The following is a 57,492-nucleotide window of genomic DNA, read 5'->3' as shown; positions in this document are numbered from 1 at the left end:
GACGAGATGGCTTTTATCCGACGGCGGTCAGGCCCCTTCGAAGGGTCAGCCGTCGAAAGCCACCGGCTTTGCCGGTGGATCGTTACTGGTTCAAACAGCCGTAGGTCAGCAATCCTTTGGCGACCAATGTGGCTCGGAAGGATCGCGATTAAAGCGTCGCGCATGGGGTCTGAGCACCATTCCGCGCGAGCGCTATAATACCGCCCCATGGCCCAGCCCCTTACCGATCCACATGACCGTTTTTTCCGCGAAACCTTCTCCCGTCGCGACGTGGCGGAGGGCTTTTTGCGGAACTATCTGCCCACAGCCGTTGCGGACCGCATCGATTGGGCGAGTCTCGCCATCGCTAAGGACAGCTTCGTGGAAAAAGCCCTGCGTCATCATTTTTCCGACCTGCTGTACAGCGCCCGCCATCGCAATCGGGAAATCAAGATTTATCTGCTGGTAGAGCACAAAAGTCATTCGGACACCTGGGTGGCCCTCCAATTGCTGCGTTATCAAGTGCGTATTTGGGAGCTGCACCGTAAGCAAAAGCCCGGCGAGTATCTGCCGCCTATCGTGCCGCTGGTGCTTTATCATGGCCAGCAGCGCTGGCAGATACCGGACCGTTTCCATGCCCTGTTCGGCGTGCTGGACGAAGACTTAGCGTTCTATGTGCCGGATTTCCACTACGAGCTGTGCGACCTTACCCTGCCGGAACCGGCGAAAGTCCGCGACGCGGTGCTGAGCCGCCTGGTGCTCCTCGCTCTCAAGCACATCTTTGACCCGAATCCGAAGCAGGCGCTGGCAGGCATTCTTCCCCTAGTTCGGGAAATCCTGAATCGAGATACCACTCTTGAAATGTTGGAAGTAGTATTGCGCTACTATGTGCAAGCGAATCCAATATTGGAAGAAAACGACATTCGCGAATTGCTCACCGACATTGCCAACCTGGAGGACTATATGCCCACTTTTATAGACCGTTACATCGAACAAGGTCGGCAGCAAGGATTGTTTATTGGAAGACAGGAAGGAAGACAAGAAGGCAGACAGGAAGGCAGACAGGAAGGAAGACAAGAAGGCAGGCAGGAAGGACAGGCTGAATTGTTGCTTCGTCTGATGACCCGCAAATTCGGTCCACTCAGCAAGAAACATCGTCGACTCATCGAGCAGGCCGACGGCGATACCCTGCTGCGCTGGTCGGAACAGGTGTTGTTCGCAACAACGCCGGACGAAGCTTTGCGTTGAGCGGTCATGTTTTGCTCCGTATTTTTGAGGAAGTTCTGCTCAGGTCCTTCGACGGGTTCAGGACGAACGGTAAAGCGTTGATTCCGTTTGTAGTGGGCCTGTCGAACCATGAACGGCAACGGCAACGGCATCAGCTTGTCCAGAGTTTCCCTAAGCGTAATTTTCTGCAGAGCCGATATGAGGGATATCCTGATCCGGTTGCCTACGGGCCTCATCGGCAACTCGACGAATGATTACCCTGGTGGTGGCAACCCCAAACCTCAGAACCGTCGCTTCACACCGAATCCCGTAACCCTCCATGACCATAGACATTGATCAGTTCACCGAGGCCGAACTCATCGACCTCAACCGCCGGATCGTCGAGCGCCTGCGCTTTCTCCAGCAGATGCGGGCGCACGCCACCATGCTGAAGTTCTCGATCGGCGCCCGCGTCTGCTTCGATACCGACGACTTTCGCCGTATTACGGGAACGCTGGTACGCTACAATAAGAAAAGCGTAACCGTGGTGACCGACGATGGCCATCGTTGGACTGTCTCGCCCGGCTTTCTCCGTCCGGTGGAACCCCGCGATATTACGCCCACCGTCGACGGATTAACCTGCAGCATTCACCCTCGAAAGTAAGACTTCATCCTCGGAGATACCCCTGCCCAGTCGTTGCGACTTGGCAGAACGCGTGCATCAGAAAGCGACCCGCAAATATCTGACAGAGGACATTTGAAATGGATAAAGAAAGCAAACTCGAAGAAGAGATTCTGGCTTCCTTCGAAAGGGACGAGTGGCGATCCGTGCCCAATCTGAAGGATGAAATCGCGCGCTATGCATCGATAGTCTCCGCTTCGCTTGCCAAGGACAAGCGTGTCAATATACGTATCTCATCTCGTGATCTCGAAGATATTCAAGCAAAGGCAGCGGAAGAGGGAATCCCTATCAGACACTGATGGCTAGCATACTTCACAAATACGTCACCGGACGCCTTGTCGAGCCCGCCGTCTCGTTCAACCCGGACCGCTCGCAAAGCGGCAGTCGGTTAGCTGTGGGCGGTTTTATTCCAACGCTATTTTGTTAACGAGGTTATCGGTTTTTCTTTCGACCCCAAACAAACCTGCCCGTGAGACTGTGTTCTCCCGGATCGAGGCGAATTCCAGGAGAGTTTTCGACGGTTGAGACAACGGCCGCTTTTCCATCCACCTCTACCTGCTGCGGCCAATGCTCGACACCGCCCGGAGGCGGCAACCAGCTCTCCGCGTAAACGCGAGCCTTCAACGCGAACCGGCCGGCACGATCGTCCAACACCAATTCGAGACTCGTCGGCCAAGCGCAGCGCCGCTCTTCCGAGTTGCCCTGTACTTGCGGACAAGACCGATCCTCGTGGCCGTGCAAGACCCAGTCGGTCCAGGGTTTGAGGGGACCGGGAACTGAATCCGGCGCTAGCGGATCAGCCCGGGCAATGGCCATGAACAGCAGAACAGGAAAGACCAGCAGCGCCAACCGATGAAACATCAGGGATCTCCGTCTGAGTTGGTAAAAGGAAGGCGGGGCAGAGGTTCGCGTTTAAGATTTGTAAAGGTAGTGTAACGTCTAAAGGAGAAAACGACTGCAGTGCATTGAGGGACCTCTGAAAGAGCCGTATCCATCAGAATAGTGCTGCGAAAGCTCCCTCGCCCTCTGCGCACGGGTAACATGCCCTTCGGAGGTCACTCCGTCAGCGAAGAGGACGGTTGAAACAACCCATTTGTGAATGGAAGGGACCGATTGGAGATCCGTTTGCGGTTGGAGCGCTTTGCTCGGTTATACCGGTCTTCTGTCTGCCCCAAGCTTCGTAGAGTTTATGGAAGCTCTGTTGACGCCGATAGGTCAGTAGCTATAATCCGCCCTTTCCCTAATTCCCGCATGGAATGCCCTGGTGCCGTGCTTACCACTAGAGAACGTGTTGGCTACCTTCCCGTTTGGACCCGCTAGGCGGTCACTGACCCCGTCCGAACACGAGAAGGGATGGCACTGAGGCTTATCTTTCATCCTACGGCTTTTCGGCACAAAAAGTTACAAATGACCCGTGAGATTAAATCCTCGCCCGTAGCTATTGCAAAAAGTTTCTGGAGCAATCGTCAGTTGATTTGGCAGATGACCAAACGCGATGTCGTTGGACGCTACCGGGGCTCTATTATGGGGATTGCCTGGTCCTTCTTTAATCCCATTCTGATGCTGACTGTCTACACGTTCGTTTTCAGCGTGGTGTTCAAGGCACGTTGGGATGTAGGCGGCGAAGAAAGCAAGACTGAGTTCGCTATTATCCTTTTCGCCGGCATGATCGTGCACGCCTTATTCGCAGAGTGTGTCAACCGTGCCCCTAGTCTTATCCTTAGTAACGTCAATTACGTCAAGAAAGTAGTATTTCCTCTGGAAATTCTTCCGTGGGTGACGATGGGATCGGCTCTGTTTCATACAGCAATCAGTATCATTGTTCTTCTGACGTTTTTCGCATCACTGAATTTCTATCTCAACTGGACCATAGTGTTCCTGCCACTCGTTTTGCTCCCTCTTGTACTGGTTACGATGGGCGCAGCTTGGTTTCTCGCCTCCACTGGTGTTTATTTAAGAGACGTGGGCCAAACTACGGGACTCGTTACCACAATCATGTTGTTTCTCGCCCCCGTCTTTTATCCAATCTCGGTGCTGCCGCAGGAATATCAGCAGTGGCTGCATCTAAATCCTTTGACTTTCATCATTGAGCAAATGAGAAACGTGCTTATCTGGGGCAAAATTCCTGACTTCTACGGATTCGGGTGGTATTCGGCAGCAAGCCTATTGGTGGCATGGATGGGTTACTTCTGGTTTCAGAAGACGCGGAAAGGGTTCGCCGATGTCCTCTGACGAGTTTGCCATTCGGGCTACTAACCTTAGCAAGTGTTATCAGATTTATGATCGTCCGCAAAACCGCCTGAAGCAATCCATCTTTCCTCGCCTGAAAAAGCTTGTTGGACGCTCGGCCAAACCCTATTTTCGCGAATTTTGGGCACTGAAGGATTTATCCTTCGAAGTTCGCAAAGGAGAAACGATCGGTATTATTGGGCGCAACGGCTCGGGCAAATCCACTCTGCTGCAATTGATCTGCGGCACGCTTACACCAACGACCGGAAGCGTGGAGGTCAACGGACGCGTGGCGGCATTGCTCGAACTCGGCGCCGGGTTCAACCCCGAATTTACCGGCCGTGAAAATGTGTACTTGAATGGAGCGGTGCTCGGATTGAGCAAAGACGAAATCGATGAACGATTCGAGGAAATCGTTGCATTTGCGGACATCGGCGAGTTTATCGAGCAGCCGGTAAAGACCTATTCCAGCGGAATGTTTGTTCGCCTGGCATTCGCTGTGCAGGCCTGCGTCGAACCGGACGTGTTTATCGTGGACGAGGCTCTGGCGGTCGGTGATATCTTCTTTCGGCAAAAATGCTACCGGCGATTGGAAACGCTTCGTAACAACGGAACATCGATTTTGCTTGTAACGCATGCAATGCTCGACGTCGAGCAGTTCTGTCAACGTGCAATTCTTTTAGATCACGGTAAGGAGATATTTCAAGGCGGAGCTTCAGAAGCGGTAAAACAATACTATTTGGTTGAGCAGCAAAGTCGCCTATCTTTCGAAAAGGCTGCGCCACCGCTGCAGGTAAAATCTTATGAACCTGGCTTCGATGTAAAAGAAGAGGATTTTTTTTGGCCCAAGCCCGAGGCGTTTCTCGACATATCCGCCATACCTCAGATTTCAAATGGTTGGGCGAGGTGTACGGGCATTGCATTGTGTGACAAAGATGGTAAGCCCTGCAAAGTCTTTCAGCCAGGCGAGACCGCGAGCTTTTTTTACGAATTCGAGTTGGATCAGAGTATCGAGACGCCTATAGGCGGGATCGTAATTCAAAACGATAAGGGCGTTATAGTCCATGGGAAGCACAGCCTGCAATACAACTCTAAAGTGCCACCACACGTGAACAAAGGTGCGCGATTAAGGTTTCGTCAAGACATAAACTTATGTATCGCCGTTGGTGAATACACTTTCGAAGTTGGTCTTGCCATGATAGGTGAGAATGACTATCTCTGCCGATTGCAGTTTTCCTATGACGAGCTTCGCTCAAGAATTTTCCGTTTATGCCACCTTCCTAATGTGAGCATATTTGCCATCGCACTAAGCAGTGTCTGTCAACCCCTCCATCATGGGTTAGCTGATTTACCGGGGCACTGTCGTTTATCTATAGTACAGAGAGACAGCAATAATGATTAAAGGCGATTTCCCTACGATTTTCCATGTGACGCACTGGAAGGCGGGATCGCAATGGATTTACAAAATTTTCCTCGAATGTGTTAAGGAACACATCGTTGCCCCGCAATTGAAAGAAACTCAGTTTTTGAACTGGCCTTTACAGGCGGGAAAGATATATCCCACAGTATACGTTACGAAACAGCAGTTTGAATCAGTCCGGCTACCACCTGATTGGCGTAGATTTATAATTATCAGGGATTTGCGAGATACATTAGTATCTGCATATTTTAGTATAAAAATAAGCCATCCTGTTCAGGAACAAACATTGACTCATTTACGAGCGGTTTTACAAAGTTTGACTTTTGATGAAGGATTAATCCATTTAATGGACGAATGGCTCCCAGCTTGTGCCCGCATTCAACTTTCTTGGTTGGAAAGTGACGAGCCATTTATCCGATACGAGGATCTTCTAAATCGTGATATTGAAATTCTTGAACCATTGCTATTAGGTAGGTGCGAACTTCCTGTATCACGAGAGCGCTTCCGGGAAGTAGTAATGAATAACCGTTTTGATCGATTAACTCAAGGTCGCTCCCGTGGGCAGGAAGATATCTCTGCTCATGAGAGAAAGGGTATTTCCGGCGATTGGCGTAATTATTTTTCAGAGACGGTAAAAAAAGCTTTCAAAGTTCGATATGGTGAGCTACTTATAGCTTCACGCTACGAGCAAAATACTAAATGGTAATTAATGAACAATATAAAACAAGTATTGCTATCGGCGGAAGAAGTTCTGAAAGGCTATGATGCCGTAAGCCAGCTCTACCCATATATCCCGCCTATGTCAATGTGGCGTGCGTGGGAGTATGCCGCTTATCAACGTTATCAGCTCATGGAGCCAGTGCTAGATATTGGTTGTGGGGATGGGCAATATTTCAGGTTGATCTGGCCAAACCTAAAAGAAGTTGTTGGAGTAGATATCAATCCCAGTGTCGCCGATGTAGCAAGAAAGTCGGGTGTCTATAGCGAAGTCCATGTAATGCCTGCCGACCGGTTGGCCTTATCAAGCGGTGGTTTTGCATCGGCTTTTGCTAACTGTTCTTTGGAACATATGGATAACTTATCGGAGGTACTGAGCGGTATTTCCCGTTGTCTACGTCCCGGCGGCTTGTTTCTATTGAGCGTTGTAACAGACAAGCTCATTGAGTGGTCCACCTTGCCTGCTTTGGTTCGGGAAATGGGAAACCCGACACATTCCGAATTGTTACTGAGCGAATATAAAGCATATCATCATCTGGTTAATCCACTTTCTTCGGATGCGTGGGCAGAATATCTTGAGCGATCAGGATTTGAGCTTGTCGAGTATATACCTATTGTTCCGGAGGTATTTAGTCGTTTATTTTTGTTTGCTGATCATTTGTGGCATATACCGAAAGGATCTAAGGAATTGGGTAATGAGCTATTTCCTTACTTGACGAAATTGCCGTCGTTTCCACGGGCATTTAGACAAGTGCTCGCCGGTATTCTGGAGATGGAACACACCTGGTCCTCAGGCAGTGGGGCCGTGTATTATGCACGGAGACGCCTGTGAATTCGTCTCTACGTTGCTGGTGCGGCTGCACTGTATTCGAGTTTTTTTCATCTTCCTATCGGAGATGTTCCACGTGCCAAACGTTGGTTTTTGCTCGGGCGTCGGAGCCCGAAATTTCAATGGTTTTGGACGACGATAGTGGTCTATACGGGCGTGAATATTGGTTTTCTCATCAGGAACAAAATTTCGGATATGGGAATATTGTTACTCGATCGCGCACGGATCTTTCCGAGCGTTGTTTGCACTGGTTACGCACCGTTTTAAAGTACAAGGTGCCTCCGGCTAGCTCCTTGGAATTGGGTAGCGCTCATGGTGGATTCGTCGCATTGCTTAGGCAAGTAGGTTTTGATTCGACCGGTTTAGAACTTAGTCCATGGATAGTAGATTTTTCCCGCCAGACATTTAAGGTGCCCGTATTACACGGTCCAGTGGAAAAGCAACAGATAAAGCCGGCATCCTTGGATGTTATTGTAATGATGGACGTTTTAGAACATCTCGCGGATCCAGTGGGCACCATGAGTCACTGCATGGCTCTACTCAAGAGTGACGGGATATTGGTCATTCAAACACCTTGTTATCAGGGGCAAGATTCTTATGACCAAATGGTGGCTCAGCATGACCCTTTCCTTGAGCAGCTTAAGGAGCGGGAGCATTTATATCTGTTCAGTCAGAACTCCATTCGTGAGTTCTTTGTTAAGATTGGAGCCCAACATATAGCGTTTGAGCCCGCGATTTTCGCCCATTACGACATGTTTCTGGTCGTGAGCCGACAACCACTGTCCGTAAATACTCAAGAGGATATTGATGAGTTTCTGGGTTCCACGCCGGAACGGAGAATCGTGCAGGCATTGCTCGATGTAGACGAACGAGCCGCCGAATTGAACCGACGTTTACAGGAATCGGATGCGGACCGGGCGGCGAGATTGGAACAAATTATCGACCTCACACAATTACTGGCGGTATCAGAATCTGACCGGGCGGCGAGGCTGGATCAGATCAACGAATTGACACGCTTACTGCGCAATTCGCAGTCAAGCAAATAACGCTCAGCCTCTGGTTGAAGGAACTTCATTCGGCGACAAAAAAGACTCAGATAAGCATGCCACCGAATCAAACTGGCTAAAAACAACCATAAAGTGGTAATAAATTATTCAATTCATACTCGGTCATGGCGCTGCCAAAAATAACTATCATTACTCCATCTTACAACCAAGGGCAGTTCTTGGATCAGTGTATTGAATCCGTCCTTGAGCAAAATTATCCTGATTTCGAATACCTTATATTTGATGGTGGATCTACGGATGAGAGTGTTGAGGTAATAACGAGATATCAACAGCACTTGCATTTTTGGATAAGTGAGCCCGATAAAGGACAAAGTGATGCTATTAATAAAGGTTTTAAACGGGCAAGCGGAGATATAGTGGCTTGGCTGAACGCAGATGACTACTATCTGCCCGGAGCATTTGATTTGGTCGGTGAAGCGTACAAGGAAAGACCCGATGCGGCGTTTTATTTTGGAAACGGATTACGAGTCGATGAGGATCGAACGCCGAAAGGCAGTTTTTTTCCAGAAGGACGAGTTCAATTTTGCTTGGACGCACTAGTCTTCGGGCTTAACTACATTCTTCAGCCTGCGACATTTATCAATCACGCACCGTTGCTAAAGGCAGGATTTCTCGATCCCTCCCTTAATTATGGTATGGACACCGACTTATGGATTCGTTTAGCACACGAAGGGCCGCCAGTTGCAATTAACAAGCTGCTTGCAGCGTCGCGGGAATACTCGAATACCAAAACAGCTACTGGAGGCTTTGAGCGAATTGAGGAGTTAAGGCAAATCGCACAAAAACACAGTGGTATGGCTTTCACGCCGGGTGTGCTTTGCTATTTTCTTGATACGCTTCACCAGTTCTCAAGCGAGCATGAGGATATATTTCCTCCAGAGTTCAGAGGGCATATCGAGAGCTTTTGGGGCTCGACAAGCCAACTCCTGAAGCGTCATGGTGCGACACCAGATGGTTTTCCAGATATTTCCTCGACACCTAAGAAACAAGTATTCGAAAGCACTGTCCAGCGCAAGTATTTGGCATTAACAAAAAAGATTAAACAAGTTTTCGGATCATCGTTTTGAGTTAGCGTACCGGAACTAAGGCACGACCTGAATCATAAGGCGCAGAGATTTAATGATGAAAATTGGAATTGAGTTAAGACATATCACTTTGGGTGAGTCTGGAGGGATAACTCAGCTCATCAAAGGCGTTCTGGATCAGCTCGTTTCCATGTATCCAGACGTGGACTTTTTCGTCTTTTGCACGATTTTTAATCGTGGCTTATTAGAGCCAAATAGAAAAAACGTTAAGCTTATAAGTGTGCCAGCGGCCAATTATTGGGAGGTCGTTGACAGCATTTTAGACAAAGAAAACATTCAGGTATTATTTCGGAGCTATCCTACTGAAGATACTCTGGTGTTTCCATTAGAAAAACAAGTTTTTCTTATTCCGGACATTCAACATGAGAGATATCCTGAATTCTTCGATGCAAATATATTGAAAAGCCGGAGAGAATCCTTTGGGCGTGCCGTCCACGGCGCGGGAGCGGTTGCGACAATCTCAAATTTTGCAAAGCAAACCATTTGTGATTTTTACGGCAGTAACGTTCCAGGCATATTTGTCGTATCACCTGCACTTCAAGCGCAGCATAGAGTCGATACAGCCTTTGATCTTACAGATGAAGAACGTCAGCTTATTCCTAACGGACAATACTTCATCTATCCGGCGAATCTTTGGAAACATAAGAACCACCCTCGGGTTCTTCAAGCATTTGATCGTTATCTTCGGAAATCCGGAAGGAAGGATGTACGCTTTTTGTTCACTGGGCATCCTTCCGGCTGGCAGACGATTACCAAGGAGTACGAGGGGCTTCCCGTACTACACCTCGGCTTTATAAGGCCGCAACTGCTCCGCGCGCTTTTAGAGCGCTCGACAGCACTGGTGTTTTTTTCGTTGTATGAAGGGTTTGGAATACCACTGTTGGAGGCTTTCGACGCGGGTACTCCGGTGATATGTAGCAATACGACCAGCCTACCGGAAGTCGGGGCAGATGCCATTCTAAGCTGCGACCCCACGGACATCGAAGCAATGAGCGACTTGATGCTCGGGATTACTGAGGATTCGCAATTGCGACAGGAACTCATCAGTAGAGGCAAACAACGTTTGAACGATTTTACGTGGGAGAGGGCAGCGCTGAATTTATTTGAAGCCCTTGCGAGTGTCGCATCGAAGACTCGGAAAAACACGGCAAAGTCTCATATTTTCGATGCTCCTCCTGCGCTTCCGTTGGTATCTATCGTTACGCCGTCGTACAACCAAGGGAAATATCTTGCGCGTACTATAGAAAGCGTTCTTAATCAAACGTATCGAAATATTGAATATCTCGTGATCGATGGTGCGAGTACCGACGAATCTGTTGCAATTCTGAAATCATATGAGGGGAAGCTATTTTGGATTTCCGAAAAGGATGATGGCCAAACCAGCGCTATAAATAAAGGACTCCGTTTAGCAAAAGGCGACATACTATGTTATTTGAACTCTGATGATGTACTGGCATCTTCTGCTATACAAAAGGTTGTAGATTTCTTTCTACAGAACCCTGACTGTGACCTCATATATGGGGATGCAGACTATATAGATGAAAATGACCATGTCATAGGCCAATATCGCACCGATGATTATTCGTTTGAACGCCTCATGCAAGATTGCATGATATGCCAGCCAGCAGCATTCTGGCGCCGACACGTAATTGACACCGTCGGGCTATTTGATGAGACACTTAACTGTGTTATGGATTATGAATATTGGCTTAGACTCGGTCGCTCGGGAGGGATAATAAGATATTTAAATGATAAGCTTGCCGCGTCCAGACTCTATCCTGAGACCAAGACAATGTCTCTCAGAGGAGAAATATACAATGAGATATTTCGTGTCTGCAAGAAACACGGAGGATACGTACATATAAATTATGTTCAAGGCTATTGGCATTATTTATGTTATGAGCGACCAGGTATATGGTCATCGTTGGTGCGACGTATTCCGGTCGTTTACAAGGTTATGTCACGGATTCACCATAAATGGCTCAACCGCACGAATTACACTTCTATACCTACGGCAAAAACCATCTATTCCAAAGGAAGACGCTTCTTACATAACTGGATTAATAGAAACTCTTCCGAGAAGATGTTGGATTTTCTGGATAAGATTCCTAGCACGGATTCTAAAGTTTTTGGATTCTGGCATGACAACTGGCTGGCTCCCGTCTTTAGAATTCCGGTCGAGACCACAATCACACAGCAGGAGCGCTACATTGAAGGGAAATCTCCTGTGGACCTAACTGTGGATGTGAAAGCCGGAAACCTACTGATCGGAACATTTGCCTTAGAGAAGGAACAGCCTCGGCGACTTGCGTTCGACTCAAAAATTATCAACGGACAAGACGTAACTTTTACATTTTCTGATTACGTGGTAGACGACGCGGATCGGAAGCTGTCTTTTCAGCTGTTGGATACTAATCTCTTTTCGGAAAGGCAGGTGGTGTAGGTTTCCCAAACTAAATTGGTTTGATACGTTTATTAACTTTCTATGCACAAGGTTTAAGCCCCCGCCTTTCAGGCGGGCAGATTTCATCTCGATGCTGGGATAGACTGCCCACGGATACAAGGGGGCGGTTATGGAATATCGATATGGAAGCCATACGGTGTTTACCATCGAGTACCACTTTGTGTGGGTGACGAAGTACCGTTACAAAGTGTTGGTTGGAGAGGTAGCGGAGCGGGTCCGTGATTTGGTGAGACAAACCTGCGAAGCATTCGAGATCAGAATTTTGAAAGGGGTGGTCAGCAAGGACCACGTGCATATTCTGGTGAGCGCGCCGCCGGAGTTGGCGCCGAGCGAGATCATGAGGCGGATCAAGGGGCGAACGTCGAGCAAGCTGTTTGAAGAGTTTTCGCATCTCAAGAAGCGTTATTGGGGGAGGCACTTTTGGGCACGAGGCTACTTCTGTGCGACGGTAGGTCAGATGACCGAAGAGATGATCAAGCCGTACCTGGAGCATCATTTTGAGCCGAATCCCAATGACAATTTTCGGATGGAGCCGGACTAAACGCGTCGTTCAGCCGACGCGTATCCGGACTTTCAGTCATTAACCCTAACCCACCGGCTTTCAGCCGGTGGTTGTTGAGTTTCAATCAAGGCAATCATTTAAGTGACTCTCGTGTCTGAATGTCTGTTTGAAAAAGGATTTAGAGAAAGGGGTGAATGACGACAGACTTGTTTATCTCATCATTTTCCTCTGAATAAAGAGGACCATGGCTTTTTCTGAAAATTTTGCAAGCTAGATTGGGTAAGGTGTGAGTAACTCTAAAACAGCATTCATTACAGGAATCACAGGACAAGATGGTTCTTATCTTGCTGAGTTTCTACTTGAGCGAGGCTACAAAGTAATTGGGTTTGGACGTAAGAGCTCATTTGTTAAACCTAATAACGTCTCTCACCTGGCCGGAAAAATTGAGGTTGCCTACGGTGATCTCATTGATAGTGTTTCCCTAGCGTCCGCTATACAAAGATATAAGCCGAACGAGGTTTACAATCTTGCTTCGCAGTCGCATCCTGGCGAATCATGGAATCTATCTTTAGAGACCGGAGAGGCCACTGCCCTTGGCGCCCATAGATTATACGACGCAGTACGTATGATTAAGCCGGACTGCCGAATTTATCAGGCCTCATCATCAGAAATGTTCGGTGATGTAATTGAAACTCCCCAGACGGAAAACACGCCCTTCAATCCCGTTAACCCTTACGCGGCGGCAAAGGTCTACGCTCACAACATTGCGCATATTTACCGTAAGAGTTACGGTCTATTCATCGCTTGCGGCATTCTGTTCAATCACGAAAGCCCCAGGCGGGGCATGCACTTTATAACGCAAAAGGTTACTTATGGCGCAGCCTGCCTCAAGCTGGGAATCAAAAATTCCCCTGCATACAATGAAGAAGGCGAGCCCATCGTTAAAGACGGCAAACTTTCTCTCGGGAACTTGGATGCCAAGAGGGATTGGGGCTACGCCGGCGATTATGCTGAAGCTATGTGGCTCATGTTGCAACAGGATAAGCCTGATGATTTTGTGATTGGAACAGGTAAGATCCGAACAATAAGAGAGCTTTGTCAGACAGCCTTCGATTGCGTAGGTTTAGAGTGGGAAAATTATGTGGTTGTCGATCCACGTTTCGTGCGCCCGACCGAAACTGGGCCGACTGTAGCAGATGCATCTAAAGCGCGAATGGTTCTTGGTTGGAAGCCGAGAACCACCTTTTATGACATGATTTCTATAATGATTGACTCCCACTTAACCATGCTGAACCATTCTCAAACAAAAGGCAGTCAGCTTTCTTAAGTAGCTATCTTTTTATTCCTTGCGCCTCTTGAGTCAACTTATCGGCTTGGAGAGCGATAACTGACATCACTAAAAAGGCTTAATATGCGTTCTATTTCTTTGCTCGATTTCGAGCAGAGGTTATGTGGAAAGAAAATATTGGTAACGGGCCATACCGGTTTTACTGGGAGTTGGGCATGCTTATGGTTAAAGGCAATCGGTGCTGAAATCGCGGGTTTTTCACTGCCTCCGGAGACCGAACCATCTCTTTATCTGGAGTTGGGCTTAGACCAAGAAATCATTTCCGAATATGGAGATATTTGCGATTACGCAAAATTGGATACGTTTCTTTGTGGTTTTCGGCCCGATCTAGTGTTGCACCTGGCGGCTCAGCCATTGGTACGACGTTCTTATCGAGAGCCGGTGTCGACATTTGCAACAAATACAATCGGCACTGTGCATATTCTTGAGTCCGCACGCGGGAGCTCCTCCGTAAAAGGAGCGGTATGTATTACAACAGATAAGGTATACAAGAATAACGAGTGGCTTTGGCCATATCGCGAGAACGACCCCTTGGGCGGCAAGGACCCATACAGCGCATCGAAAGCCGCTGCTGAATTGGTAATCGACAGTTATAGGGTCTCATACGGTAAGACGGATGGCACAGGGCTGGCTATTGCTACGGCTCGTGGCGGAAATATTATCGGTGGGGGCGACTGGTCCGAGGATCGGCTAATTCCTGATTTTGTACGTGCAGTGGTTTCGGATTCCAAGCTTACTTTACGTTATCCCGATGCCACTCGGCCTTGGCAACACGTGCTGGCTCTGGTTCAAGGATACTTGATGCTGCTGGCGGGCCTGCTGAAAGATCCAGGCAAGTACGCCAAGCCGTGGAATCTCGGTCCACAGGACCCACAAATTTTCACTGTTAGAGAAGTATTGGAAGTTTTATCCGAGGAATGGTCGCGTCCAGACCTTGAGTATATGGAGAACCCGCTGTCGGAGGCAGGTGCTCTCGCTTTGGATAGTTCCTTGGCTAGAAACCAGCTCGGCTGGATCTCGCCATGGAATACTCACCAAGTGATTGCCGAAACGGCCGCCTGGTATCGTGAATATTATCGAAGCCCCTCTGACGTACGAAATCTGTCATTGACTCAGCTTCAATCGTGGCGCGCGGCCCTTGCAGATTTGCAGAAGTGAGGGACGCTCGTGCGAATTCTTTTGACAGGCGCCTCGGGATTTATCGGCCACCGATTGGTGAAACTATTGATTTCCCGAGGTGTTTCAATAGTGTCGCTAGGGCGCCGACCATGTGACATACCCCATACCGAAAGTATTGTGCTTCCGGCCTTGGAGCCGGAGCGTATCGAATACGCTGTACATAATTGCAGTTTTGATGCCGTTATTCATCTCGCGGCGGCGGGAGTGCATCCTAGTGACAGGGGCAGTTTGTCGCTCATGCAGATCAATAGCCTTTTGCCTGGAGTAATGGTATCGGTTGCTGCAAAAACCGGGGCAAAGGCAATAATACTTGCGGGAAGTAGTGCGGAATATCGATCTCCTCATATCGCTGCACCCTTGATGGAAGAGTCTCCACTCGAGACAGGCAAGCTATATGGCGCTTCAAAGGCAGCCGGCGGCATGTTAGCGCTTGCTCAGGGTGCAGTGCATGACATCCCCGTTGGGGTTGTGAGATTGTTTAATGTATATGGTCCCGGCGAAGCGCCACACCGTTTACTGCCATCGTTGCTGCGAAATTTGACGGCTAACCAGCCTGTCGAGCTTTCGGCCGGCACCCAAATTCGAGATTTCGTGTATATCGATGATGCCTGTAGCGGTCTGATTTCGACACTAGAGGCCGTGATCGAAAAGAGATTAGCAAGTGGTGCTTATAATCTCGCAACAGGGGTTGGGCATACAGTTTCCGATTTTTCGCGAACCGTTGCTCGTGTGCTGAAAGCGGACGAGTCATTGCTCAAGTTTGGGGCCTTGCCTTTGCGTCCCGATGATCTTCCCTACGTAGTAGGAGATTCGTCGATCCTCAAAAATGTCTGTGGATGGTGTCCAAAATACAATATGGAGGACGGTATAGGGGCCACCATAAAAGAGTTAAGAAGCATTATCTACACGTGAGTATAAACTCTGTGACAGCATCCCCATTACCCAACCTAAATGCTAGCACGCTCCCTTTGATTTCTATTACGGTGCCGGTTCTGAATGAGGCGGAAAACCTGGACGCACTTTACGAGCGACTTGATAAACTTGCCGCTCGCATGGAGGGTAAGTGCGAATTGGAGTTTGTGTTTACCGATAATCATTCCGATGACAGAACGTGGGAAAGGCTGACTGAGTTGGCTGAACGCGATAGTCGCGTCCGTGCCATTCGATTCTCCAAAAATGTGGGTTTCCAACGCTCGATATTGGCAAATTACATCCACACCCGTGGTGAGGCGGTGCTGCAGATCGACGCGGACCTCCAAGACCCGCCTGAAATGCTGGAAACATTTTTTGAGTTGTGGAAACAAGGTTATCACGTCATTTATGGAATACGTAGGAAGCGTCCGGAGGGATGGCTCATTAATATCTTCCGAAAGGTCGGTTACTGGATCATAGACAAAATCAGCGAATATCCTATTCCTCGTGATGCTGGAGACTTTCGTCTAATTGATCGAAAGGTCATAACAACATTGCAAAAATACCGTTCGGCTAGTCCCTATCTACGAGGGATAATTGCTGGCATAGGATTTAAACAAATAGGTATCCCGTATGACCGATGTTCCCGCGTTGCAGGAAAAAGTAAATTTCGACTGGGACAATTAGTTCGACTTGGAATGACCGGGGTGTTTAATCATTCCGTAGTTCCGTTAAGAATAGCAAGTTACGCTGGGCTTTTTCTTGTTGGTATCAGCGTAATCGGTACGGTTTACTATTTATTCCTTAAATACTTCCACCCGGATCTGCCTCGCGGCCTTGCGAGTATTCACATTCTTGTATTGTTCGGAATCGGTTTTCAGTCGTTGTTACTCGGTGTTCTAGGCGAGTATCTGCTACGAATTTACATGATTCTTAGACAAGAACCTATCGCGATAATTGAACAGAGCCTTAATTTTGGGGCTGATGAGTTAAAACTTTAAATATGGGGGAATATTTTGTGAAAGCGGTTATTCTTGCCGGTGGATTGGGAACTCGTATAGCCGAGGAGTCGGATCATATTCCTAAGCCCATGGTTGAAGTCGGCGGGCGGCCTTTGCTTTGGCACATCATGAAAATGTATAGCTATCATGGGGTAAATGATTTCATTATTTGCCTTGGCTACAAAGGTTACGTAATCAAGGAATTTTTCTTTAATTATTATCGCCACACTGCCGACCTCGAAATTAGTCTTAGCACTGGTGATCACCGGATACTCAACTCCCAATCGGAGGATTGGAAGGTAACGCTTATAGATACCGGTCCGGAAACGATGACTGGCGGCCGACTCAAACGTGTCGCCCGTTATTTGGACAATGAAACGTTTTGTCTGACCTATGGCGACGGACTTTCCGACATCGATATTTCGGCAGAGATCAATTTTCATCGTAAACACGGGAAGCTGGCGACCGTGGCTGCAGTTCAACCACCCGGCCGCTTTGGTGTACTGAACATGGGCGAGCATAGCCATGTCTTCAGCTTTGAAGAAAAGCCGAGCGACGAGATCGGATGGATTAATGGAGGGTTTTTTGTTCTTGAACCGCAGGTCATCGACTATATCAAGGGCGACGAAACATCGTGGGAGCAGGCGCCTCTGAAGAATCTTGCATCAGATGGGCAATTGGCGGCTTTCCAACATCATGGCTATTGGCAACCGTGCGACACGTTGCGCGACAAACGCCAGTTGGAAAGTTTGTGGGAAAAAGGTCAGGCGTATTGGGCCGTCTGGGATCGTCGATGAGTTTGTTGGAACCATCATCATCGGATTCAAGCTCAACCGATCAAGGCAAGACGCCCAAGAAACGATCTTGGTTGCGACAGATTGTCGGAATCGTAATATCGATTGTCTGCCTGTGGCTGATTTTTCGGCAGATCGAACTCGAAAAGCTTCTAAAAGCGCTCTACCGCCTTCAATGGCAGTACGTCGGACTGGCTATCGCATCGTTGGCATTCGGTTACGCCGTGCGCATCCAACGCTGGTCTATCATGCTTCGGGTCGGTGGCGCGCAGGTTAGCGGTTTGGCCTGCGCCGCTCCTTTCTTGGGTTCGATCACTCTCAATAATGTGCTTCCGTTCCGGGCCGGCGATGTTGTGCGCGCTTTGGTTTTTCCTGCTGCCATTGGAGTGCGTCGAGTAACGGCAACTGCAAGCTTGCTGCTCGAGCGCTTGATCGATCTTCTGACATTGCTAATCAGTTTGGGGATTGGCCTCTCGCTTAGTCCACCTATGAGTCTGCCGAATTGGCTCGGTGAGAGCGTGGCGGTGCTGTCGCTATTTGGTGGGGTCACGTTGCTTTTCATGGTCGCGTTCAATACGTTCGTTGCTGGTATCCTGACCAGGATTCAACATTCTGCCCAACATCACAGGTGGGTACGCATCGGGAAGAGTTTGGAGTTGGTCAAAGATCTGATCCACGACCTTGGTGGCATGTCTCGTCCCAAAGCGTTGTTTCTTCTCTTTTTGCTTTCAGCCCTGGTATGGATTGGTGAAGCCGGACTCTTTTGGGCCTTGCTGGAAGGCCTAGGGCTCAGCGGAGGAATTGCTTCAGCGCTCATGATCATGGCTGTTTCGACACTCTCCACTCTGGTTCCGTCTTCGCCCGGTTATGTCGGTACATTCCATTTGGCCGCGTTTTCCGCGGCCACATTCTTGGGTGGCAGTTCCACCCAAGCCGCAAGTTTTGCTGTTTTAGCGCATTTCGCACTTTGGTTGCCAACTACTTTGGCGGGTGCGATAGCGATCCTCGCCAGTCCAAGTCTTTTCAAAGGGCGGAAGGTCGCAAGCGAACCGGCCGCCTGACAGCAATTTCTCGAAATTCAAGAGTACAAAAATGACGAATCAATACGATGCTGTTATCGTTGGCGCCGGATTCACGGGACTCACAGCGGGTCTCGAACTCGCCCGGGCAGGGAAAAAAGTGATGCTCCTTGAGGCGGATACTGCTCCCGGGGGGCTCGCGGGAACATTCGAGTTCCGTAACGGCGTCAGCATCGAGAAGTTCTATCACCACTGGTTCACTAATGACGAGTACGTACCGCAATTGGTGAAAGAGCTGGGACTCGATAATCAGATCGTTATCTTGCCATCCCGTACAGGGATGTACTACAACGGCCGCTTTTGGCGCCTCTCAACACCGCTTGACCTGCTACGATTCTCCCCGCTCTCCTTTATTGATCGCATTCGCTTAGGTCTGCTCGTGTTTCAGGTCAGGAGAATCAAGGATTGGAAGACCATCGAGCATCTGTCGATTCGGGAATGGCTGGAGCCCCTATGCGGATCCAACGTGTTTCGTATCGTCTGGGAGCCGTTGATCCGGTCTAAATTTTCCGTCTATGCGGATGCCGTAAATGCCGTATGGTTTTGGAAGAAGCTCGTGTTGAGGGGCAGCACCAGGGACAAACAGGGTGGGGAACAGCTGGCTTATTTCAAGGGAGGGTTCGGACGCCTGGCTCGAGCGATGGCGGACGAAATCTGCAAACACGGCGGCGAAATCCGTTACGGTAGTCCCGTGACAGGTGTCCGATCTAACGAAGGCCAAATCGAGGCGCTTGTCACCCCTGCCGGAGAAGTTCTTGGCAGGCAGTTTCTGTTTACGCCCTCGTTCTCGGTTATCGCCAATATTCTTGAAGGGGTAGCCGACGCCAACTGGATTCAATCGCTGCGTCGAGTGAATTATCTGGGCAACGTTTGCCTCGTTCTGCAGCTAGACCGAAGCTTATCGGACACCTACTGGCTGAATGTAAATGATCCGGGCTTTCCATTTGTGGGTGTCATCGAACACACAAATTTCGATCGTCCTGAAAACTACAACGGAAACCACATCGTATTCATTTCGCGCTACCTGGCTACGGAAGATCCCGTCTGGGGTTATGCGGACGACCGGTATCTGGACTTCGCACTCGAACATCTCAGACGCATGTTCCCAGAGCTTGACCGCTCATGGGTGCGAGAGCATCGTGTTTGGCGAGCCGAGTATGCACAGCCTGTAACGGAACGGAATTACTCGGGATACGTACCGGGGCGGGAAACCCCGTTTAGAAACGCGATGATATCCACGATGGCCCAGATATATCCTGAAGACAGGGGCACAAACTATGCGATTCGGGAAGGCAAATCGGTCGCACAAGCTTTACTCAGTCAACTAGCCTGACGGCGATTGTATGAACCCTGCAATTTATGTTTTGCATGCATTTTTAGAGACGTTAGATCCCCATTAAGCGTATTCGACCGATTCGGAACCTCTCAAATCCCGATGAATATTGCACAGACAAATCTTCTTGATTACTAATCGACATTGCTATGTGGTTTCTCGGTAGCGCTATCTTGGCGTTTTTTGTATGCAGTACAGCGGCAGTGTTCGGGTGGTGGATTTCCATTCGATGCGCCAGCTGGAAACCCTTTCGGTTGAGTGTTGAAACCGTTGCCGCGTCGCTCCTGGTAGGAATAACGGCCTATATGCTGTTATTCGGTTGGGCCTCGCAATTGGGCGCTCCCGGAAAGATCGCTGGTCCTGTCATTTTGGCTGTTAGTTTATTACTCAGTGGACCATCAGCCGTCAAAGTTGCTCTTGAGAAAGATCGGTTTTGGTATCGCCCGTGGCATCCGCTACTCGTATTCCTCGGGATATCCGTAACGGGAATAGTGTTGGCATTGACGCCTATCCTGTTATTTCATGCGTATTTTTCTTACGGCGATGCATTTACTTATTTAAGTATCGCCGACTATCTTCAGGATCATCCTTTTTCAGAACCAGCTGAGCCAAATCCCTTTCATCCCGTATTGACCCAACCACGCTTATATCAGCTTCTTGGGCTCCGCATGGGGGCTATGTATTTTTTCTCTTTCGTTCAATCAATCATACCTGGAGCCATGGCTTGGGAGGTGTATCCCACCGTGATGGCCATAGGAATGGTTGTGAACGCCGCAGCTATCTATTTGGCTTGCCGCTGGACTATCCGGCTATCTCGATACTGGGCGTTAGGCGGAGCATTCGCTGCGATCATATTGAATAATCCGATTCACTATTCGATCAGCCTAGGTTTTCTTCCTCAATTGTATGGCCTGGCCTTTTTTACGTTTTCTTTAGCTGTGTGGACTCGCTTTCTTAGAAAGCGGACATGGAATAGACAATTGGGAGCCTGGCTGGCGATAGCCACTGTGGGACTGATCTCCTCATACAGCGAATTATTCCCAGTTTTGGGATTAATTTTAATATCGACATTTACTATGACCCTCGTTATTAAACACGATCAACTAAGCGGAAGAGTCTTGGCTACCGGAATAGCAGGGTTATGCGTAATAATTCTGGCCAATTACGAATTACTGAGGATGCTCAAGGCGCTTAAAACTCAGGTTGGGGCTGTAGTCGGATGGAATATAGCATTCTCATTGATCGAATTTCTGGGGGTTGCCCTTGGAATTAGACCAGGTTTTCCACTTCCAGAAAAAGTTGCATTCGCTTTTAACTTATCGACGGGCCTATTAACCATATTATTGCTACTTGGTGTGGTATCACAACTTAGAAAATCCTGGTATCAATTGCTGACATTAAGCGCAAGTCTAGGCGTTTTCTTATTCATGTTTTTCTATTTCAGATTTGCCGTGGAAAATCCCTGGGTAAAGGGGAGTTTTGGCCAGACCTGGAGTATGTTTAAATTATCTAATTGGGCGTATCCTGTAACCGCCGTTTTATCTACAGCCGGCTTAAGCGCGCTACGCATACCACGTATATTTCTAACATTTCTAACGGCTATCACCGTTATTCTCTCAGCAATAATAGGGTCTTGGATCGATTATCGTGCAACTCAAGAGATACGGCTTACAACGGGCTCCGAGCGGCCTTTTGAGGCTTATTTGCAAGCAGCCGAGATCATAAACAAGCAATTCCCTGACGGTCCTGTCGAATTGAGATTGTCAGATGATGAGCTGATAAAGCACAGGCAAATGCTAGCTTATTTTCTTCATCCTAGACCTGTTTTCAGCGATTGGCGTAACGATGGTTACATAAGCGGATGGATGAATGAGAAATCGAGAAATATTGTACTCAGCGAGACTCACCTAGTCGTGGGTAGGTCCGATTCCGTCAGTAGGACACTCACCGAGTTACCTGCACACCTTGCCATTCTTAAAGATCTATTGTTCCCGATTCAATTTGGTGATGGGTGGTATGAAAAAGAAACCGACAATTCAGGTAATTGGTGGCGATGGTGTGATCGAAATGCCAAATTTACTATCGAAGCGGCTAAGGATGTAAACGTAGTCTTGAAAGGAGAAGTAATGGGGGCGGAAGTACCGACGGAAATAACAGTTTTGACGTCCGATTTATCTATGAACCATATTTTTGTTCGGCAGCCTGGTTTTCAGCAATTCCCACCCCAATTGTTGCAGCTGCACACAGGTAAAAATGAAATTCGAATTCAGGTCAACAAAGAACCCGTTAGGATCGGCCAAGATAATCGATTGTTATCGTTTGCATTAAGAAACCTGCAAGTACTGGAGGTACAAGCACCAAAACTTAAGTTTCTGTCTGGGTGGTATGGATTGGAAGGACAGGCGCAGAATTGGTGGCGATGGTCTACTGGTTCTTCAGCGTTAGAGATTAGTACAGATATCGAAACTAATGCACGCATTAAGGGCAAAATTGCTAGCGCGGAATATCCGCGCAAGATAAAAATAATGCAGGACGATAAACAGATTGGTATTGTCGATCTCCGAGAAAAGGACCGTGAAGTGGCGTTTGATATGGCAATTAAACTTAGTCAAGGGAGCAACAATGTTCTTCTTGAGGCAGATGGAGTGCCTACTAAATTAGGGGCGGATACTCGCTTACTCTCGTTTCTGGTGCGAAATCTTAGGATTGAAGAACGCAATTGAATTATACCGTGGAATTCCATAGGTTGGCTGGAATACTCCGTTTTGGAATCTCCATGTGACAACTAATTTGGTACAAAGTGGCTTATTGTTCACATGGTTTGATGGCAAACGAGCAAAAATATTGCTTGGTATTTTTGTATTAGACCAGTTAGATAATTATTGTTTAATTTTATTTTGTAGGAATTAAAGTGGGAAAGAATGCACTCATTACTGGTATTACCGGACAGGACGGTGCCTATCTGGCCGAATTTCTGTTAAGCAAAGGGTATATCGTTCATGGAATCAAGCGGCGAGCCTCTCTTTTTAATACCGATCGTATCGATCATTTGTATCAGGATCCTCATGTCGAGAACCGTAACTTTGTTTTGCATTATGGAGATTTGACGGATTCGACCAGTCTGATTCGGATTATTCAGCAGGTTCAGCCGGACGAGATCTACAATCTCGCGGCCCAGAGTCATGTGGCCGTGTCTTTCGAGGAGCCGGAATACACAGCCAACTCGGATGCATTGGGAGCCTTGCGGATTCTTGAAGCGATCCGCATTCTGGGCTTGGAGAAGAAAAGCCGTTTTTATCAGGCGTCCACATCCGAACTGTACGGACTTGTTCAAGAAATCCCTCAGAAGGAAACGACACCCTTTTATCCAAGGTCACCTTATGCCGTGGCCAAGCTCTATGCCTATTGGATTACCGTAAATTATCGTGAGGCTTATGGCATGTATGCTTGTAACGGCATTCTCTTCAATCATGAGTCGCCTATCCGCGGAGAAACCTTTGTTACCCGGAAGATCACTCGTGCCGTTGCGCGCATCAAGCTCGGTCTTCAGGACAAGCTTTACCTAGGCAACCTGGATTCGAAACGGGATTGGGGCCATGCGCGCGATTACGTGGAGGCTCAATGGCTCATCCTGCAGCAGAATAAGCCGGAGGATTACGTGATTGCCACAGGAGAGCAACACTCGGTTCGCGAATTTGTTCAAGTGGCATTCGGAGAGGTCGGAGTTGAAATTGAATGGCAGGGGAATGGGGTCGATGAGGTGGGAATTGCCACCTCGGGTTTAGGCAAAACTCTAGGGGAAAATCCTGTCGTCGTAGCCGTTGATCCCCGATATTTTCGCCCCAGTGAAGTAGAAACCTTACTTGGCGATCCTGCCAAAGCAAAAAAGCAGCTGGAATGGCATCCGAAGACAACGTTTAAAGAACTGGTTTCGGAGATGGTACGTGAGGATCTTAAGCAGGCCGAGAAGGACGAGCTATGCCGTCGCGAAGGCTACCGTACCTACGACTATCACGAGTAAGCAATGGATAAACAAGACAAGATTTATTTAGCTGGTCATACCGGCCTGGTCGGGTCGGCTATTCATCGCCGGTTACACACGTATGGCTACGGCAATATTGTCACTCGGCGTCACAGCGAGCTGGATTTGACGAATCAGCCTGCAGTCAATGCGTTCTTTGAAAATGAACGCCCGGAATACGTGTTTCTGTGTGCCGCCAAGGTGGGAGGTATTCTCGCGAATTCTACCTATCCGGCGCAGTTCATCCATGAGAACTTGGCTATCCAAACCAATGTGCTTCATGAGGCTATGCGGGTTGGGGTTAAGCGCCTATCGTTTCTGGGCTCTTCCTGTATTTATCCGCGTGACTGCCCTCAACCGATAAGCGAAGACTATCTACTTTCAGGTCCCTTGGAGTTCACCAATCGACCTTATGCAGTTGCCAAAATCGCTGGCATCGAGATGTGTTGGGCCTACAACCGCGAATATGGGACACGTTTTTTGGCGGTCATGCCAACCAATCTCTACGGGCCGGGCGATAACTACAATCTTGAAACATCACACGTACTGCCGGCATTGATCCGTAAGATGCATGAAGCAAAACTGGTCGATGCCGATTCGGTTGTGGTTTGGGGCAAGGGAACTCCACGGCGAGAGTTCCTATATAGTGACGATCTAGCAGACGCGGTGCTCCATCTCATGACTCTCCCGGAAGATCAGTTTTCCGGTATTTGCGCTTCCAATGATCAGCCTCCGCTGATCAATATTGGCTGCGGTGAGGACCTTTCGATTCGCGATCTCGCTGAGCTAATCCGCGAAATTGTCGGATTCAAGGGCAAGATCGTTTGGGATACGACCAAACCTGACGGTACTCCGCGCAAGTTGCTCAATGTTACCCGGTTGAGTGAACTTGGTTGGCGGGCGAAAACTTCGCTGCGAGACGGTATCGCAATGGCTTATCAGGACTATCTTGCGACTTTCTCCGATGGAAGTCGCAGTTGATCTCCCGTCATACAACTTAAATCCAAAGATCAAGCGGTGCAATTCAGCATAGCCATGCCCATATTTGGGCAAGCCCAATTTCTTCCTACTGCATTAGCTAGCATTCGTGCTCAGACTAGCTGTTTCGAGCTAGCTGTGATGGATGCGACTCCCAACGATAGCGTACAGGACGTACTTGACGACTACCGAGATATCTTGAGCTATCACCGGCACGGTCCTGACAGGGGGCAGTCGGCCGCTATTCAAGAAGGCTGGGATAACACCTGCGGCGAGATAGTCGCATGGCTATGCGCCGACGATTATTACTTTCCCTATACCTTAAACGAAGTTGAGAGAATATTCGTTGAACGGCCGGATATTGATGTGGTTTATGGTGACTGCGTATTCGTTGACCAAAACGGTCAGTTTTCCGGATATTTTCCGGAGATTAGCGAGGATATCTCACTAATTAAACGGAGTTGTTGTATTTCGCAGCCGTCCTGTTTTGCTCGCCGAACGGCTTTGGAGAAGGCGGGCCCGGTTAATCCGGACTTGCACTACATCATGGATTGGGATTTGTGGACCCGCCTCTATGAAACTGGTGCGAAATTTTATTATATGAGAAAACCCTTATCCGCTGTGCGGATGTACCAGGAAACCAAAACAGCCAGTGGTTCCAAGGCAAGATATATCGAGATATTTAACCACTTAAGGAATAATGCCAATCTTAAGCATACAATGCGATCCCTGGTTGGATTTTACTATCAGGACCTTTTGTCCAAACATGCCTCTCTCAGGGAACGGATTGCATTTCATGGAATAAATCTTATCCGTTTCATTAAGAGCCATTTACATCGGCGCTCGCTGCCGAACGGAAAAACGCTCTATGGCCTTGATTCTTATTCACATCAGGTGCAAGGTGAATGTGAGATATTTCTCCCTTGGTACAAAGATGCGGTTCCACATGAATTGTTTATTCAATGCAAGGGCACTGCTAATTTGGATGTATGTATAAATGGATTTCCAGCAAGAGTTCTATCCAAAACTGACAAAGATTTTGTATATGTCGTCGGTGATCGTGATATCGTTGGAAATCTGATACACATCCGGTTACTGACACCCGATAATAGCTCTTGGCAATTGTTAGCCTTGCATTTGGGTTAATATCGATGATCAATCCTATGCCAAAGGTCGCTGTCATCATTGTTAGCTGGAATTCAGGTGCTTTCTTAAGCAAATGCCTATCCTCGCTTCGAAGGCAGACATTCCGAGAATTTCGCACCATAGTTATACATAACGGCGAGTTTGACGACTCTCTTGTTAATGCTCAATCTGAGCTGAAATCTGCCGAAATCATTTGTTTAGGCCACAATCGTGGATTTGCAGCTGGAAATAATGTGGCGGTGCAGTTGGCAAAGGATTGTGATTGGATTGCACTTTTAAATCCCGATGCTTTTCCGGAACCGGACTGGCTGAGCAATCTAGTGAAGGCAGCGAAGGAATACCCAGAATACTCGTTTTTTGGAAGCCGTTTACTTGCCGCCGATAATCCAACTCTATTAGACGGCGTCGGGGATGCATATCATACGAGCGGTTTAGTATGGCGGCAGGGCCATGGGGTTAATGTTAGCAATATCTATAGAGAACCCATGGAGATTTTCTCACCCTGCGCAGCCGCAGCGCTTTATCGTAGGGATACCTTTTTAGAAGCGGGCGGCTTTGACGAGGACTATTTCTGCTATGTGGAAGATGTAGACCTAGGCTTCCGCATGCGCTTGGCCGGATATCGCTGTCTTTACGTCCCAGACGCTATCGTCTTACATGTAGGGTCGGCTTCGACAGGACGGCACAGTAACTTTTCGGTGTATCATGGCCATCGCAACATCGTATGGACATATATAAAAAATATGCCATACCCGTTGTGCTGGATTTATCTTCCCCAGCATCTGATTTTAAATATTATTAGTATATTTTGGTTTTCTTTTTTTGGTCAGGGCAGGGTAATATTAAACGCGAAAATAGATGCTGTAAAAAATATTCCGGTCATGCTTAAAAAGCGCAAAGCCATTCAAGCTAATCGTAAGGTCAAGATTGCAGATATCAGAGAAATAATGGTTAAGGGATTTCCGACACCATTCAAGACACTAAATTTACGAAGCAAGATCACCAAGTTCATCAATGGGATCTCAAGTTAGTAAATCTAATAGGTAATGTAGTATTTGTTGTGACTCTTCTGCTAGACACAATCAATGCTTCAGAAAACCACGTGGTGTAAACTTAATATCGAAAGCTGCATCACGATGATCAAAACACATATCGGAATTTATACGATTCGCTGCTTCAGGTGTCACTTTATGATATCCAGGCAAATTAGATAGCCAGCCAAGGGCAAATCTCATAAGTGGCAGCGGTATATGAATGATCTTGCATCTAGTTCCAAGATGCATGGATATCCGATTTACCATATCCCGATAGGTAAGAATCTCTCCGCCACTTAAATTATAAGACTTGTTGAATGTCCTCGGATTATCTATAGCATCGAGGCAGGCCAGTGCCAGATCTTCTGCGTGAACAGGCTGGCGTAATCCATCGCCGGTTCCGACCAAGGGAAAAAACCGGAATCGCTTGATAAAACGGGCAATTGTTGTGATGTTCTTGTCTCTTCCCAGGCTGTAGACCATCGTGGGCCGAAAGATCGTCCAATCGATATTCCGTTTTGCGCAGTAAGCATGAAGGTCCTCCTCGGCTTTTTTTAGCTTGCTTACCATTTCACGCTCTTGTTCGTACCCCGAGTTCTCTTTCGTAAAGAGGCTGGTCGAACTGAAAGCGATGATGCGTTTTATCTCTGCGCCGGCGAGACCTTCCAATAGAGGCGGTAACGTCCATAAAGGGGCCAAATGGATCAATATTTCAGCCCCGTAGGTTTCAGCTAATCCGCCTTTACTGATGTCCTGTCGATGCCAGATAATGTGCCGATGAGTTGCCGGAATCGGCGGCTTGCGGCTTATGGCGTGAACATCGAAACCGGCTCGAAGCAAAGCGGGTAACAAAAAATCGCCGATTAAGCTGGTGGCTCCGGTAACGATTGCCCGCCGGGTAGGGAGAGGATGTTCGACCGATTCGACCGGTTCAGGGTGTGTATTCGAGGAGTCGGCAGCGTCGCCCTTCTTTTTCCGGCTGATCATGACTGCCAACGATCTTGCGCAATACCGAATGCCGATGCCCGCCATAACGAGCCACATGAGACCGGTCGGATATTGATGGCGGAAGAACTTTCTGTAAAAGCGAACCATCCCTCTGTGCTTGTAGTATTCCACCAAGGCCGGCCGCGAGGCGCTGCAAACGCCGCCGACGTGCAGGATTTCGATGTCGGGTACGAAAAGAATCTGGAATCCCGCTTGCCGGAATCGCATACACCAGTCCAAGTCCTCGCAATGCATGAAATAGCCTTCGTCCAAAGGCCCGACCTTTTCCAGGGCGCTGCGTCGCACCAGCATGAATGCGCCGGAGATGGCTTCGATTTCGACGGGTTCGGTTGGTAGGGGAGTGTCCGTTTGGATAAAGCTATTCAGTTTTGGATGGTACTTCGAGAGCCTGTATAGACTCGTGAGCCGGACAAACGTCCGCCACGGCGTCGGAACGGCGCGCCGGCAGCCGGATTGTTCACTGCCATCCGGGTTGAGGATCAGGCAGCCCGCCATTCCGGTCTGCGGGTGCTGCTCCATCACGGTTAGCATTCTGGAGAGCGTATCGGGCCGGATAAGACAGTCCGGATTCAGGAATAGGAGATAGTCGCCTTGTGCGACAGGCAGGGCGATATTGTTCGCTTTGGCGAAGCCGAGGTTTTCCTGGTTTTCGATGATTTTCAACCGATCTTCGTCCGGAAAATCACGGCGCAGAATATCCATGCTGTCGTCGGTGGACCGGTTGTCGACGACGATTACTTCGACCGGTACGGTGGATGCGAGTACCGAGCGCACGCAGTCGGAAAGAAAATGGCCAGCGTTAAAGTTGACGATGATGACGGAAATCGGCTTCATTGCGTCCAGTTTTGGGATAGCCCTGTCATATAAAAATCACGAATGATTGCACTTCGCCCCTGACAATTGTGTGTCCTTCAAACACATTTGTCGGCAAAGGATTGCCGACCTACAAGCCATACGGTGTATGCACGGCGTACCTTATACCTTATGCTTTGAGCACCGTCACGATGCTGGACTTCAGCAATTTACGAAAGCCTTTGTCGAAAGTCACCAGGTGCAAATGATGGCTTTGCGCTGCATCGGCAATCCAGGCATCCGGGACCGCATTGCCGGTCAGATTGTGTCGCACGCACAATTGCTCGACCTCTGGCCATTCGTCGCCCAACGACGGAAGTGCGTAGGTTGGGGTGACAAAGGAATCCCAGTACCAAATTGACCAGGCAGGGCAGTCTTTCGGTGGCTCAAAGCAAATTTGGCTATTCTTCGACGGCTTAGAGCCTATCCCGGTAGGTCCCAAAACCCTTCGACTCGGCTCAGGACAGGCCCTTCGACAGGCTCAGGGCGAACGGCCTGGTAGGCTCTTAGTGGTGTTGCAACTTATCCGCTAGCCAGAGCTTGATTAGGGATTGACGAGTCACACCTAGCCGATGCGCTTCTCGATCGAGCGAACGCACCATCCAGACGGGAAAATCCACATTGACGCGCTTCTGCTCCAGGCCGGGGCGGCGCGCCTTTTCAAGATCGAGCATGGCCGTCACGTCCTCGCCTGCATCAAATTTCTCGTCAAAATCCGAAGCTTTCATAGATTTCTATCTCTTCTTTCCGGGAGCGCCTGACGGAAATCAGACGGATGTTCTCGTTTCGATAGGTGACGACCGCTGACCAATGCTTGCCGCCGATCATGCCTATGACCAAATAGCGCGGTTCGTCCACTGTCTTCGCTGGAATCTCGATAAGATCGGGATCATCCCACAAAGTTTGCGCCTCATCGAAATCAATTCCGTGTTTGTGCTTGTTAGCGGAGCTTTTGTCCTGATCATATTCGAAAGCCATATTGGGGATATAGCAGAAAAAGAATAATTATAGAACCTTTTTTATACTTTTAATGACGGTAACCAGGACCTCCAGTTCGGGGCAGCGAGCCTGGTGCCATACTCTACACGGCTGCTCTTGATCCTTAAGGAAGCTCTGATTAAGTCCTTCGAGTCGGCTCAGGACAGACTTGTCGAACGCTCTCCTGAGCCTATCGAAGGGGCATGAACGGAATCCACTTGTTCAGAGCTCCTTAAGGTCATTTGCCCTCAGATACGGTCGTCGGCAAAGAATTACCGATCTACGAGCCATGTACCGCGAACCATGCGGGTGCGGTTCATGCCGCACAATCCCCGTCCGGTGTTTTTCGCGCTGCTTGCCGCGTACCAATTCGCCGGGAGCCGAATGTGGTAAACGACGTTTGCCCTGCGCCGAAAGCCTGAGATGGCTTTGGTCGATTGGAACGTGCGAGGCACGGCCCGAAGGATGAGCGTCAGGAATGAGGCTAGTAATCGGTCGTCCTGCTGATTTGTCGTATCTGAGCCCATCCTACAAACCCACCGGGCGGCCAAGAATCGCGGACCCACAAGCCATGCAGGGAACGTATTGAACGCATTTGTGTACTGATACCTCACGCCTTGAGCACCGTCACCATGCTGGACTTCAGCAATTTACGAAAGCCTTTAAAGCCTTTGTCGAAAGTCACCAGGTGCAAATGATGGCTTTGCGCTGCATCGGCAATCCAGGCATCCAGGACCGCATTGCCGGTCAGATTGTGTCGCACGCACAATTGCTCGACCTCTGGCCATTCGTCGCCCAACGAAGGTAGGACCATCCCTGGCGAATCCAGCACGGCACGCAGGAAAGCCAAAGCCGCATCAAGGGGCGTAGGCTCCACAAAAACCTAAAAACCTTGGGATGCGTGGCTAGGCGCAGGAATCCCGAAGCCACCACCGGCAAAATGGCCAACGATTGCCCTTCGACGCTTTTGGCTAGGGCATCTCCAGCCAAGCCAGGGCCGACTGATGGTGCGGATGATCCTGCCTAGAGGCGGCCAAAAGGACATTGACATCGGGCGTCACTGGGCCGAATCCGCTTCATCTGCCGCCTCGAGTAGGGTGCGCTGGGTCAATGTGTCGCGTATCGTCGGCCGCAATCCACCCCGTCCGGCGTAGACCGGCAATACCTGGCGCATCTTGCCAGAACGTTGCGAAGTGCGCAGTCGCATCGAAAGACCTTCCTCGATCAAACGAGTCAAACTGACATGTTCATTGGCCTCACTCAGCAAGCGGTCGTCGATATCTATTAATCAGGCCCGTAAATACCCTCCTGGTATTTCGGGCCGCCGCCCAGGCCCGGTACACGCCCGGCCTGGGCTCACGCGGCTTGTCGCCGCGCCGGGGCATCCCTGCCCCGGATTAACCCGGCCAATATTTATAGGCCGGGTCAATAACGTGGTTCTCATGGAGTAAATTCCAATACTGATTTCTGCATATTTAATCCTGGACCAGCATTCTACGCCATGACCTTAAGCCGGGGAACGTGCGCAACGCATAGGTTCATGTTCGAAAATAGTTCTTGAAATTTGGTCTCAATAGCCTAGTCTCGCAATAAATTAAGATGAGGAGATGAACATGGAATCACTAAACCGCATTACTCAGCAACCCGGCGTCATGGGCGGCAAGGCGTGCATCCGTGGCATGCGGGTAACGGTCGGTATGATCGTCGGCCAAATCGGAGCTGGGCACAGCATCGAAGAGGTCCTCGCGGATTATCCCTACCTCGAACGCGAGGATATCCTACAGGCGCTACGCTACGCCGCGTGGCGTGCGGAAGAACGGGAAATTACGCTGGCGAGCGCATGAAGTTATTGGTCGACATGAATCTGTCACCGCGCTGGGTCAGCCTGTTGGCTGACGCGGGCTTCGAGGCGGCGCACTGGTCTACACTGGGCGCAGCCAATGCCCCGGACGCGGAAATCATGGCCTTCGCCAAGGCTAACGGCTACGTGGTGCTCACGCACGACCTGGACTTCAGCGCGATTCTTGCGGCAACCCACGGCGAGAAACCCAGCGTCGTGCAAATTCGTGCCGAGGATGTCAGCCCGGGCGCAATCGGCAAGCCGGTTAGCGATGCCCTGTTGCAAATGACGGCCGAGCTGGAAGAAGGTGCGTTGCTCACCATTGATCCGAATCGCACCCGGTTGCGGCTCCTACCCTTACACTTCCGATAGGCCAAGCCGTTTTGGCACTGAGCGGCAAATGCGCGCGGTGCGTACATTACATAGCCGCGCGCAAAGCGTCCTCGACCTTTTTGTGAATCCCGCCGAAGCTGCCGTTGCTCATGAAAACCAGATGGTCGCCGGGGCGGGCGTCTTTCGCCAGTCGCTCCACGATTGAATCCAGCGAGCGGCATACGCTAATGTGTTCGGCTCCCTGAATTGCCTGCTCGGCGTCCCAACCGAGGTCTTCGGGTTGGAAAATGATGGATTGATCGGCAGCCTTCAAGGAATCGGCAAGCGTATCGGCGTGAACGCCCATGCGCATGGTGTTGGACCTGGGTTCCAACACGGCGATGATGCGGGCGCTGTCGACACGCGCGCGCAAGCCTTCGAGCGTCGTGGCGATGGCGGTGGGATGGTGGGCGAAATCGTCGTAAAGGGTGATTCCGTCGATGCGGGCGCGTACTTCCAGTCGGCGTCTGACATTCTTGAACATGCTCAACGCGGCCGCGCCCTCTTCGGGGCTTACGCCGGCATGGTGAGCTGCGGCGATGGCGGAAAGCGCGTTCATCACGTTGTGGCGGCCGGTCAGGCTCCATTCCACGACGCCGCTGGGCCGTCCCTGGTGGTAAAGCTGGAATTGGCTGCCGTCGGGTGCCAACAGAGCAGCACGCCAAACGGCGTTCTCGGGATTTTCTTCCAAAGTCGTTTTCTCGACCGGCGTCCAGCAACCCATTTGCAGGACTTCGGCCAGGGTTTTGTCCGTCTCCGGAGCGATGATGAGCCCGTTTCCCGGAATGCTGCGTATCAAGTGGTGAAACTGCCGCTGGATTGCGGCGAGGTCGGGAAAAATGTCGGCGTGGTCGAATTCCAGGTTATTGAGAATCGTCGTGCGCGGCCGGTAATGGACGAACTTGGAACGTTTATCGAAAAAAGCGGTATCGTACTCGTCGGCTTCGACGATGAAAAACCGGCCGTCGCCCAGACGCGCGGACAAGCCGAAGTTGAGCGGAACGCCTCCGATCAGAAAGCCGGGCTTGAGTCCCGCGCTTTCGAGTATCCAGGCGAGCATGCTCGATGTGGTCGTTTTGCCGTGCGTTCCGGCCACGGCCAGCACCCAGGAGTTCTTCAGCACATAGCAATAAAGCCACTGCGGACCCGACGTGTAGGCGAGTCCCCGATTGAGCACCGCTTCTATTTCCGGATTGCCGCGGGAGATGGCATTGCCTACCACGACCAGGTCGGGCGCCGGGTCCAGATTCTCCGGGCTGTATCCTTTCATGAGCGCGATTCCTTGCTCCTCGAGCTGGGTGCTCATGGGGGGATAAACGTTTTGGTCGGAGCCGGTGACGTGATGGCCCATTTGTTTGGCCATGATCGCCAAACCGCCCATAAATGTCCCGCAGATGCCCAAAATATGAATGTGCACGATCCTGTCCTCTTAGGTTCGGTCCGTTATTTCTTGACGTTGTCCGGGTTTTTGTTCGCGGACGTTCCGTCATCCGTTTTGCCTTCCGAGACGGGTTTAACCATCGCGGCTTGTTCCAATATCGCTACGATCCGCATATGCCCGCTTTTCTTGGCTCGATCGATAAGCGTGAGTCCTGAATTTTCTTTTGCGGAAACGTCCGCTCCGCCGGCGATCAGCGCCCTGACGGCATCCTCGTAGCCTTGCGCGGCAGCCTCCATGAGCGCGGTCACCCCGCGCTGGTCCGCTGCATCGGGATCGGCGCCGAAACTCAAAAGCTTTCTGATCACGCGGACATTGCCCGAAAATGCCGCCGCCATCAGCGGCGTGCGGCCGGCGCCGTTTTTGCCGTTGACGTCCGCGCCCTGGGCGAGCAGCGAATCCAGCCGTTCCAGCTGCCCGGATGCGGCCGCGGCGAACAGTGCCTGATTCGGATCTTCCGCTTGCAGAACGGTTGTCGACGCGAGCAGGGCAAGAACGAGCATGGCTTTTTTTAACATAGCGAAAACCGGTTTGGTCCGAAAGACATTCTTTAAAATTGCCGAGTACTCCGGAACGCGCCGCGCGACTCCATGGTGATCCAGCTCGTCGGCGGTTGCGAAAGGTGCTTGAAGAACTCTCTTCCGTTTAAACTATCGGCAAAAAAACAATCGTCTGTAACCATAGTCCAAGCCATGAACAACAAGTATCGTATCGATATCGACGCCGTAACCGATTATCTGGAAGCCGAATCCTCCCCGGAGACGAACCGCTATGTGTTCGCCTATACCATCACCATCCGGAACGCCGGCGACGTGCCCGCGAAATTGGTATCCCGGCACTGGATCATCACCGATGCGCACGGAAAGATACAGGAAGTCCGCGGGGAAGGGGTAGTGGGTGAACAGCCTCATCTTTCTCCGGGCGAATCCTTTCGCTATACCAGCGCCGCCATGATCGAAACGCCGGTGGGCACGATGCGAGGCGAATATCAAATGATTGCCGATGACGGTGAGCATTTCGATGCCGAAATACCGTCGTTCACCCTGGCCATTCCGCGAACCTTGCACTGATCGATGGCGATATACGCAATTGGCGACGTACAGGGTTGCTTCGCCGAGCTTCAACGTCTTCTGGACCAGATCCGTTTCGATCCGGCTGAGGACCGGCTCTGGTTCACGGGCGATTTGGTCAACCGCGGCCCGCAATCGCTGGAGACTCTACGGTTTATCCGATCCTTGGGGGACAGGGCCGTTACCGTGCTCGGCAATCACGACCTGCATCTTCTCGCCGTGGCACACGGCGTGTCGAGGACAAAGCGCAAGGACACGTTTTCCGATGTCCTCACCGCTCCCGATCGCGACATCCTCGTCGATTGGTTGCGCCGCCGTCCGTTATTGTTTCGAGACGGAGCATTTTACTTGATTCACGCCGGTTTGCCGCCCCAGTGGAGTGCGGAGGATGCAGAACGTTATGCCAAGGAGGTGGAAAGCTGTTTGCAGGGCGATGATTTCGTTGAGCTGTTTCGGCATATGTACGGCGATCAACCCGATCTTTGGACAGAGACCTTGCAGGGATGGGACAGGCTGCGTTTCATCACCAACTGTTTTACGCGCGTTCGGTACTGCGACCGCTACGGGCGTACCGATTTCAAGGAGAAAGGCGGTCCCGGGACGCAACCGTCTCATCTGATGCCTTGGTTCAAGGTGCCGGGACGGAAAAGCGCCGGGGCCGAAATCGTTTTCGGCCATTGGTCGACCTTAGGGTTTTATGCCGACGATGATGTTTACGGGATCGATACCGGCTGCCTGTGGGGAGGGGAGTTGACGGCGCTTCGACTCGACGGGGAAAAGAAACGCTTCTGCGTATCGTGCCGCGAAGGCGGCTATCAGAAGCCTTCGTAGGGCGCATTAGCGCTAGCGTAATGCGCCGATTGGAACGGCGGAATACGCGAGTACGCTATTCCGCCCTACATGAGCTTCTGAGTATCGCAATGTTTTTGGGCATATGGCTTCAGCCAAACAGGCAGGTTTGACGGAAAAGGAACCGCCTCTATCACGTCGGGGAGACTAACCATCGACAGAGTTCTGCGCTTTATCACGCTAGGCGTCTTTTTGACCGTACTGGTGTTCTTGATCTTCCAGGTCATGAGCGCTTTCCTGCAGCCGATCGGCTGGGCCGTGATCTTGGTTTATGCGACATGGCCTCTCCACGTTCGCCTAACGCGCTTGTTGGAAGGACGGAGCAGCCTCAGCGCGCTTACCATGACTTTGCTTTTGGCCGCCTTGCTGATCATTCCGTTTATCGGCCTGACCATTATTCTTCAGGCCGAAATGGTCGAGTTTTTCCAGCGACTCCCCGCCTGGCTGGACCAGAAACCGGAGTTGCCCGAATGGTTAAGCAAGATTCCCATTCTCGGCGCCGAGCTACAGTTCATATTCGATCAATTCGAGGACTTGCAGGGCTTGATGCGCCGGTATGTATTGCCTTGGCTGACCGGACTTTCCGGTAGAGTCGTGGGCATGTTGGAAGGCGTCGGCTACCTGGGCGCGAAGCTTTTCTTCACCGTATTCTTGATGTTTTTCGTTTACCGCGACGGGCACCGGTTGATTTATGAGGTGCGTCAAGGGTTGTTGCTGGCTCTGGGCGAACGCGCCGACGAGTACCTTTCCACCACCGAAGTGACCGTCAAGGCGGTCGTTTACGGCATTGTACTGACCGCTATAGCCCAAGGCGTCATGGCCGGAATAGGGTACTGGATTGTCGGCATCAGGGCGCCGGTCCTTCTCGCCGCATTCACCACGTTTTTCGCGCTGATCCCTTTCGGGACGGTAGCGGTCTGGGTTTCCGCAAGCCTTTGGCTGATGCTGAACGGAGACTATTGGGCCGGAGCCGTGTTGTTCCTCTGGGGAACCTTGGTCGTGAGTTGGATTGACAACCTGGTCCGCCCCCTGGTCATCAGCCGCACCACCCGCATTCCGTTCGTGGTCGTGATGTTCGGAGTCTTGGGCGGGTTGGCCAGCTTCGGGTTCATAGGTTTATTCGTGGGACCGGTGATTCTGGCCGTGGGCATGGCGGTATGGCATGAATGGCTGGAGTCCGCGCCGCGTTATCAGCCTTGAGTCGAATCGCCTAGCTATGGCGGACTCGCCGGCAAAAGATTGCCGGCCTACGAACTTGTGTCGCCATGTAGGTCGGGAATCCCTTCCCGACGCAAAATCGGTCGACAAACGGGTTTGTCGGCAAAGGATTGCCGACCTACTTTGCGCTTACGCAAACAGTTGCTGTGCTTCTTCGACTTCGGCGGCGACGCCTTCGATTTCCAGGACTTCGATTTCGGGATCGAGTCCGAGCTTGGTGAAGGCCGGGACGCCCGAAAGGTCGACATCGGGCGCTGCCTTCGTGCCCATCACGCTTTCCAGATAAGCGACCTGCACCAGATCCACATAATCCGGCGCGGGGTTGCCGCCTCTCTCGAAATCCCTATATTCCCAGGCCGCACGACTCAAACTGTCCGGGAGCCCCCAAGTTTCCATGATGATTTTGCCGATCTGGGTGTGCAAATTCTCGAGGTGGTTTTCCAGCACCGCATCATCTTCCAATAGTTCGGAAAACTTTTCCGCCAACGCGAGGATCGGCAGTTTACCGATCTGATGAACAAGCCCGGCAAGCATGGCTTGGTCGGGATCCAGCGGACGGGCGCGCAGCGCCAAAGCGCGGCTCACGGCGGCGACATTGAGACTGTGTTGCCAAATGTCGTGAAAACGGCTTTCCAACAACAGGGAAGTGGGTTTGAAAACTTGCTTCATCGCCAAATTCATCACCAAACTGCGTATGGTGTTATGTCCCATTCGGGTGATGGCGGCTTGAAGATTGTCGATTTTCTGTCTGGCCCTGTAGAGCGGACTGTTGGCGATTTGCAGGAGCCGCGCGGAAAGCGCCGGATCGGACGAAATCGTTTTTGCTATCTCGGCATCCGACGCGTTGTCCTTGTTGATCGCTTGGCGAACCTTGAGGGCGACTTCAGGAATCGTGGGCAATTGCAATTTATCGTTCTCGATCGCGGCTTTGATGTAATCGAGAAAGACCTGCTCGTTTCTTAGGTCCATATTTGACTGAACTCTATCCGCATTATTGTTATGGAACGTCGAAAGTATAGGGCAAAGTCAGAAACTCGGCGGCCGGACCGTCGGGTCGAAAGAGCCGGAGATCGGCATCTGGAGAGCGGTCGAGAGGCAGAACCGCCAGCAATTGAAAACTCCGCTCCGCTTCAGGCGCCGCAGCGACGACTTGCCCGACCCGCTGCCCATCGGCTTCGCCGGACTGATAGAGCGGATCGCCGGGCTTGGGCTCGTGCTCGCTGATCGTTCGAAGACGAAACATCCGTCGTTTCAGGTGCCCGAGAAAGTGCGTCCGTGCCACGACCTCCTGCCCGGTATAGCAACCCTTGCGATAGCTGACGCCGCCTAGAATATCGAGATTGAGCATCTGCGGGAGGAATTCCTCGCTGGTCACCTGCGTTTCGCTCGGAAGACCGTCTTCGATTTCCTTCAAGCGCCACGCACCGGAACTGACCAGGCTGTAATCCGATGACGACAGGAGACCTTCCCAGAGTCGCTTGGCGGTCTCGTTCGGTGCGGCAATCAGAATGCGCGCGGAGCTTTGGTCGACGCGGACCGCCAGCACGTCGCCGCCCTGGCCATCGAGAAGCCCGGAGCCGCGCCGGAAAAGCCCGATGAATCCCCAGTGCGGCGTCAGATTTTCTATGGAAACTTTCGAGCGCAGCACATACATGCGAAGGCGCTTGTGTATCGCCTCCACCAAATCGGCCGGCACAAAGAGGTAATAACCTTCGACGCGGCGAAGGACACGGAAGCTCGCTATGACGCGGCCCTTGGGATTACAAAAAGCTCCGAGTCCGGATTCGTCGAACCCAAGGCTGGCGATATCGCAAGTCGATTGGCCTTGCAGAAAAGTCTCCGCATCGACGCCGGAAACCCGCAACAAGCCTAAATCGGCCAAACCGCAAAACGCCGATCCTTCGCCCTTTGCCCGAAAATCGGCGGTAGCCTCGCTTTCGCTCAGTAGGTCCGACCATTCGATGCTCATGGATGTAGTCCCGTGGTCAATCGATAAAAAAGCCCGCCCGGATGGGGTTCTCGGGCGGGCGGCAAGGGCGCTTTACGTTAGCGCAGATTCTGCAGAGCGGCGATACGCTCCTCCAGCGGAGGATGGCTCATGAAGAGTTTCTTGAAGCCGTAGCCTAAACCGCCGTTGATTCCAAACGCAGCGAACTCGCCGGGCAAATCTCTATGGTCATGGGCTCGCTGCAAGGCCCTCAGGGCTCCGATCATCCGGTTCTGACCGGCCAGGCGCGCGCCGCCGGCATCGGCGCGAAACTCGCGCCAGCGGGAGAACCACATGACAACCATCGTCGCCAGGATGGAGAGGAATATTTGCGCCACAATTTGCGTCAAATAATAGGCCGGTCCATACCCGCCACGGTCATCTTCCGAGCGGAACACCACCCGGTCGATGAGATGGCCTGCGATGGAGGCGAAGAAGTAGACGAACGTATTCACTACGCCCTGAATAAGGCCCAGGGTGACCATATCGCCGTTGGCCACGTGGCTGATCTCGTGTCCCAAAACGGCTTCCACTTCATCGGCATTCATGTGGTGCATAAGACCGGTGCTGACGGCGACGAGAGCATCGTTCTTGTTCATGCCGGTCGCGAACGCATTGGGCTCCGGGGAATCGAAAATCCCTACCTCGGGCATGCCGATGCCGGCCTGCTGCGCGTGGCGCCGGACAGTGTCGACCAGCCAGCGCTCGGTTTGATTGGTCGGTTGCTCGATCACGTAGACGCCCATGGATTGTTTGGCCATCCATTTGGACATCATCAGCGAAATGAAGGAGCCGCTCATGCCGATGATGGCGGACATCAGGAGCAAGCTGTCGAGGTTCAGATGAACGCCGCGCTGGCTGAGAAAGTTGCCGAGCCCCAAGATATGGAAAACGATGCTGATCAGAAGCAGTACCGCGGCGTTAGTGAGCAGAAAGAGAAATATGCGCATGATTGTCGGTCACCTATGGAAATCGTGGGTGTTACCATATTTGGAGGCGAAGCATTAAAAATCAAGTCGTTCGCCGTAAACACAATTTTGCCCTCCAAGCCTTTCATGAATCTTTCAGCTCATTGAGGGAGACGTATGGACGTAAGAGAACATTCTTGGCTGAAGCTCGCGGCGTGTGCGCTCGGTTTGACGGTCTGCGCCGAAGTCCGGGCCGAAGCGCTGTTGAGCGAGATCAAGCTCCCTCCCGGTTTTCGAATCGCGCTCTACACCGATCAGACGCCCAACGCCAGGTCTTTGGCTTTGGGGAACGACGGTACCGTATATGTAGGCAGCATGGAGGAGGGCAAGGTTTACGCAGTGCGCGATCGGGACGGCGATGGCAAAGCCGATCAGGTCCAGGTGCTGGCCGAGAACTTGAACATGCCGAACGGCATCGCTTATGTCGATGGCGACCTGTATGTTGCGGAGATTCCGCGCATTCTGAGGTTCAAGGACATCGGGCGGCAGGTATCGAACCCACCCAAGCCGGAGATCGTCTTCGACCGCTATCCCGAGGATGTGCACCACGGCTGGAAATATCTGCGAGTGGGACCGGACGGGAAGCTTTATGCCCCCGTGGGCGCTCCCTGCAATGTCTGCCTTTCCGAAAAAGACATTTACGCGACGCTGACGCGATTGGACAAGGACGGCTCGAACTTCGAAATTTATGCTCGCGGCATCCGCAATACCGTCGGTTTCGACTGGCATCCGGAAACGAAAGAACTGTGGTTGAACGAGAACGGACGCGACTGGATGGGCGACGACGTGCCGCCCGATGAGCTGAATCATGCGCCGAAACCGGGGCTGCATTTCGGATTTCCGCATTGCCATGGCAAGGACATCGTCGATCCGTCTTTCGGCAAAGGGAAATCCTGCGCCGAATTCGAGTCGCCCGCGTGGACGTATCCGGCCCACGTCGCACCGCTCGGCATGCGCTTTTACACCGGCAAGCAATTTCCGGCCGAATATCGGGGCCAGCTTTTCGTCGCCCAGCACGGTTCATGGAATCGAAGTGCGCCCGTCGGCTATCGGGTCGTGATGGTCGAATTCCGCGGGGGAAAACCCGTCAACGACAAGATTTTCGCGGAAGGCTGGTTGCGGCCCAACGGCGAAGTCCTCGGCCGACCGGTGGATGTCTTGGAAATGCCCGATGGAGCGCTATTGGTATCGGACGATAAGGCCGGGGCGATTTACCGCATTGTTTATCGACCGTGAACCGATGCTTAATTTGTAACTCTTAATGATCGATCATGAATGAAGTGACTGCTGAAAAACTTTTTTCCGGCCCGATCGGGGAAGAATACGAAATGCTAAAGCGGATTTGTCCCGCGGCGGCCGACATGAGCCGGCGAGTCGGCGAGTTCGTGGCCGGCTGGACGCCCAAGGTTTCGACGGAATCGTTAAATTTGCTTGAACTCGGCTGCGGCACCGGCGTGACGACTATGAATCTCATCCGCGCACGATCCGATGCGATGATTACTACGGTCGACAACGAATCCACCATGTTGAGCCAAGCGCGTCGGAATCTGGCCGGCGTTTTGGAGCATGGACGCCTGCGACTGGTCGAAAACGATGCTCTGTCCTATCTACAGGGAGTGCCGTCGGCAAGCATAGACGTCGCCGCCTCGGCCTATACGCTGCACAACTTTCTGAATAGCTATCGTGTCCGAGTGCTCGAAGAAATCTTTCGCGTTCTAAAGCCGGGAGGGGTATTCGTCAACGGCGATCGCTATGCCCTGGACGATTCCCTGACCCATCTGCAGTCGACTCAGGAAGAGGTAAGGCAATACTTCCGTACGTTTACCGAGCTTAACCGCATCGACCTTTTGGAACAGTGGATCGTTCACCTTTTCAGCGACGAATCTCCCGATCACGTCATGCCTCTCGATAAGGGTTTGGGCGCCATGCGCGAGATCGGCTTCGATGCGGTGACGGTGCATTTTCGGCAGGATGTGAACGCTTTGGTCAGCGGGGGTAAACCGTGGCCGTAAGCCGTACCAAAGACCGGAAGATCGTGTTTCGCTGTACCGAGTGCGGGCACGCTCAAACCAAGTGGTCCGGACAGTGTCCGGCCTGCAATTCCTGGAATTCGATGGTGGAAGGCGTGGAGGATCGGGTGGCGCCGTCCGCCTCGCGCTTCTCGGGCTATGCAGGGGCCTCCGAACGCGCGTCTCCCGTCTCGCTCGCGGAGGTCGAAGCGGAAGAAATTTTCAGAACGCCGACCGGCATCGAAGAATTCGACAGAGTCTTGGGCGGCGGACTGGTCACAGGTTCCGCCATCCTGATCGGCGGCGATCCCGGTATCGGCAAATCGACCCTCTTGCTGCAAACCCTCGCTACCTTGAGCGAACGCCAGCGGGTGCTCTATGTGACCGGCGAAGAATCCATAAGGCAGGTAAGCCTTCGCGCCAAGCGGCTGCAACTGTCTTGCGCCGGCGTGCAGATCATTGCCGAAACCTCGCTGGAGCGGATCTTGGCCGTTGCATCGGAGGCCCGGCCGGACGTTCTGGTCATCGATTCGATCCAAACCACGTTCAGCGAAATTCTGCAATCGGCGGCGGGCTCCGTGGCTCAGGTGAGGGAGTGTGCTGCACAATTGGTTCGATATGCCAAGCAGACGCCGACGACCGTATTCCTCGTCGGTCATGTCACCAAGGAAGGCGCCCTGGCGGGCCCCCGCGTGCTGGAGCACATGGTGGATACCGTGCTTTATTTCGAGGGCGATTCGAGCAGCCGGTTCCGGGTTATTCGGGCGTTCAAGAACCGCTTCGGGGCGGTCAACGAGCTTGGCGTATTCGCCATGACCGAGACCGGGCTCAGAGAGGTGCGCAATCCGTCGGCGCTATTCTTGTCGCGCGGCGAGGAAGACGCTCCCGGCAGCGTCGTGATGGTGATGCGCGAAGGCAGCCGGCCTCTTCTGGTGGAAGTTCAAGCCTTGGTCGATGAGTCCCATTCGCCGTCACCCCGCCGGGTCGCCGTGGGCATGGAACAAAATCGGCTGGCCATGCTGTTGGCGGTGCTCCATAGGCACGGTGGAATCCCTTTGTTCAACCAGGATGTTTTCGTCAATATGGTGGGCGGGCTGCGCCTTACCGAAACCGCGGGCGATCTGGCGGTGGCCTTGGCGGTCGTGTCCAGCTACCGGGACCGTCCCATTCCGAAGGACTGGGTGGTATTCGGGGAATTGGGACTCAATGGCGAGGTCAGGCCGGTTCAAAACGGCGAGGAAAGGCTCAAGGAGGCCGCAAAACACGGGTTCACCCATGCCTTGGCGCCCGCCAAGAATGTCGCGAAAGGGGGCATCAAGAATTTGGAGATCGTGCCGGTAAGAAGTCTGCGCGATGCCCTGGCCGCATTGTGATCGAGAACGATGCGGCTCGTGCCGGACCATCCCTGTCCGCACACTGGGGGGCTGTTCCGCCGTGCAGATCGGCACAAATCCTCCAGGAGAGAATTGGGACGCGACGCGCCCGGTAGGGTGGAAAACAGGGATACTTTTCATCAATCCTGCCGATTTGTCGTTCCTCACTTCGTCCTACCGGCTGACCTCACCAAGATACTATTAACCCGGCCTATAAATATAGGCCGGGTTAATCCGGGGCAGGGATGCCCCGGCGCGGCGACAAGCCGCGTGAGCCCAGGCCGGGCGTGTACCGGCCTGGGCGGCGGCCCGAAATACCAGGAGGGTATTTACGGGCCTGATTAATAACGAACGCTCCTAGAGCCGAGGAGTTCCTTTGCTTTCTCAGGAGAACCGGCTTAAAGCAGATCATGGGTGGAATTCATTAGTTCCCGAAATCTGCGATTCAGCACGTAGCCTGGATGGAGTGAAACGGAATCCAGGAGGAGTGGTCGATGAACGAGACGGCATAAGCCCTGGATGCTACTTCGTTTCATCCAGGCTATGCTTGCTCTCAGCGTTTCCTCGACCGGCGGTTCGCCGCTGTTCTGGTGCTCCGGCAGGATTGGCAATTTCCGAAAAGACCGGACCGTCTCCTGCCGGCTCGCCATAGCGCTAGCCGATTTGGGAAACGATGCGCCCAGGGAGGTAGGCTGTCAATGTCGGACATTGCGAGTGTAAGATGATTTACTAGATGTTCCGCGTAATCAGCGTACGAGGTAGGCTGTCAATGTCGGACATTGCGAGTGTAAGAGTAAACCAGCCCATATCCGAGGCCGGTATCGACTCGGTCGATCAAGCACTACCGAAGCCGGACGGTCGGACTTTTGCAATTCGCTTCAGATTTCTTTATGCGGCGCGGCTTGGTAAAACGCAAGGAGTCGAAATCAAAATCAAACATAAAAAAACCTGACCTGACCACACTCCTGTAGCCCAGCTCGAAACGGACGATTTTAAAGCCGTCAGTCCGAGAAAAACCGATATCCGGATTATTCAGATTTCCCGATTAAACACTGAATTTGACGCGGCGAAAGACCTCATATATTGTCCGGGTTCAGATTCAATGTCGGTTTTTGGAGGCGATTTCACATCGGGCAACTACTTAGGAGTGACAAAATGGACCTGATTCAGAGTCGAGAAAAAGAGTGCGAAGTAATCGTAGACTACATCAAGGCACAATCGACTTCCGCGAAGCCGCTGGAGATACTGGAAGCGGGTTGTGGCCGGAGATGGCAATTGAATCTTAACGGGGTCGAATATGTATTAACCGGCGTTGACCTCGACGCAGCCGCGCTAAAGATGAGAAAGGACGATATCGGCGATCTCGATATAGCGGTTGAAGGAGACCTACGCTCGGTACAACTTCCCGAGCATCACTACGATGTGATCTACAGCTCGTATGTCCTCGAGCACATTAAGGGCGCAGAGCAGGTACTAAACAACCTCAGCCGATGGGTCAAGCCCGGCGGAATCATCGTTATTCGCATACCAGACCCCCATTCCGTTCATGGGTTTATAACCCGCATGACACCGCATTGGTTTCATGTGCTTTATTACCGCATTTTCCTGGGTTTCCGGAACGCTGGCAAACCGGGCTATGAACCCTATCCGGTTCATTACGATCCGGTGGTTTCACGGCGCGGCATATGGGACTTTTGTAAGAAAAATGACTTTACCGTCCTGGCGGAATATGGCGACGGCTACATGAGACCCGGCAAAGGTGTCTTTCGGCTGCTGATCCACTCCGTAAAGGTAGTAGCCAGCATTTTGTCCTTTGGCGGCCTTAGGTCCAGGTACAGCAATCTTCTGTACATTCTGCAGAAACAGCAGGCGGCGCAGCCGATCTGAGTAGGCCGGACTTTCGTTAGTGGCCGCGGATTTGTGGATGTTTACTTAGACCGCCGAAACCCGATGTCAGATAAAAAACTGACCGTACGGCGTGCCCCGGCTTGAAAAGAAGATTTTCATAGTCGCTGACTCACGAAAAATCCATATCCGGCTTATTCTGGTTTTGTCAATCAGCCGCCAAAATGACGCCAAGGAAGGCGTTGATATGGTCCGGTTCCCAATTCGATTTTAGTTTTCCGGGGCCGACTTTTCGTCCGACGTCTAGTACTACAGCCGCAGTTATGGTGGATGACCGCGACAGCGGCGTCGGTAATGGCACTGCCGGCGCTCCACTGATGCCGGTGCCACCAGCTTGACTAGGCCAAGACGTGTCTGGCTGTTCTCGATGCGACCGGCCGTGTCGCTGTATTGCCGCTTCACGCCAACCGAGTGGATGCCATTCTTCAGAGAGCCCGTCTCGTCCACCATCAGCACCGCCTCCGGGTCGGCCAACGGTTTCCCAGGTAAGCCCTCATGGTGGCCTCCTCAGTCAATTACTATGCCTCGTTAGACCAACAACTGCGGCTGTAGTACAGAGGGTTAATGGTCCGAGCTCGACGCCAGCGCCTGTAAATCTCGCTCGAGCAGTTCCTCGTCGCCCAAATTGAGTTCGACCAACCTCTTCAGCGCGGAAATGCTGTCCAGATCCGTACGTTGGCACACGAGGCCGATCTTCGTTCCGCTGCGGTGGGCTAAGGAAACGCCCATCAAGATGCGAACCGTCCCGCTCAGATCGATGCGAAGTTCGTAGATATAGTCTGGATCAAGGGGCCGGTCCGCATCGAGCTCGATCAGACAGCCCTTGAGCGAAAGGTCCAGGATTTTGCAGGGAAAGCTGTCATCTTTATGAAATAGCGTGGCGGGCGCGTCATGAGCTATACGATGAAAATGGCGTTTTTCCGAACGCCTGATGCTGGACATTAAGCAGCTCCGTGCGGTTACTCTTGAAAGAATTGCATTAGGGATTCATTGACCTTGATGAGATCGCCGTCGTTCAAGAGCACGGCCTGATCCTTTACGGGCTTGTCGTTGATGGTCAGCGAGGTGCCGTCCGCCAAAGGCGAAATAAAATACCCGCTCTTGCGCTTGGCGATGATGACCACGCCGGAGCCTTCTTTTCCGAGACGAACCAAAGATTTCTTCAATGGTATCACCAGCCCGATCTGCCGTCCGTTCAACACCTGCAAGCTGCCATTGAAAAATTTGGCATCGGCGTCTGTCCAGACTTCCGGTTCCGACTCGGCGTCCGCTTGCCTCTCCGATCTGAAGATCTCTTCCTTGGTGAAGAAAATCACATGTTTGCCGACGGTAATTCGGTCGCCGTGACCGAGCGCATGTTCGGCGATCTTTTTGTCATTGACGAAAACAGGAAACTCGCTATCGACTTCACGAATGATATTTTGTTCGGGCGTGGACTCGATAATCGCGTGTTGGGGCGCAACGGCCAGACTATCGATATGCAAGAGATTGGACGGATCGCGACCTATGCCGATCTCGCCCGGCCTAAGCGTGATGGCCTGGAGTGACTTGCCTCTGAATGTGAGCGTTAATTTGGCCATTAAAAAGCTCGCCTTGATACATAAAGTCGATTGTTGTCAAAAGTATACATGCTATTCCCTTGTCTCGTTCGCGTCACGTTAATATTTGTGTCGCTAATCGGCGACTCGGCTTTTTTCAAATAAATAAAAAATAGCTTATATCGCTATTTCCCGCTCGCTGAATTGATGCATTTCGATGTTCGCCTAAAAAACGTTCTGTTGACGACGATATTTTGACGGCTAAACTTTCAAGCCGTTTGTTGTTGCATATTTACCATACCATCCGAACCGGTCGACTCACGTTTCAGGGTCGGGCCATTGGAGAGCAAACTAGATGGGCTTGCGCCGAATTTTATTACTCCAAAGCGATAGCGCCTTGTTGACCGAACTGAGGATTATTCTTAGGTTCCTTGATTGTGAGGTCATCGCATGCGATTTGGATACCCTCAGAGACGAAACTGAACCGGAATTCGACGCAATCTTCGTCGGCGTGGACGACGACATCGAAAAGGTGGTTTTGCGGATCGTGGAGCTTTACAGGCAAGCGCCGCTTGTCCTAGTAATGGATAAGTCGCCGACAAGACCTTTGCCGGCCGGGCTGGAAAACAGAGCTTCCGCCGTATTGGCCTGGCCGACCAATCACGCGACGTTGAGCGCCTGCCTCGAAAAGATCAGCCGGGGAGCGCCGGAAGTGGTCAACGTCCGTCCTTCGGAGTTGTTTCGCAGCTTGACCGGCGCCAGCGCAGCCGTCCAACGCACGCGCAAACTCATTCAGCAAGTCGCTCCGTCCGACGCAACGGTTCTGATCTTAGGCGAGTCGGGCACCGGCAAAGAGGTTATCGCTCGCAACTTACATTATTACTCCGCCCGCCGAAGCAAGCCGTTCGTACCCGTGAATTGCGGCGCCATACCGGGTGAGCTGCTGGAAAGCGAGCTTTTCGGTCACGAGAAGGGCGCTTTCACCGGGGCGCTCAGTTCCCGCCAAGGACGTTTCGAAATGGCCGAAGGCGGCACGCTGTTTTTGGATGAAATCGGGGACATGCCCCTGTCGATGCAGGTAAAGTTGCTGCGAGTCTTGCAGGAGCGCTGCTTCGAGAGGGTAGGCAGCAATAGGACCATTCAGTGCGACGTACGCATCATCGCGGCGACTCACCGCAATCTGGAAGAGGAAATCGGCCGGAACCGATTTAGGGAAGATCTTTATTACCGTCTCAATGTCTTTCCGATCGATGTACCGTCGCTGCGCGAGCGACTGGAAGACGTACCGACTCTGGTCGAGGATCTTACCGCCCGTCTCAAAGCCGAAAAGCGGGGAGACATGCGGCTTACGCCGGCCGCTCTTCGGGTTTTGCAGCGGTACCATTGGCCAGGAAACGTACGTGAACTGGCCAATTTGATCGAGCGTCTAGCGATATTATTTCCAAACGGCGTCGTCGATGCGGCAGATTTGCCGGAAAAATTCCAACAGTATGTCAAACCGGAAGACGCCACGCTCAGGCGCGAGCCGAACGCCGAAAGTGTATCCGCTACCGATGGACTCGTCCTTGCCCGCTTGCCGGGAGAAGGTTTGGACTTGCGCGAGCATTTGAACAATCTGGAATGCGAGTTGATCAAGCAGGCCCTGGACGAGTGTAACGGCGTCGTGGCCCACGCCGCCAATCTTCTCAAAATGCGCCGCACGACTTTGGTCGAGAAGTTGCGCAAATACGGCTTGCGGGGAGAAGAGACGACGGTAATTTGACGTCCCTCCAAAAGGAGGCCGTCCAAGCCATTGTTTTTATGGGGCAACAAAGTGGCACTTTGATTGCTTCTCGCCGGTCAGGTTCAACTTTTACCGGACTCGGCGCTCCCTTGGTCAACCAAATTTTCGACAATGCCCAGCGCTTGCAGGATGCCTTCCAGGTATTCAATGCGCTTTCCGAGAATCTGACCCAGTCCTACCTCGACCTCGAAGCCCAAGTCGCGCGTCTCAGCGAAGAGCTCGCGGCTGCCCGAAGCGAGCGACTGAAAACCTTGGCCGAAAAAGAGTTATTGGCCAACCGCCTACAATTACTCCTGAAGACTCTGCCGGGCGGCGTGGTCGTGATCGACGGTCGCGGTCTGATCGTAGAGTACAACCCGGTTGCCGGGCTGTTTCTCGGCGAACCGCTTTTGGGACGGATGTGGCGCGACGTCCTGAATGCCTTGCCGATCGTCGAAAACCCCCACCAAAGACTCTTGCCCGATGGAAAAACCATAAGCCTTACCCTCAGCCCGCTCGGCGATGAACCGGGGCAAATCGTGCTCCTTACGGACGTAACGGAAATGCGCTCTCTCCAGGAGTGGGCGGATCATCAAAGGCGACTCTCGGCACTGGGGGAAATGGTGGCGAGCCTTGCCCATCAGGTGCGCACGCCTTTGGCAACCGCGCTGCTCTACGCCTCTCATCTCGCAAAATCCGATCTTGACGTTTCCCACCGCTCGAAATTTGCAGCCAAGCTGACCGAGCGGCTCCACCACTTGGAGCGTCAGGTCAACGATATGCTGACCTTCGCCCGGATGGGAACCTTGGCCAAGGAGCGGTTCTCGATCAGCGAGCTCATGACCAAGCTCGTGGAAAACTGTGAGCCGTTGATGCAGGGCAAATCGATACGTTTCACGGTTGCCAACCGGTCCGACGAAGACGATCTGCACGGCAACGGCGACGCGCTCCTGGGCATACTGATCAACTTGGTCAGCAACGCCGTGGACGCCATGGGCGGCGAGGGCAGCGTAACGGTCGTGGCGGATCGGCGCGAGCCTCGATATCTGGACATCAGCGTGTCGGACGATGGTCCGGGTATTGCCGAAGGCATCAGAGCACGGATTTTCGAGCCGTTTTTCACAACCCGAGCCAACGGCACCGGACTCGGGTTGGCGATCGCCGAATACGTGGTCAAAGCGCATCTCGGGCGAATCTGGTGCGAATCCTCGGAGGGTTTTGGTACGACCTTTCGTATTCGACTGCCCTTAAGTCCTGGCGGCACGCCTTTGCCGGGCAACTTTTCCGGCCGTGCCGCCTTTATGGGAGGAGATGATGCAGCAAACTGACATTTTGATCGTCGAAGACGACCCCTCCTTGTCGGAGGCCTTGACGGATACTTTGGAAATCGCCGGTTATCGGACCATGGCCGCAGGGGATGGCGCGGAGGCGCTCGCCAAATTGGCAGAGTCGCAGGTAAGACTGGTGATCAGCGACGTGCAGATGCCTAAATTGCACGGACTGAGCCTGCTCGAACGCATCAGAGCGGACTATCCGGATGTTCCGGTCCTCCTCATGACCGCCTACGGCACTATTGAAAATGCGGTTCAAGCGATGCAGGCAGGAGCCTGCGACTATCTGGTCAAGCCCTTTGCGGCGGAAACCTTGGTCGAGCAGGTATCGCGACGTATCCTGCCGAAGCCGGAGAAAACAGACGGACGAGTGGCGGAAAGCCCGGCGATGAAAAAGCTGCTAGGCTTGGCGGCACGGATCGCGAAATCCGACGCAACGGTGCTCATTCAGGGTGAGAGCGGAACCGGCAAGGAAGTGCTGGCTCGCTATATCCATCAGAGTTCCCTTCGGCACAAGGGCCCTTTCGTGGCCATAAACTGTGCCGCGATCCCCGAAAACATGCTCGAGGCGGAGCTTTTCGGTTATGAGAAAGGCGCTTACACCGGAGCGGTCCAAACAGTGCCTGGGAAACTCGAAATGGCTCAAGGCGGCACCGTGCTGCTCGATGAAATATCCGAGATGAACCTGCCCCTACAGGCGAAGTTGCTCAGGGTTCTTCAGGAACGCGAAGTCGAGCGTCTCGGCGGACGCAAGCCGCTCGCACTGGATATCCGCATATTGGCGACCACCAACCGGAATCCGAAAGAATGGATCAGCCGCGGGCTTTTCAGGGAAGACCTTTATTACCGCTTAAGCGTCTTTCCGCTGACCATCCCGCCGTTACGGGAACGGAAGGAAGACATTGTTCCGCTGGCGGAAGCCTTTGTCCGGCGTCACTGGCGTAGCGGCAAACCGTTACCTGAACTGAGCAAGGAAGCGGCCGATCGGCTGTCGGCCTACCGATGGCCGGGTAACGTGCGGGAGTTGGACAACTCGATTCAAAGAGCCTTGATACTCCAATCCGGCGGTCGCATCGCGCCCGAAGATCTGGTGTTCGAGGATGATCTCTACGGCAGCGACGGAATTTCGCCGGAGCCCGATTCATCCGCCGCCGACTCGCTGATGGGCGGCCTGCGGACCCACGAGGAAAAAATCATTCTGGATACGCTGAAGGAGCAGAACGGCAGCCGTAAATCGACTGCGGAGCGGCTGGGAATCAGCGAACGGACGCTCCGCTACAAGCTTGCCAAGATGCGCGAAGCCGGCCATCTGGCGGCCGTATAACGTTGGCGCGGATCATGCATTTATGGGCGTAGTGACAAAAAACGGGCATTACCATGAGCGAGCTCGATATCAATAAGGTTCTCACACAAATGCGCATCATGCGGGATCAGGCCCGCAGCACCGCATTGCCTACCGATAACGCGGTCGATTTTGGCACTTTGCTCAAGGATTCGATCGACAAGGTCAACGAAACTCAGCAGCAAGCCAACAAATTGGCGGAAGCGTTCGAGTCCGGCGCGACCGATGCCAATCTGTCGGAAGTGATGATCTCGCTGCAGAAAGCCAGTCTGTCGTTCCAGGCCATGGTACAGGTCAGGAACAAGCTTGTGGAGGCTTACAAGGACGTCATGAACATGCCCATGTAGTCCGGAAACGATAGCGCCAGATGGAACTCAGTCAAAGCGAAAGCAAAAACCTGGTGCCGGGCGGGCAAGCCGCGGTCGTCCAAAGCGAGAAATCGTCGCCGGTCCTCAGGACCTGGATGCGGATGCCGCGCGGCCGACAAATCGGCTTGATCGCCGCTCTCGCGTTCACGGTGGCGACGGCGATCGCCGTGCTGCTGTGGGCTAACAAAACCGAATATGCAACCTTGTTTTCCAACTTGGAGGAAAAGGAGGGCGGAGAAATCGTCGAAGCGTTGCAAAAACTCAACATACAACACCAGATCCAGCCGGCGACCGGCGCCATATTGGTTCCGGCCGATCAGGTCCATGCGGTGCGATTGAAACTGGCCGGGATGGGGTTGCCCAAGGAAAGCGGTACCGGCTTCGAACTGTTGGAAAAACAGTCGGGTTTTGGCGCTAGCCAAATGGTTGAGGGCGCGCGGTATCAACGCGCTTTGGAGGGAGAGATTGCCCGTTCGATCACCACCATTCGGAATGTCAAATCGGCCCGCGTTCATCTGGCCTTGCCGAAAGAATCGGTATTCGTGCGGCAAGCTAAAAAACCCAGCGCTTCCGTTATGGTCGAATTGCATTCGGGACGCGGCCTGGAGCCGGGACAAGTGGAGGCTATCGTCCATCTAGTGGCGTCCAGCGTGCCGCAGTTGGAACCCGGACAAGTTACGGTCGTCGATCAGCGGGGGCATCTGCTCAATGCCAAGGACAACGGCAATGACCTATATCCGAACGCCAAGCAATTCGACTACAAAAAGCAGGTCGAGGAGCATCTCATCGAGCGTATCGAAAACATCTTGAGCCCGGTGGTCGGCAGGGATGGGCTTCGCACCCAGGTCACCGCTGATATCGATTTCACCGTCACCGAGCGCACTCAGGAAGTCTACAACCCGGACCTGCCCGCCTTGCGCAGCGAACAGACCAACGAGGAACAAAACAAAGGCTCGGCAGTGCAGGGCGTGCCAGGAGCCCTGTCGAATCAGCCGCCGCCTGCCGGTATCGCGCCTGAAACAACTGGCGCAGCGCAACCCGGGCAAAACCCTTCGGAGCCTCCTCTCAGCACCGTCAAAAGCGCTACCCGAAATTACGAACTGGACAAGACCATCAGTCACTCCCGTCTAGGGGCGGGTGTCATCCGCCGCATCACCGCCGCGGTGGTAGTCGACTATCAGCACGTTCCACAAGGCGATAATGGGGTGACTCTCCAACCCTACAGCGAGGAAGATCTGACTCGTTTCGCCAATCTGGTGAAGGAGGCCGTAGGGTACGATGCCGCGCGCGGAGACCGGGTTACCGTAACCAACGCGGCCTTCCGCAGCGAGATCGAAACTTTGCCGGTTGCGCCGGTTTGGGAGCAGGATTGGTTTTGGTCGATCGTCAAGCAAGCGGGAGCAGCGCTAATCGTGCTCGTGCTGGTCTTCGGCGTCCTTCGTCCGGCGGTGAAAGGCCTAGTGGGACGAGGCGAATCGTCCGGCGCCGATGCGAATGACATAGCGGATTCGGCTACTAAAGATGGCGCGATCGTCGATGCCCGCGAGCCACGCGAAATCTCAAAGGAGAACGAGGACGAAGAGCTGTTGATGCTGGAAGCGCCCGAAAGTCATGAAAAGCGCGTGGTTTTCGCGCAGAGGGCAGTGGATCAGGATCCAAAGCGCGTCGCGCAGGTCATCAAGAACTGGATGAACGTGAATGGCTGAAGCAGAGTCGAGCAGATTGGACGGGCCGCAGAGGGCCGCGCTGTTCTTTCTGACGGTCGGGCAGGATAGGGCGGCGGAAGTGCTCAAGCACATGTCGCCGAAAGAGGTTCAGCAAATCGGTGCGGCCATGGCTGAGCTTCGCAACATCACCATGCCAATGGTGGAAGACGTCCTCGGGAAATTCGTGGACGATATCCGCAACCAGACCGCCCTGGGCGTGAATTCGGAAGAATATATCCGCAATCTCCTTACCCAGGCCTTGGGAGCCGACAAGGCCAGCAGCGTTTGTGACCGTATCCTGTTGGGCCGCAACAGCAAGGGCCTGGAACAGCTCAAATGGATGGACCCACGCGCCATCGCCGATCTGATCCGGCTCGAACACCCGCAAATCATCGCGATCATCTTGTCTCTATTGGACAGCGACCAAGCCGCGGAAACCCTCGGCTATCTCCCTGAACGGGCGCGGCCGGACCTCATCATGCGCGTGGCTACGCTCACCGGCGTACAGCCGGCGGCCCTTCGCGAGCTTGACGACATCATGGAAAGACAGCTGAGCGGGAATGCGAATGTCAAATCGTCGACACTCGGCGGCATCGAAACCGCGGCCAATATTCTCAATTTTATCGAGAGCACCGTCGAAGCCTCGATCATGGAACAGATCAGCGAAGTCAATCCGGACCTCAGCCAAAAGATCCAGGACAAGATGTTCGTATTCGACGATCTGGTCGATATCGATGATCGGGGCATCCAGACCTTGCTTCGCGAAGTGTCGACGGATTCGTTATTGCTCGCGCTGCGCGGCGCCGATGACGCGCTGAAAGAAAAGATTTTCAGCAACATGTCGCGCCGGGCGGCAGAGATGTTGCGCGACGATTTGGAGGCCGCGCCCCCGGCCCGCTTAAGCGAGGTGGAGGCCGCACAGAAGGATATTCTAGCCATTGCAAGGCGCATGGCGGAGGCCGGCGAACTCTCGTTAGGCGGTAGCGATGAGCTCATTTAAAGGCTTCTCCGCAGAGGAGCTCGCTTCACTCGAACCGTGGAAGCTGCCGGTCATGGGCGAACCCGAAGAGGAATGTCCCGTGGTCGTGGTCGAGGAGGAAACGGACTATCCGGCGATGCCCACGGCGGAAGAAATCGAAGCGATGCAGAAGCAAGCTTACGAGGAAGCCCGCGCCGCTGGATTCAAAGAGGGTTCGGAGCAAGGCTATCGGGACGGCCGCGAAGAAGGTTACCGCCAGGGATACGACGAAGGACGCGTAAACGCGGCGTCTTTGGCCCAGCGCTTACAGGAATTGATCGACTGCTTGAGCGAACCGCTGGCCGAAGTGGGCGATCGCGTCGAGCAGGAACTGGTCGCGTTGGCGATTGCTGTCGCGAAGCAGCTCATTCGGCGAGAGCTGAAAACCGAGCCCGGCGAAATCATTGCCGTGGTGCGCGAAGCCATGGCAATCCTTCCTTCCAGTGCGCGGAAAATAGCGCTTCACTTGCATCCGGACGATGCGGAGCTGATTCGGTCTACACTCGCGCTGGACGAATTGGGGCCACGCTGGAAGGTCGTCGAAGATCCGCTCTTGACCCGCGGCGGCTGCCGGGTAACGACCGACACGTCTTACATCGACGCCACAGTCGAAAAACGCCTCGCATCGACAATCGCACGTTTATTCGGCGGCGAACGGGACGAGGATCGGTCATGACCAATCTCGCTCCGGCACCTAGACTCAAGGAATTGTGGGCCGCGAAACTGGCCAGTTACCGCGCGCGTCTCAACGAGCCGCCGGAATTGCTGGTGGAAGGCAAGCTGAGCCGTATGGTCGGCCTCACCCTTGAGGCAGTCGGCTGCCGAGCGGCCGTCGGAGCTCGTTGCCTGGTCAAGACAGCGCATGGAAACGGCGTGGAAGCGGAAGTTGTCGGTTTCGCAGGAGAGCGGATTTATTTGATGCCGACCGGCGATATCCAGGGTTTGGAGCCGGACTGCCGGGTCATACCGCTGACCAAAACCTCTTCCGTGCGAGTGGGCTTCGGTTTGCTCGGACGGGTGTTGGACGGGGCCGGCAAGCCATTGGACGGCAAGGGGCCTGTGCAGAGCGATTGCTCGATGCCGCTGACCGGGAGCGCGATCAATCCGCTGGCGCGGAAGCCGATCCGCGAGCCCTTGGATGTCGGGGTCCGCGCAATCAACGCCTTGCTCACTGTCGGCCGTGGACAGCGGCTCGGATTGTTTGCGGGAACGGGCGTTGGCAAGAGCAATCTGCTCGGCATGATGACCAAATACACGAATGCCGATGTAGTGGTGGTGGGCCTGATCGGCGAGCGGGGCAGAGAGGTTAACGAGTTCGTGCAGAAAATTCTGGGCGAAGAAGGACGCGCCAAGGCCGTCGTAATCGCAACCCCGGCGGATTACCCGCCTTTGATGCGCATGCACGGCGCTTTGTTGGCCACGAGCATAGCCGAGTTTTTTCGCAATCGAGGTCTCGATGTCCTGCTCTTGATGGATTCGCTGACCCGCTTTGCGCAGGCGCAACGCGAGATCGCTCTGGCGATCGACGAGCCGCCCGCCACCAAGGGCTATCCTCCCTCGGTATTCGCAAAACTGCCGCAACTCGTGGAGCGGGCGGGAAACGGGAATGAAGGGGAAGGGTCGATCACTGCCTTCTATACCGTGCTCGCCGAAGGCGACGATGCCAACGACCCCATCGCCGACGCGGCGCGCGGAATACTCGACGGCCATATCGTGCTGTCGCGTGCCTTGGCTGACTCCGGGCATTATCCCGCCATCGATATCGAAGCCTCGATCAGCCGCGTGATGACGGACATTGCCGATGAACGGCATATGCAGCTTGCCAGGCGTCTAAAACGCCTATACTCCCTCTATCAACAAAATCGCGATCTGATCAGCGTGGGGGCCTATCACAAGGGATCCGATCCGCGTATCGATGAAGCGATCGCCATGAATCCAGGCATCATGAGTTTTCTGCAACAGGATCTGCACGAGGCGGTCGGCTTCGAACGAAGCCTCGACGATTTGGAAAAATTATTGGGCGCATCCGCGTAACGACATCCGGCATGCCTCACAACTTCAGAAAACGGGACTAAGGTATGAAACGATCGAAGCGCTTGAGCCCGGTTTTGGAGCTCGCCGAATCACGGGAGAAACAAATGGCTCAAATTTTTGGGGAAAGCCAAAAAAAGGTGGAATCCGCGCGGCGAAATCTCGATAGTCTCATGACGTTCCGCGACAATTATTCAGCCCAGTTTCAACGATCCGGAAACGCGGGCCTCGGAACTCGTCAGTTGATCGAGTACCGGATGTTTCTGGCCAAGATCAATACCGCAATCGCCGACCAAGAAAAGGCCGTTCATGCGGCGCAAGCAGAGCTTCAGAATCGCCAAGCCGAATGGGAAGCGGCGCGCAAGCGAAGTCTAGGCATCAAGAAAGTTTTCGAGCATTCGCTTAGGGAAGAGACGCGCATGGAGGAAAAGAAACAGCAAGCGGAGCAGGATGAGAGAGCGGGCCGCCGCTCAAGCGGCGGCACCTTGACCGTATTCATATGATTTCGATTCAGCATTCTGGCATTCGACTTGCTGACCATGGTCATGCGAACTCGGAATTTATGACATGAACATCAATACTTCTATTACTTCAGTGTCGGCCGCGCCGACTTCCATTCTTGAATTGGTCCAGCTTGTCGGCAATACCTCGCCGGAAAGCAAAGCGGACCCGGCCGCCTTTCTCGCGGCGCTGGTCAGGCAATTTGAAGCGATGAAGGGGAACACGGGATCCAATGGGACCGGAGAAAGTCCTGAAATCGCCGCCGCGGAAACGAACGAAACAGGCGCGGATCCGCTGCAGGAGCTTCTCCAATATGTATCCAATCTCGAAGCATTTTCCGATCGGCAGTTCCAAGACTATTCGGGTGCGGAAGTGTCAGGCGGCAACGGCTTGCCGGCGGAAGGCAATTCGTTGCCTAAGACCGTGCCGCCTGATGAGGATCTGGAGTCTGAAAACGAAAACCGTGCGGCCGATCCGCTGTTGGCGACACTCGCCGCCCATGGGATTCCGTTGACATCCTCTCGGCAGGCCGAATCTTTAGGTTCTGAGAGCGGAGAAGCATTCACCTCGCAGGACGAACTCATTCATACGAGCCAAGAGCTCCGGACCAGCGAGTTAGCCGATCATGGTGAATCCCGTTCGGACGACAACCTTGGCGTAGGGCTGCGCGGCGAGCAATTCTTCTATCAATCCCAAGGCGAAGAAAAGGGGTTGACGCCTGCAGAAAAGGGCTTATCCGGAATGGCGTCATCTGGAGTGAAAGAGCCGGGTGCGCTCCTGGCGCAATTGCTTACCGCTGAATCGGACGGTCAGGATTCGACCAAGCGTGGAGCCGGTGAAAGTCTCTTTTCGCAGTTCGACAAGTACATGTCACCGCCGACCGCCGTTCCCGCCGAGGGAGTCCAAAACTCGATCGAGACCGGTTTTCCGTTACAAGCGGTTCCTTCGGCATCTCAGCTCACCACGGTTGTTGCCAACGATTCGATACCGGCATTGGATAAGCCTTTGAATCAAGCTGGATGG

At 52.6% G+C, this 57,492-nt stretch carries 55 protein-coding genes and 2 pseudogenes (1 of these 57 cut by a window edge); 42 read left to right on the top strand and 15 right to left on the bottom strand.

Going from position 1 to position 57,492, the window contains the following annotated elements:
• The first annotated feature begins 207 nt into the window (after positions 1-207).
• The 3 genes and pseudogenes from ACR2TX_RS18265 (at position 208) to ACR2TX_RS18255 (ending at position 2,294) form a co-directional block, all read left to right on the top strand.
• Positions 208-1,227 carry an Rpn family recombination-promoting nuclease/putative transposase gene (locus ACR2TX_RS18265; protein ID WP_077732273.1) on the top strand — a complete coding sequence of 340 codons (1,020 nt, stop codon included), beginning with the start codon at positions 208-210 and terminating at the stop codon, positions 1,225-1,227.
• Between the two features lie 298 nt (positions 1,228-1,525).
• Positions 1,526-1,849 carry a hypothetical protein gene (locus ACR2TX_RS18260; RefSeq protein WP_210023960.1) on the top strand — a complete coding sequence of 108 codons (324 nt, stop codon included), beginning with the start codon at positions 1,526-1,528 and terminating at the stop codon, positions 1,847-1,849.
• Between the two features lie 98 nt (positions 1,850-1,947).
• Positions 1,948-2,294: pseudogene (locus ACR2TX_RS18255) on the top strand (antitoxin).
• Positions 2,295-2,299: 5 nt separating this feature from the next.
• Here ACR2TX_RS18255 and ACR2TX_RS18250 read toward each other — a convergent pair.
• Positions 2,300-2,728, bottom strand: coding sequence for a hypothetical protein (locus ACR2TX_RS18250; protein WP_434130461.1), 429 nt, complete (start codon positions 2,726-2,728; stop codon positions 2,300-2,302).
• Positions 2,729-3,274: 546 nt separating this feature from the next.
• Here ACR2TX_RS18250 and ACR2TX_RS18245 point away from each other — a divergent pair.
• The 20 genes from ACR2TX_RS18245 to ACR2TX_RS18150 all read left to right on the top strand — a co-directional run bounded on the left by ACR2TX_RS18245 (position 3,275) and on the right by ACR2TX_RS18150 (position 27,002).
• Positions 3,275-4,099 (top strand): ABC transporter permease, encoded by an 825-nt coding sequence (locus tag ACR2TX_RS18245; protein ID WP_434132504.1) that lies wholly within the window; start codon positions 3,275-3,277, stop codon positions 4,097-4,099.
• Complete coding sequence (locus ACR2TX_RS18240; RefSeq protein WP_434130460.1) at positions 4,089-5,498, top strand: ABC transporter ATP-binding protein; 1,410 nt, start codon at positions 4,089-4,091, stop codon at positions 5,496-5,498. Before ACR2TX_RS18245 ends, ACR2TX_RS18240 begins: the two co-directional genes overlap by 11 nt.
• Entirely contained in the window at positions 5,491-6,222 is a 732-nt protein-coding gene (locus tag ACR2TX_RS18235) for a sulfotransferase domain-containing protein (RefSeq protein WP_434130458.1), read from the top strand. The genes ACR2TX_RS18240 and ACR2TX_RS18235 overlap by 8 nt, the downstream gene beginning before the upstream one ends.
• Positions 6,223-6,225: 3 nt before the next feature.
• Complete coding sequence (locus tag ACR2TX_RS18230) at positions 6,226-7,065, top strand: class I SAM-dependent methyltransferase (protein WP_434130456.1); 840 nt, start codon at positions 6,226-6,228, stop codon at positions 7,063-7,065.
• A gap of 119 nt (positions 7,066-7,184) precedes the next feature.
• The gene (locus ACR2TX_RS18225) at positions 7,185-8,108 is read left to right on the top strand and encodes a class I SAM-dependent methyltransferase (RefSeq protein ID WP_434130451.1); all 924 of its coding nucleotides are present in this window, start codon (positions 7,185-7,187) and stop codon (positions 8,106-8,108) included.
• Between the two features lie 125 nt (positions 8,109-8,233).
• A complete protein-coding gene (locus ACR2TX_RS18220; RefSeq protein WP_434130449.1) occupies positions 8,234-9,196 on the top strand; it encodes a glycosyltransferase family 2 protein in 963 nt (320 codons plus the stop codon).
• Positions 9,197-9,248: 52 nt separating this feature from the next.
• On the top strand, positions 9,249-11,657 hold the full coding sequence (locus tag ACR2TX_RS18215; RefSeq protein ID WP_434130447.1) for a glycosyltransferase: 2,409 nt from the start codon (positions 9,249-9,251) through the stop codon (positions 11,655-11,657).
• A gap of 130 nt (positions 11,658-11,787) precedes the next feature.
• A complete protein-coding gene (gene tnpA, locus ACR2TX_RS18210) occupies positions 11,788-12,219 on the top strand; it encodes an IS200/IS605 family transposase (RefSeq protein ID WP_434130445.1) in 432 nt (143 codons plus the stop codon).
• A 247-nt stretch (positions 12,220-12,466) separates the two neighbouring features.
• A complete protein-coding gene (locus ACR2TX_RS18205; protein WP_434130443.1) occupies positions 12,467-13,507 on the top strand; it encodes a GDP-mannose 4,6-dehydratase in 1,041 nt (346 codons plus the stop codon).
• An 84-nt stretch (positions 13,508-13,591) separates the two neighbouring features.
• Positions 13,592-14,686 (top strand): CDP-glucose 4,6-dehydratase, encoded by a 1,095-nt coding sequence (gene rfbG, locus ACR2TX_RS18200; protein WP_434130441.1) that lies wholly within the window; start codon positions 13,592-13,594, stop codon positions 14,684-14,686.
• 9 nt (positions 14,687-14,695) lie between these two features.
• A complete protein-coding gene (locus ACR2TX_RS18195; protein WP_434130439.1) occupies positions 14,696-15,619 on the top strand; it encodes an NAD-dependent epimerase/dehydratase family protein in 924 nt (307 codons plus the stop codon).
• Between the two features lie 56 nt (positions 15,620-15,675).
• Positions 15,676-16,620: a glycosyltransferase family 2 protein gene (locus ACR2TX_RS18190; RefSeq protein WP_434130437.1), complete on the top strand. Its 945-nt coding sequence runs from the start codon at positions 15,676-15,678 to the stop codon at positions 16,618-16,620.
• A gap of 17 nt (positions 16,621-16,637) precedes the next feature.
• Positions 16,638-17,417, top strand: coding sequence for a glucose-1-phosphate cytidylyltransferase (gene rfbF / locus ACR2TX_RS18185; RefSeq protein ID WP_434130435.1), 780 nt, complete (start codon positions 16,638-16,640; stop codon positions 17,415-17,417).
• Positions 17,414-18,475, top strand: a complete 1,062-nt coding sequence (locus tag ACR2TX_RS18180) for a lysylphosphatidylglycerol synthase transmembrane domain-containing protein (protein WP_434130433.1) — start codon at positions 17,414-17,416, stop codon at positions 18,473-18,475. The genes rfbF and ACR2TX_RS18180 overlap by 4 nt, the downstream gene beginning before the upstream one ends.
• A gap of 31 nt (positions 18,476-18,506) precedes the next feature.
• On the top strand, positions 18,507-19,826 hold the full coding sequence (locus ACR2TX_RS18175; protein ID WP_434130432.1) for an NAD(P)/FAD-dependent oxidoreductase: 1,320 nt from the start codon (positions 18,507-18,509) through the stop codon (positions 19,824-19,826).
• Positions 19,827-20,080: 254 nt separating this feature from the next.
• A complete protein-coding gene (locus ACR2TX_RS18170) occupies positions 20,081-22,549 on the top strand; it encodes a hypothetical protein (protein ID WP_434130430.1) in 2,469 nt (822 codons plus the stop codon).
• Between the two features lie 188 nt (positions 22,550-22,737).
• Positions 22,738-23,847, top strand: coding sequence for a GDP-mannose 4,6-dehydratase (gmd, locus tag ACR2TX_RS18165; RefSeq protein WP_434130429.1), 1,110 nt, complete (start codon positions 22,738-22,740; stop codon positions 23,845-23,847).
• A 3-nt stretch (positions 23,848-23,850) separates the two neighbouring features.
• Positions 23,851-24,828 carry a GDP-L-fucose synthase family protein gene (locus ACR2TX_RS18160; protein ID WP_434130428.1) on the top strand — a complete coding sequence of 326 codons (978 nt, stop codon included), beginning with the start codon at positions 23,851-23,853 and terminating at the stop codon, positions 24,826-24,828.
• 54 nt (positions 24,829-24,882) lie between these two features.
• The gene (locus ACR2TX_RS18155) at positions 24,883-25,971 is read left to right on the top strand and encodes a glycosyltransferase (protein ID WP_434132501.1); all 1,089 of its coding nucleotides are present in this window, start codon (positions 24,883-24,885) and stop codon (positions 25,969-25,971) included.
• 5 nt (positions 25,972-25,976) lie between these two features.
• The gene (locus tag ACR2TX_RS18150) at positions 25,977-27,002 is read left to right on the top strand and encodes a glycosyltransferase family 2 protein (protein WP_434130426.1); all 1,026 of its coding nucleotides are present in this window, start codon (positions 25,977-25,979) and stop codon (positions 27,000-27,002) included.
• A gap of 51 nt (positions 27,003-27,053) precedes the next feature.
• Here the strand turns inward: ACR2TX_RS18150 and ACR2TX_RS18145 are convergent, their stop codons facing one another.
• From ACR2TX_RS18145 to ACR2TX_RS18120, 6 genes are all read right to left on the bottom strand, one after another.
• Positions 27,054-28,847, bottom strand: coding sequence for a glycosyltransferase (locus ACR2TX_RS18145; protein ID WP_434130424.1), 1,794 nt, complete (start codon positions 28,845-28,847; stop codon positions 27,054-27,056).
• 148 nt (positions 28,848-28,995) lie between these two features.
• Positions 28,996-29,139, bottom strand: coding sequence for a type II toxin-antitoxin system VapC family toxin (locus ACR2TX_RS18140; RefSeq protein WP_139841197.1), 144 nt, complete (start codon positions 29,137-29,139; stop codon positions 28,996-28,998).
• Between the two features lie 232 nt (positions 29,140-29,371).
• Complete coding sequence (gene brnA / locus ACR2TX_RS18135; protein WP_077732287.1) at positions 29,372-29,593, bottom strand: type II toxin-antitoxin system BrnA family antitoxin; 222 nt, start codon at positions 29,591-29,593, stop codon at positions 29,372-29,374.
• Positions 29,574-29,843, bottom strand: a complete 270-nt coding sequence (locus ACR2TX_RS18130; RefSeq protein WP_086134743.1) for a BrnT family toxin — start codon at positions 29,841-29,843, stop codon at positions 29,574-29,576. Before ACR2TX_RS18130 ends, brnA begins: the two co-directional genes overlap by 20 nt.
• A gap of 610 nt (positions 29,844-30,453) precedes the next feature.
• Complete coding sequence (locus tag ACR2TX_RS18125; protein ID WP_205780876.1) at positions 30,454-30,657, bottom strand: PIN domain-containing protein; 204 nt, start codon at positions 30,655-30,657, stop codon at positions 30,454-30,456.
• 243 nt (positions 30,658-30,900) lie between these two features.
• Positions 30,901-31,050, bottom strand: coding sequence for a hypothetical protein (locus ACR2TX_RS18120; protein WP_205780877.1), 150 nt, complete (start codon positions 31,048-31,050; stop codon positions 30,901-30,903).
• 406 nt (positions 31,051-31,456) lie between these two features.
• On the opposite strand from ACR2TX_RS18120, the gene ACR2TX_RS18115 reads away from it, so the two are divergent.
• Positions 31,457-31,687: a DUF433 domain-containing protein gene (locus tag ACR2TX_RS18115; RefSeq protein WP_077732290.1), complete on the top strand. Its 231-nt coding sequence runs from the start codon at positions 31,457-31,459 to the stop codon at positions 31,685-31,687.
• Positions 31,684-32,055 (top strand): DUF5615 family PIN-like protein, encoded by a 372-nt coding sequence (locus ACR2TX_RS18110; RefSeq protein ID WP_077732291.1) that lies wholly within the window; start codon positions 31,684-31,686, stop codon positions 32,053-32,055. Before ACR2TX_RS18115 ends, ACR2TX_RS18110 begins: the two co-directional genes overlap by 4 nt.
• 46 nt (positions 32,056-32,101) lie before the next feature.
• On the opposite strand, the gene mpl is transcribed toward ACR2TX_RS18110, so the two are convergent.
• Positions 32,102-33,472: a UDP-N-acetylmuramate:L-alanyl-gamma-D-glutamyl-meso-diaminopimelate ligase gene (mpl, locus tag ACR2TX_RS18105; RefSeq protein ID WP_347259266.1), complete on the bottom strand. Its 1,371-nt coding sequence runs from the start codon at positions 33,470-33,472 to the stop codon at positions 32,102-32,104.
• Between the two features lie 26 nt (positions 33,473-33,498).
• On the bottom strand, positions 33,499-34,011 hold the full coding sequence (locus tag ACR2TX_RS18100; RefSeq protein WP_434130421.1) for an ankyrin repeat domain-containing protein: 513 nt from the start codon (positions 34,009-34,011) through the stop codon (positions 33,499-33,501).
• A 174-nt stretch (positions 34,012-34,185) separates the two neighbouring features.
• On the opposite strand from ACR2TX_RS18100, the gene apaG reads away from it, so the two are divergent.
• From apaG to ACR2TX_RS18085, 3 genes are all read left to right on the top strand, one after another.
• Positions 34,186-34,563, top strand: coding sequence for a Co2+/Mg2+ efflux protein ApaG (apaG, locus tag ACR2TX_RS18095; protein ID WP_077732294.1), 378 nt, complete (start codon positions 34,186-34,188; stop codon positions 34,561-34,563).
• Between the two features lie 3 nt (positions 34,564-34,566).
• Entirely contained in the window at positions 34,567-35,394 is an 828-nt protein-coding gene (locus ACR2TX_RS18090; RefSeq protein ID WP_347258420.1) for a symmetrical bis(5'-nucleosyl)-tetraphosphatase, read from the top strand.
• A 210-nt stretch (positions 35,395-35,604) separates the two neighbouring features.
• Positions 35,605-36,612, top strand: coding sequence for an AI-2E family transporter (locus ACR2TX_RS18085; protein ID WP_347258419.1), 1,008 nt, complete (start codon positions 35,605-35,607; stop codon positions 36,610-36,612).
• A 147-nt stretch (positions 36,613-36,759) separates the two neighbouring features.
• Here the strand turns inward: ACR2TX_RS18085 and ACR2TX_RS18080 are convergent, their stop codons facing one another.
• From ACR2TX_RS18080 to htpX, 3 genes are all read right to left on the bottom strand, one after another.
• Positions 36,760-37,599 (bottom strand): HDOD domain-containing protein, encoded by an 840-nt coding sequence (locus ACR2TX_RS18080; protein WP_077732298.1) that lies wholly within the window; start codon positions 37,597-37,599, stop codon positions 36,760-36,762.
• A gap of 28 nt (positions 37,600-37,627) precedes the next feature.
• Positions 37,628-38,599: a YgfZ/GcvT domain-containing protein gene (locus tag ACR2TX_RS18075; protein WP_434112674.1), complete on the bottom strand. Its 972-nt coding sequence runs from the start codon at positions 38,597-38,599 to the stop codon at positions 37,628-37,630.
• Positions 38,600-38,676: 77 nt separating this feature from the next.
• Complete coding sequence (gene htpX, locus ACR2TX_RS18070) at positions 38,677-39,570, bottom strand: protease HtpX (RefSeq protein WP_434114188.1); 894 nt, start codon at positions 39,568-39,570, stop codon at positions 38,677-38,679.
• A 132-nt stretch (positions 39,571-39,702) separates the two neighbouring features.
• Between htpX and ACR2TX_RS18065 the strand changes: the two genes are divergently transcribed.
• The 4 genes from ACR2TX_RS18065 (at position 39,703) to ACR2TX_RS18050 (ending at position 44,854) form a co-directional block, all read left to right on the top strand.
• A complete protein-coding gene (locus ACR2TX_RS18065) occupies positions 39,703-40,821 on the top strand; it encodes a PQQ-dependent sugar dehydrogenase (protein WP_077732301.1) in 1,119 nt (372 codons plus the stop codon).
• Between the two features lie 35 nt (positions 40,822-40,856).
• A complete protein-coding gene (locus tag ACR2TX_RS18060; RefSeq protein WP_434130419.1) occupies positions 40,857-41,597 on the top strand; it encodes a class I SAM-dependent methyltransferase in 741 nt (246 codons plus the stop codon).
• Complete coding sequence (gene radA / locus ACR2TX_RS18055; protein ID WP_434112670.1) at positions 41,588-42,967, top strand: DNA repair protein RadA; 1,380 nt, start codon at positions 41,588-41,590, stop codon at positions 42,965-42,967. Before ACR2TX_RS18060 ends, radA begins: the two co-directional genes overlap by 10 nt.
• A 1,155-nt stretch (positions 42,968-44,122) precedes the next feature.
• Positions 44,123-44,854, top strand: a complete 732-nt coding sequence (locus ACR2TX_RS18050; RefSeq protein ID WP_434130417.1) for a class I SAM-dependent methyltransferase — start codon at positions 44,123-44,125, stop codon at positions 44,852-44,854.
• 279 nt (positions 44,855-45,133) lie between these two features.
• Here the strand turns inward: ACR2TX_RS18050 and ACR2TX_RS18045 are convergent.
• The 3 genes and pseudogenes from ACR2TX_RS18045 to ACR2TX_RS18035 all read right to left on the bottom strand — a co-directional run.
• Positions 45,134-45,346, bottom strand: a pseudogene (locus ACR2TX_RS18045) (transposase); the annotation flags it as partial.
• 87 nt (positions 45,347-45,433) lie between these two features.
• Positions 45,434-45,814 carry a PilZ domain-containing protein gene (locus tag ACR2TX_RS18040; protein ID WP_077732537.1) on the bottom strand — a complete coding sequence of 127 codons (381 nt, stop codon included), beginning with the start codon at positions 45,812-45,814 and terminating at the stop codon, positions 45,434-45,436.
• 17 nt (positions 45,815-45,831) lie between these two features.
• Entirely contained in the window at positions 45,832-46,452 is a 621-nt protein-coding gene (locus ACR2TX_RS18035; RefSeq protein WP_133716027.1) for an FHA domain-containing protein, read from the bottom strand.
• Positions 46,453-46,765: 313 nt separating this feature from the next.
• Here ACR2TX_RS18035 and ACR2TX_RS18030 point away from each other — a divergent pair, with 313 nt between their 5' ends.
• The 10 genes from ACR2TX_RS18030 to ACR2TX_RS17985 form a co-directional block, all read left to right on the top strand.
• Positions 46,766-48,172 carry a sigma 54-interacting transcriptional regulator gene (locus ACR2TX_RS18030; RefSeq protein WP_086134751.1) on the top strand — a complete coding sequence of 469 codons (1,407 nt, stop codon included), beginning with the start codon at positions 46,766-46,768 and terminating at the stop codon, positions 48,170-48,172.
• Positions 48,173-48,282: 110 nt separating this feature from the next.
• Positions 48,283-49,500, top strand: a complete 1,218-nt coding sequence (locus ACR2TX_RS18025; protein ID WP_434130415.1) for a sensor histidine kinase — start codon at positions 48,283-48,285, stop codon at positions 49,498-49,500.
• Positions 49,487-50,827 (top strand): sigma-54-dependent transcriptional regulator, encoded by a 1,341-nt coding sequence (locus ACR2TX_RS18020; protein ID WP_133716230.1) that lies wholly within the window; start codon positions 49,487-49,489, stop codon positions 50,825-50,827. The genes ACR2TX_RS18025 and ACR2TX_RS18020 overlap by 14 nt, the downstream gene beginning before the upstream one ends.
• A 53-nt stretch (positions 50,828-50,880) precedes the next feature.
• Positions 50,881-51,192: a flagellar hook-basal body complex protein FliE gene (gene fliE / locus ACR2TX_RS18015; protein WP_077732541.1), complete on the top strand. Its 312-nt coding sequence runs from the start codon at positions 50,881-50,883 to the stop codon at positions 51,190-51,192.
• 20 nt (positions 51,193-51,212) lie between these two features.
• Positions 51,213-52,919 carry a flagellar basal-body MS-ring/collar protein FliF gene (gene fliF, locus ACR2TX_RS18010; RefSeq protein WP_086134753.1) on the top strand — a complete coding sequence of 569 codons (1,707 nt, stop codon included), beginning with the start codon at positions 51,213-51,215 and terminating at the stop codon, positions 52,917-52,919.
• Positions 52,912-53,919, top strand: a complete 1,008-nt coding sequence (gene fliG, locus ACR2TX_RS18005) for a flagellar motor switch protein FliG (protein WP_077732543.1) — start codon at positions 52,912-52,914, stop codon at positions 53,917-53,919. The genes fliF and fliG overlap by 8 nt, the downstream gene beginning before the upstream one ends.
• Complete coding sequence (fliH, locus tag ACR2TX_RS18000) at positions 53,906-54,613, top strand: flagellar assembly protein FliH (RefSeq protein ID WP_077732544.1); 708 nt, start codon at positions 53,906-53,908, stop codon at positions 54,611-54,613. Before fliG ends, fliH begins: the two co-directional genes overlap by 14 nt.
• Positions 54,610-55,971, top strand: a complete 1,362-nt coding sequence (gene fliI, locus ACR2TX_RS17995; RefSeq protein ID WP_434130413.1) for a flagellar protein export ATPase FliI — start codon at positions 54,610-54,612, stop codon at positions 55,969-55,971. Before fliH ends, fliI begins: the two co-directional genes overlap by 4 nt.
• A 44-nt stretch (positions 55,972-56,015) precedes the next feature.
• Positions 56,016-56,471: a flagellar export protein FliJ gene (gene fliJ, locus ACR2TX_RS17990; RefSeq protein WP_434130411.1), complete on the top strand. Its 456-nt coding sequence runs from the start codon at positions 56,016-56,018 to the stop codon at positions 56,469-56,471.
• Between the two features lie 64 nt (positions 56,472-56,535).
• On the top strand, positions 56,536-57,492 hold the 5' portion of the coding sequence (locus ACR2TX_RS17985; RefSeq protein WP_434130409.1) for a flagellar hook-length control protein FliK. Its footprint extends 417 nt past the window's final position; 957 of the gene's 1,374 nt are visible here — the first part of the coding sequence; its start codon is at positions 56,536-56,538; its stop codon lies off the right edge, out of view.

It is taken from the genome of Methylocaldum sp. GT1BB, from assembly GCF_051027545.1.
Lineage (GTDB): Bacteria > Pseudomonadota > Gammaproteobacteria > Methylococcales > Methylococcaceae > Methylocaldum.
This window is presented reverse-complemented; position numbering and strand designations above follow the sequence as displayed.

What these genes read in the sequence shown, in the direction of transcription:
- ACR2TX_RS18265 (WP_077732273.1), top strand. Translation starts at nt 208, where the DNA reads ATGGCCCAGCCCCTTACCGATCCACATGACCGTTTTTTCCGCGAAACC.
- ACR2TX_RS18260 (WP_210023960.1), top strand. Translation starts at nt 1,526, where the DNA reads ATGACCATAGACATTGATCAGTTCACCGAGGCCGAACTCATCGACCTC.
- ACR2TX_RS18250 (WP_434130461.1), bottom strand. Translation starts at nt 2,728, where the DNA reads ATGTTTCATCGGTTGGCGCTGCTGGTCTTTCCTGTTCTGCTGTTCATG.
- ACR2TX_RS18245 (WP_434132504.1), top strand. Translation starts at nt 3,275, where the DNA reads ATGACCCGTGAGATTAAATCCTCGCCCGTAGCTATTGCAAAAAGTTTC.
- ACR2TX_RS18240 (WP_434130460.1), top strand. Translation starts at nt 4,089, where the DNA reads ATGTCCTCTGACGAGTTTGCCATTCGGGCTACTAACCTTAGCAAGTGT.
- ACR2TX_RS18235 (WP_434130458.1), top strand. Translation starts at nt 5,491, where the DNA reads ATGATTAAAGGCGATTTCCCTACGATTTTCCATGTGACGCACTGGAAG.
- ACR2TX_RS18230 (WP_434130456.1), top strand. Translation starts at nt 6,226, where the DNA reads ATGAACAATATAAAACAAGTATTGCTATCGGCGGAAGAAGTTCTGAAA.
- ACR2TX_RS18225 (WP_434130451.1), top strand. Translation starts at nt 7,185, where the DNA reads ATGGTTTTGGACGACGATAGTGGTCTATACGGGCGTGAATATTGGTTT.
- ACR2TX_RS18220 (WP_434130449.1), top strand. Translation starts at nt 8,234, where the DNA reads ATGGCGCTGCCAAAAATAACTATCATTACTCCATCTTACAACCAAGGG.
- ACR2TX_RS18215 (WP_434130447.1), top strand. Translation starts at nt 9,249, where the DNA reads ATGATGAAAATTGGAATTGAGTTAAGACATATCACTTTGGGTGAGTCT.
- tnpA (WP_434130445.1), top strand. Translation starts at nt 11,788, where the DNA reads ATGGAATATCGATATGGAAGCCATACGGTGTTTACCATCGAGTACCAC.
- rfbG (WP_434130441.1), top strand. Translation starts at nt 13,592, where the DNA reads ATGCGTTCTATTTCTTTGCTCGATTTCGAGCAGAGGTTATGTGGAAAG.
- ACR2TX_RS18180 (WP_434130433.1), top strand. Translation starts at nt 17,414, where the DNA reads ATGAGTTTGTTGGAACCATCATCATCGGATTCAAGCTCAACCGATCAA.
- ACR2TX_RS18175 (WP_434130432.1), top strand. Translation starts at nt 18,507, where the DNA reads ATGACGAATCAATACGATGCTGTTATCGTTGGCGCCGGATTCACGGGA.
- ACR2TX_RS18160 (WP_434130428.1), top strand. Translation starts at nt 23,851, where the DNA reads ATGGATAAACAAGACAAGATTTATTTAGCTGGTCATACCGGCCTGGTC.
- ACR2TX_RS18155 (WP_434132501.1), top strand. Translation starts at nt 24,883, where the DNA reads ATGCCCATATTTGGGCAAGCCCAATTTCTTCCTACTGCATTAGCTAGC.
- ACR2TX_RS18150 (WP_434130426.1), top strand. Translation starts at nt 25,977, where the DNA reads ATGATCAATCCTATGCCAAAGGTCGCTGTCATCATTGTTAGCTGGAAT.
- ACR2TX_RS18145 (WP_434130424.1), bottom strand. Translation starts at nt 28,847, where the DNA reads ATGAAGCCGATTTCCGTCATCATCGTCAACTTTAACGCTGGCCATTTT.
- brnA (WP_077732287.1), bottom strand. Translation starts at nt 29,593, where the DNA reads ATGAAAGCTTCGGATTTTGACGAGAAATTTGATGCAGGCGAGGACGTG.
- ACR2TX_RS18130 (WP_086134743.1), bottom strand. Translation starts at nt 29,843, where the DNA reads ATGGCTTTCGAATATGATCAGGACAAAAGCTCCGCTAACAAGCACAAA.
- ACR2TX_RS18125 (WP_205780876.1), bottom strand. Translation starts at nt 30,657, where the DNA reads ATGGTCCTACCTTCGTTGGGCGACGAATGGCCAGAGGTCGAGCAATTG.
- ACR2TX_RS18120 (WP_205780877.1), bottom strand. Translation starts at nt 31,050, where the DNA reads ATGCGACTGCGCACTTCGCAACGTTCTGGCAAGATGCGCCAGGTATTG.
- ACR2TX_RS18115 (WP_077732290.1), top strand. Translation starts at nt 31,457, where the DNA reads ATGGAATCACTAAACCGCATTACTCAGCAACCCGGCGTCATGGGCGGC.
- ACR2TX_RS18110 (WP_077732291.1), top strand. Translation starts at nt 31,684, where the DNA reads ATGAAGTTATTGGTCGACATGAATCTGTCACCGCGCTGGGTCAGCCTG.
- ACR2TX_RS18100 (WP_434130421.1), bottom strand. Translation starts at nt 34,011, where the DNA reads ATGTTAAAAAAAGCCATGCTCGTTCTTGCCCTGCTCGCGTCGACAACC.
- apaG (WP_077732294.1), top strand. Translation starts at nt 34,186, where the DNA reads ATGAACAACAAGTATCGTATCGATATCGACGCCGTAACCGATTATCTG.
- ACR2TX_RS18090 (WP_347258420.1), top strand. Translation starts at nt 34,567, where the DNA reads ATGGCGATATACGCAATTGGCGACGTACAGGGTTGCTTCGCCGAGCTT.
- ACR2TX_RS18080 (WP_077732298.1), bottom strand. Translation starts at nt 37,599, where the DNA reads ATGGACCTAAGAAACGAGCAGGTCTTTCTCGATTACATCAAAGCCGCG.
- ACR2TX_RS18075 (WP_434112674.1), bottom strand. Translation starts at nt 38,599, where the DNA reads ATGAGCATCGAATGGTCGGACCTACTGAGCGAAAGCGAGGCTACCGCC.
- ACR2TX_RS18065 (WP_077732301.1), top strand. Translation starts at nt 39,703, where the DNA reads ATGGACGTAAGAGAACATTCTTGGCTGAAGCTCGCGGCGTGTGCGCTC.
- ACR2TX_RS18060 (WP_434130419.1), top strand. Translation starts at nt 40,857, where the DNA reads ATGAATGAAGTGACTGCTGAAAAACTTTTTTCCGGCCCGATCGGGGAA.
- ACR2TX_RS18050 (WP_434130417.1), top strand. Translation starts at nt 44,123, where the DNA reads ATGGACCTGATTCAGAGTCGAGAAAAAGAGTGCGAAGTAATCGTAGAC.
- ACR2TX_RS18040 (WP_077732537.1), bottom strand. Translation starts at nt 45,814, where the DNA reads ATGTCCAGCATCAGGCGTTCGGAAAAACGCCATTTTCATCGTATAGCT.
- ACR2TX_RS18035 (WP_133716027.1), bottom strand. Translation starts at nt 46,452, where the DNA reads ATGGCCAAATTAACGCTCACATTCAGAGGCAAGTCACTCCAGGCCATC.
- ACR2TX_RS18030 (WP_086134751.1), top strand. Translation starts at nt 46,766, where the DNA reads ATGGGCTTGCGCCGAATTTTATTACTCCAAAGCGATAGCGCCTTGTTG.
- ACR2TX_RS18020 (WP_133716230.1), top strand. Translation starts at nt 49,487, where the DNA reads ATGCAGCAAACTGACATTTTGATCGTCGAAGACGACCCCTCCTTGTCG.
- fliE (WP_077732541.1), top strand. Translation starts at nt 50,881, where the DNA reads ATGAGCGAGCTCGATATCAATAAGGTTCTCACACAAATGCGCATCATG.
- fliF (WP_086134753.1), top strand. Translation starts at nt 51,213, where the DNA reads ATGGAACTCAGTCAAAGCGAAAGCAAAAACCTGGTGCCGGGCGGGCAA.
- fliG (WP_077732543.1), top strand. Translation starts at nt 52,912, where the DNA reads ATGGCTGAAGCAGAGTCGAGCAGATTGGACGGGCCGCAGAGGGCCGCG.
- fliH (WP_077732544.1), top strand. Translation starts at nt 53,906, where the DNA reads ATGAGCTCATTTAAAGGCTTCTCCGCAGAGGAGCTCGCTTCACTCGAA.
- fliI (WP_434130413.1), top strand. Translation starts at nt 54,610, where the DNA reads ATGACCAATCTCGCTCCGGCACCTAGACTCAAGGAATTGTGGGCCGCG.
- fliJ (WP_434130411.1), top strand. Translation starts at nt 56,016, where the DNA reads ATGAAACGATCGAAGCGCTTGAGCCCGGTTTTGGAGCTCGCCGAATCA.